We start from the raw sequence: 55,135 nt of genomic DNA on the forward strand, positions 1-55,135 counted from the left end.
GTGGGGGGAGGGGTACCCCCGGGGTCGATCGGCGGTCCTGCGGATGGGCTAGGCCGTCGCTGCCTCAGCTGGCACCGGTGAGCTAGTCGAAACCTCTGACCGGCCGAGATAATCGTGATGTGCTTATCTGGTCGTCGCTGGACGGAAAACCCGCCGTACAAGTTGCAGTTGAAGGTGCCGGTACTCATCGGCTGATCGACTTAGTGCAGCGCGCGCATCGCGAACTCGTTGACCGCCCTCTGTGGTCCGACACCGTCGACATGATTGAGTGGCACTTCGAACTCGACATACACGACGTAACCGCGGAAGACGGCTGGCTGCCGCATATGATCGCGATCGACGACGCGTTCATGCTGTCCGATCTCGAGGCGCTCTCCGCGACGCTAAGCGAAAACGAGGCGTCCAGGCTGGAGATAAAGCTTGGGGGCAACCGCGGCGGAGACGGCTTCTACGGCGTCATCCTGGAGGGCGGCGCCGCCCTTCTCGAAGTGCTCGGTTACGTCGGACTGGTGGAGACGCTTCGACTCCCACAGCTGTTCCGTCGACTCGTCCGCCACAGTCACGGCGTGCCGGTTGATGAGCTCGCGATCTTCCAACGAACGGGTGAGCTACCGGACGAGGCGCGCGACTGGCTTCGACAGGACTACTCCCAGCACCTCGACAACATCGCTGGCGTCACGGGGCTGTCGCGTTTCGAAGCTCGCATGGCGCTTGAGCAAGCCGGGTTCCATCGGGTGGAACCGTCAGGTCAGTACTGGGTACACGACTAGTTCGCTCGCCAGTTCAGGTCCGCTTCGGTTTAAGCCGAGCACGGCAGCGAGCTCCCGCGCCTCGATCGAAGCGCGGAGAGCGTCGCCGGTGAGGGGCACCCCGTCGGGGCCGTACATCGTTACTTCTTGCGCGGGCAGTAGCGGAAGCCGGGCCGGTCGGGTCGCGCCCGGTAGAACTTGCCGCACCCGTCTGAGCAGGGCAGGTAGCTGCGCCCCGCGACGTACTCGGGTCGGGTGTCAGCGGTTGGCTTCTCTACCGCGGCAGGCGAGACGGCATTCGGCTCGACCGGCGCCGAGGCGGCAGCGGGGAGCGACGACGTCGCGGTCTCCGCGAGTAGTTCCTCCGTGAGCCGCTCAGACAGGTGAGCGCGCCGCGCCTCATTGCCCAGGGCAAGCCACTCGGTCTCGCCGTAGGGCGAGCGGAGCCGGCCGGGGGTGCGGAGCACGGCGTCTCCGTCTGTGAAGCGCCGGAGGCCCTGGAGGCGGCGCTCCAGTCGGTAGCTGATCGACTGCGAGGGCATTCGCTAGCTCCTTCGTACGGTCGCCGTGATGGCGTCCGCGGCATCGTGAGCGCTGAGCTCGGCAAGCTGGTGCGCGTGCGCGGCGCGGTACTCGCCGAGGATCTGCTCGGGGGTGAGGCCGCGACGGGCGGCGACGTGCTCGTAGTGCCGACGTTGCGCGGGCGAGGCGTCAGCGAGGGTGGCGGGCGGGGTGTATTCGCGGGTGACGCCTGCGACGAGGGCTTCCAGTGGGTGGCTCACGAGCGAACGACCGACGCTGAGGTCCTCTGGAGCGAACGGCGCAGAGCCTCTCCGTGAAGCTCGTGAGGTACGTCTTCGCCCTCACCTACGGCGGTGATTGGCGCCACGTCGAGACCAGAGAGGCGGCTCTTGAACATCGCTAGCGCTCGCGTGTAGTCGCTTTCGCTCTCGCTTGTAGCGGTCGCGTGCCAGGATCGCCCCGGGCTGCCTGACATCTGCCAGTAGAGGTCGACCATGTCGACCGTTGCTTCCAACTCGCTCAGAGCGGCGATCGCCCGCGCACGGGTCGCGAGCGCGCGTCGCGCGGCCTCCTTGCGAAGAGACTGTGATCCACGACCACCGTCCACCGCTGCCTTGAACGCGGCGAGCGCTCTGTCTGCCGTGCGGGTAGCGCGATCGTGGTCGCGCTGAGCGGCGAGCTTCTGCCGGTTGGCCTCGTCGAGGTCGTACGGGTGCACGTCCGTCCCGCGGAGCGCATTCGCTGAGCGGATGGTGTCTCCGACCTTTACCCGAGCGGTCTCCACCTCCGGCAGCGTCTCGAGGTAGGCATCGTGGAGCCCGCGAGCGCCGGGGATCAGGTCGACGACCCAGTCGGCGTAGCGCTCAGCGGCAAGGGCGGGGGTGAGGATCATCGGGCAGTGCCTTTCATCGCCGCGAGGGCGAGGTCAGTCGACGGCGACGAGGTCGTCGACGTCGAAGAAGGGGATCCACTTGTCCGACGGATTGCCGTCGGCTTGGACGCTGGGGAGGTAGACGGTTCCGGAAATCTCGACGCGGCCGTCCTGGGCGACCGTCACGCGGCGAGGGCCGCTCGTGCGCGGCGGGCGAGGGCCGCGGCGGACGCGGGGTCGGCGGCTGCCGCGTCGAGGTAGCCGAGGGCAGCGCCGAGCCGCTCGCGCTGTGCGGCGCGTTGGCGCTTCACCCGGCAGCGGTCCGAGCACGTGACCCGGCGACCTGTGAGTGCGGCGGAGCATTCTGGGCAACGCATCGCGTGGCCTCCGTTACGTAACGCTTGTGGGCAAAAAAAGGGGGAGGGAAGCCCGTACGGCGCGGACTTCCCTCTGCTTGAGGAGGGGGCCACGGGAACGAAGAGAAACCGTTTACACGGCCCCCGCCGACGAGTGAGCCGCCAGCCGGGCAGCGTCACGGAAAGCGATGCAGCGCCGACAGAGGCGAGACAGGCCGACCGCCTCGCGGGCATCCCGGCCGAAAGACGAGAGCGGCCGGCGGACGCCACACTTCGCGCACGTCTTCCCGCTGCTCGCCGTCAGCCGCTCGAGGAGCCGGAGCGCCCCGTCCGCGAGGACGCCGCCGTCGTCGTCGTGAGCGCTCGCCGCGGCTCGGATGAGTCTCTCGGCGCTCATGCGGCGGCGCGGGTGGCGGGGCCTTCGCCGGTCCAACGACCGATCGCGCCGTCGAGGGTGCCGACGCATCGCCGGAGCTCGCCGAGGGAGGAGCGGAGGGTCACCTCCGCGTCGACGACGGCAGCCCGGACGGCGAGACGTCGAGCGTCGACGGCTATCTCGCCGGTCGGGTCGCCTTGCCCGCCGGAGGCGCGGATACCGGAGTCGTCGCGGGGCTGCAGGGCTGGGGCGGGCTGCCACTGCGCGTCCTCGATCGTCGCGAGGAGTCGCGCGAGGACGAGGGCCTCCTCGGTGAAGGCGCGGAGGAAGGCGGGGAGGGGGAGTGGCGCTGGCATGGGCTGGCGGTCCTTCTTTCGGCCGACGGCGGATCCGTCTGGTTCAGATGAGGAGGGGGCCAGGAGGGGCATCGCGGCTCAGACTGGCGGCGCAGGCTCAGTCAGTGGCGCACCCGGTAGACGTAGCCAGAGGCGGTCCGCTTCCGGGGGCCGAGCAATTCGTCGGCAGCGGCGTAGAACTGCCGAGGCCCGGGCACGCACGCCACCGGCTCTCCAGGGAGCTCATGTAGGACCTCCTCGCTCAGCACAAGTTCGCCGAGGACCTGCGCTGCCATTTCGTAGAGCTCTGCCGCGCCGATGACGTCGGGAAGTGGATCCTCGGTAGTTTCCAACGATCCTCGGACCCACCAAGACGCGGACGTGCGCTCGAGGTGCGCTCTCCGCGCTCGGAAGCTCGTCATACGCTCTGCTGCGCTGCGCGAGGCGCGCGGTTCGCGGGGCTTCGCGGGTGGCGCCCAGTTCGGCAACACGTCGTGTCTGCGAAGCGCGCGAGCCGCCTCGGCCGAGTACAGGCGACGTGATGCCTCGGAGCCCGCCTCGGCCAGGAGACGGAGGTCCTGGTACGGACGAGAGGCGGAGGGGATATCGGGGAGCGCGAGGAGAAGCCGGTCCACCTCGTCTGCGAGTACCGCGGTCGGGATGGGCTCGGGGTTGCTCTGGCTGCCGCGGGGCCGTCGGACAACGGCGGCGCTCGTCCGGAACAGGTCGTAGGTCTCCGCGAGCTTCGCGCGGACGAGGACCTCAGCGAAGACGACGGGGCTTGGTAGCTCGAGGCTGAGGCCCGCGCCGTCGGAGTCGAGGCGGCAGCGGCGCGGGTGGCGGGGATCGCGGGCGGGGAGGCGAGACCCCTCGCGGATACTGGCGAGGGCGGCGTGCGGATCGGGCATGGGGAGGTGAACCTTTCGGGGGAAGGAATGTAGGAAGGCGTTACGGTGGTGCTTCTGGGGCTTGCCGTCTTCTGTGCTTGAGACGACGACGACTAGATGAGCAATGAGCAAGAAGGACAGAACCACCTCCGTAACGGCTCGCTTCATCTATCCCCGCTCCGGCGGCTTCCGCCCCGGCGTCGGCGGCGGCGTTTACACGCTGTACGCCCCCGCCAGCGCGTCCACGGCGACGCGCTGACTCTCGGCTGTCGGATGCCCGTACACGTCCGCCGTGATTGCGATCGACGAGTGACCCAGCACGCGCGAGACCTCCGTCAGTGGGACGCCCGCGATGAGCATCAGGGTCGCCGCGGAGTGCCGGAGCGCGTGTAGCCCTACGGAGCCGTCGAACCCGGACTTCGCGGCTGCCGTCCGGAACGCTCGAGAGACGTTCCCCGGCTCCGCCGGCCCGCCTAGCTCTGCGGCGAACACCAGGCCGTGATCCTTCCAGGCGTCACCGAAGGCGGCGCGATCACCAGCCTGACGCACTCGCTGGGCCCGGAGGGCGGCACGGGCGGGCGCGGAGAGCGGTATACGACGGCGGGAGCGCGCCGTCTTCGGCTCGGTCCGGATCAGTTGTCCGCCCGCTCGCGAGAGCGTCCCGCGGACGAAGAGGACGTCCTCGAGGGCGTCGACGTCCTCCCAGCGAAGCGCCAGCGCTTCGCCGCGGCGCATCCCCGTGTAGGCGATCAGACGGAACAGGTCCCCGTAGCGGCCGGAGTCGCCCGCGTCGAGTAGCGCCGTCGCCTCCGGCGTGGTCAGCGCGCGTGCCTCGTAGCGCCTAGCCGCGGGGCGCTTCACGAGCGCGGCGACGTTCGCGGCGAGTAGCCCGTCGCGAACGGCGGTGTCGAGGACCGAGCGCAGAATCGAGTACGTCTGGCGCATCGAGGAAGCCGATCGGCCGTGGTCGTCCATGTGGACGAGCCAGCGCTCGACGTCCCGAGCGGTGAGGCGCGCGAGGGGGATCCCGGAGAGCGGGCCTCGCACGATCCAAGTACGGGCGACTGCAGCGTAGGTCTCGCGGGTCGAGAGCTTCCGATCCGAGGCGCGGAGCGTCGAGTCAATCCATTCTTCCGTGTACGCGCCGAGGAGCGACGGTGCGTCTCGCATTGGTTGCCCCGCGGCGAGGCGTGCTTGCTTCGCCGTTCGCGCCTCGAGCGCGGCGGCGCGGGTCCTTCCGTAGGAGCTCGCCCGCCGCGGCTTGCCCGACTGGGGGTCGGTGTAGCTGAACGACGCTTCCCAGCGCCCGTCGGTGCGCCGGTAGACGGTCTCCTCGCCGTTCGCCCGCCTAGCCACTGTGGGCCAGCCCGGCGACGTAGAGGCGGAGGTCGGAGGAGCGGACACGCCGGGCTGCCCCGATCTTCACGGAGGGGATGGCGCCACTGGCGAGGAGCTCGTAGAGCGTGGATCGGCCGAGCCCGAGGACTCGCGCCGCGTCGGCGGGGCTGAGAAGGAGAGGATCCATGTTGGGGCCTCTTTCTGTCTGTGGACGGCAGCGGACGCCGTCGAACTGAGGGGGACAGATGAGGAGGGGGCCACGCGGGGCGGCTCTGCTCAGGGACTCCTGAACACGTCCGATTGACGGCAACGCTGACGGCAACGACGCTCCGGTGAGACGGCGGCGATCGGTCGTCGGTTTGCGGAATGCCGCGGAACGGCGGACGATTGTGGACACGGGCGGACCCTTCCAATCAATCAGTGGGTTCTCGGTTCAAGTCCGAGGGGGTGCACCACCAGCCCCGCACCTCCTCGTGAGGTGCGGGGCTTCGTCGTTCCCGGTCCGTGTCCGTTCCCGACCTCCTCCGAGCGCCCGCAGGGGGAGCGCCGGCCCGTGCTCACTCGCTGGAGGGTGCGGCGGTCGACGGGTCGAAAGGCGGCAGGACTCCGCGGAAGCCGACGCTCGTGGAGCCGATCCCGATGTCGAGCGCGTCCGAGGCCCGGGCCTGATCGGCGGCGGCGGCGGTCAGGCTCAGGGTGATGCCCGTCCGCGTGAAGGCCCGGGCGACGGTGCTCCAGGCGAGGTCGACGTCTCCGTCCGCCGACGCTAACAGGCGCCTGAGCATCCGCACGGTGTCCGGCGCAGAATGCGGACCGACCCCCGTTCGCGTGGCAGGATCTCCGTTCGCTTCCGTTTCCCCTCCAGAAAGGACCGATGTGCCCGAAGACGTCCTCCCCGTGATCGGCTCGATCGCGCTCGCCGTGGTGATCGCGGTCGTGATCGCCGTGGTCGCGACCGCCGTCGTCGCCCTCGTGCTGCGCTCGGTCGGCAAGCGCAAGACCTGGGCGCGCCTGCTGATCCGGCGTCTGCGCATCCCGTTCCGCGTGCTTCTGATGACCATCGCGGTCTGGGCCGCGCTCGCCGCCACCGTGTCGGGCGACCCCTGGCCGGGTCTCGTGCAGCGGGTGTTCCAGATCGCCACGATCGGCGCGGCGGCGTGGGTGATCGGATCCCTGTTCGTGTTCCTCGAGGACCTGGGCGCCGAGCGCTACCGGACCGACACGGCCGACAACCGCCGGGCACGCCGCCTCCGCACGCAGATGACGATCATCCGGAGGGTCGCCGTGGCGGCCGTCGTGGTCATCGCGATCGGCGCCTCGCTGCTGACCTTCCCCGAGGCCCGCACGGCCGGTGCGAGCCTCCTGGCCTCGGCCGGCGTGCTCTCGATCGTGGCGGGCCTGGCCGCGCAGTCGAGCCTCACGAACATCTTCGCCGGGATGCAGCTCGCCTTCAGTGACGCCATCCGCCTGGACGACGTGGTGATCGTCGAGACCGAGTGGGGGCGGATCGAGGAGATCACGCTGACCTACGTCGTCGTCCACCTCTGGGACGACCGCCGCCTGGTGCTGCCCACGAACTACTTCACGACCCAGCCGTTCCAGAACTGGACCCGCACCGGGTCCGAGCTGCTCGGCGCCGTCGAGCTCGACCTGGACTGGCGGGTGAGCCCCGAGCAGATGCGCGACGAGCTGCACCGCATGCTCGAGGAGACGGACCTCTGGGACCGGCGCACCAGTGTCCTGCAGGTGACCGACGCGACGGGCGGCTTCGTCCGGATCCGGGTGCTCGTCACCGCGAAGGACGCGCCGACGCTCTTCGACCTGCGCTGCTACGTGCGCGAGCGGCTCGTCTCGTGGCTGCACGAGAACGACCCCGTCGCCCTGCCGCGTCAGCGCGTCGAGATGGAGCGGGAGCCCGCTCCCGCCGTGACCCCGCGCCGGCACGGGTCCTCCGCCCCGGACAACCTGTTCTCGGGCGACGAGCGCTCGAACGAGCGGGGGGCGATGTTCACAGGTCTCATCGACCTGCGGGACACCCCGAAGCGGGACACCCCGAAGCGGGAGCTGCCGCCGCGGGACTGACTCCTGCGGGACGCCGCTCCCACGGCCGCGCCCGGGGTGCGCGCGGCGAGCGGCGTCCCGCAGGGCGGTCAGCGGTTCACAGAGCTCATGTCGGCGTAGCGGTCGCCGACGGGGGCCTCGAGCGCGCCGAGGACGTCGAGCTGCTCCGCGGTCAGCACGAGGGCGTCCGCGGCCGCGTTCTCCTCGATGCGCGAGACGCGCTTGGTGCCCGGGATCGGAGCGATGTCCTCGCCCTGGGCGAGCAGCCAGGCGAGCGCCACCTGCGCGGCGGTCGCGTCCGCCTCTGCCGCCACCCGGTCGACGGCCTCCACGATGCGGAGGTTCGCCTCCAGCGCTCCGTCGGCGAAGCGGGGGTTGTCGCGGCGGAAGTCGTCGCTGCCCAGCTCGGCGACCGAGCGGATGCTGCCCGTGAGGAAGCCGCGGCCCAGCGGCGAGTACGGGACGAAGCCGATGCCGAGCTCGCGGAGGACCGGCAGCACCTCCGCCTCGGGGTCGCGGGTCCAGAGCGAGTACTCGGACTGCACAGCGGTGACCGGGTGCACGGCGTGAGCGCGCCGGATCGTCGCTGGCGCCGCCTCCGAGAGGCCGTAGCCGCGGAGCTTGCCCTCCTGGATCAGCTCCGCGAAGGCCCCGGCGGTCTCCTCGACCGGGACGCCCGGGTCCATGCGGTGCTGGTAGTAGAGGTCGATGCGGTCGGTGCCGAGGCGCGCGAGCGAGCCCTCGACGGCGAGCCGCAGGTTCTCCGGGGAGCCGTCGAGTCCGCGGCCCCCGTCGCCGCGGTGGCGGATCATGCCGAACTTGCTCGCCAGCACCACCTCGTCGCGGCGGCCTGCCAGCGCGCGGCCGAGCAGCTCCTCGTTGGTGTACGGGCCGTAGATCTCGGCGGTGTCGAGGAACGTGACGCCGAGCTCGAGGGCGCGGTGCACGGTGCGGATCGACTCCGCGTCGTCGGTGCCGGCGCCGGTGTAGAACGCCGACATGCCCATCGCGCCGAGACCGAGGCGCGAGACCTCGAGAGCGGCGACGTCGGATCCGAGGGTGATCGTCTTCATCAGTGGGTGGTCCTCTCCTGGTACGCCGCGATCTTGATGTCGATCGCGGCGAGGCTGGCGTGTGTCCGGGCGAGCTGCGCCTCGACCTCCTCGCGGTGCGTCCGGAGCAGCGCGAGGCGCTCCGGCTCCGTGGCGGGCCCGATCCGGAGGAGCCGGGCGTACTCGCGGATCCTCGCGATCGGCATCCCGGTCGCGCGGAGCTTGGTGAGGAAGTCGACCCAGCCGAGGTCGGCCGGCCGGTAGCGGCGGTGCTGCGACGAGGCGCGCTCGACCGGGTCGAGCATGAGCCCGGCGCGCTCGTAGTAGCGCAGGGTGTGCACGGTGAGACCGGTGACGGCGGCGACCTGCGAGATCGACAGCACCTCCGGCTCGGCCGGGGCGGCGGTGGCGGTGGACATGGCGTCAACCTACGACTTCGAGTGCGCTCGAGGTCAAGCGGGAGCGGGCGACTCAGCCGACCTCGCGGCTGAAGCCCAGGAGGGCCTCGGCGATGCGGGCGTTCGCCTCCTCGTGGCTGATGGTCGCCTCGCCGTCGCCCGCCTGCGGCCCGTACCAGCCGAAGTCGGCGTGGTTGGCGCCGTCGATCTCGACGAGGTCGGCGGAGGAGGGCAGCCGGACGCTCGCGTCGGCGACCTTCTCCGGCGTGCTGAGCCCGTCCTCCGATCCGCTGACACTGAGGACGGGGAGCCCGGAGCCCGAGAGGTCGTTCGCGCAGTAGCTGCCGAGCAGCACAAGGCCCGCCACCGCCGGGTCCTCGGCCCACTGGCAGGCCTTCACGCCGCCGAGGGAGTGGCCGCCGACGAGCCAGCGGTCGACGCCCTCGGCCTGGCTGGTGAAGGTCTCGAGCGAGCGGAGATCGAAGAAGGCCAGGTGCAGGATCGGCCGCGTGATCACGACGGTCGCCCCGGCCTCGACCAGCGGAGCCAGGGTCGCCTCGTAGGAGGAGGCGTCGACCTTCGCTCCGGGGATGAAGACCAGGCCCGTGCCGGCCAGCTCACCGGTCGAGGTCGGCGTCATCACGAGCGCGTCGTCCGTGCGCTCGACCGCGATCGCCGGATCGGCGCGCACGCGGGCGAGGGCGTCCTCGTCGGGGCCGCTGACGATCGAGCTCCAGGTGAGGAAGCCGAGGACCGCGACTCCGAGGACTCCGCCGATGCTCGCGAGAACGACGCGGCGGCGCCTCATCGGGCTGCCGCGATCGCGTCGGCCGCCTGCACCAGGGCGAGGTGGGAGAGGGCCTGGGGAGTGTTCCCCGCGTGCCGGCGGCCCTCGACGTCGTACTCCTCCGAGAGGAGGCCCACGTCGTTGCAGAGCCCGACGAGCCGGTCCATCAGGGTCCGCGCGTCGTCGATCCGGCCGGAGTCGGCGTACTGCCGGACGAGCCAGAAGGAGCAGGCGAGGAACGGGTGCTCGCCGCCGGCGAGGCCGTCGACCGAGGACTCGGTCCGGTAGCGGTGCAGCAGGCCGTCCTGCAGGAGCACGCGCTCCAGCTCGGCGACGGTGCCCAGCATCCGCGGGTCGTCGGCGGGGACGAAGCCGACCATCGGCAGCACGAGGAGCGACGCGTCGACCTCGGGCGAGCCGTAGGACTGCACGAAGTGGCCGCGCTCGGCGTCGAAGCCCTGGGCCTCGATCTCGGCGCGCACCTCGTCGCGGAGGCGCTCCCAGGTCTCGACCGGACCGGGCAGGCCGTTCTCGCGCACGGCGCGGACGCCCCGATCGAGCGCGGCCCAGATCATGACCCGCGAGTGCGTGAAGTGCCGCGGCTCGCCCCGGATCTCCCAGATGCCGTTGTCCGGCCGCTGCCAGTTGGTCTCGACGAAGCCCAGGAGCGCGCGCTGGAGCGGCCAGGAGAACTCCGTCTCGTCCACTCCGGCCACGCGGGCCTCGTGCAGAGCGACCATCACCTCGCCGATCACGTCCGCCTGGTACTGGTCGACGGCGGCGTTCCCGATCCGCACGGGGGAGGCGCCGTCGTAGCCGGGCAGGCTCGGCATCTCCCGCTCGGGCAGGTCGCGCTCGCCGGCGAGGCCGTACATGATCTGCACGTCCTCCGGCGCGCCCGCGACCGCGCGGAGCAGCCAGGCCCGCCACTTCTGCGCCTCCTGCTCGAACCCGTGCGCGAGCAGGGCCTGCAGGGTGAGCGAGGCGTCGCGGAGCCAGACGTAGCGGTAGTCCCAGTTGCGGGCGCCGCCGAACTGCTCCGGGAGCGAGGTGGTCGCCGCCGCGACGATGCCGCCGGTCTCGTCGTCGGTCAGGGCGCGGAGGGTCAGCAGCGAGCGGACGACGGCGTCGCGGTGCGGCCCGTCGTAGTCGATCGCCGACGCCCACTCGGACCACCAGGAGAGCGTGCGCTCCAGCGCGCGGTCGACGTCGAGGCGCTTCGGCGCCCGCTGGTGCGAGGGGAACCACGCCATCGAGAGGTCGACGACCGCGTCCGCGTCGACGTCGAACTCCGCCGCGTGGGCGTGGTCGACGGCCTTCAACCGCACTCCGCGCACCACGACCGCGTCCGGCCCGGCGACGGCGACGAGCAGCGGATCCTCGTCCGTCCCCTCCTGCCGCACCCACGGCATGGTGCGGGCGTAGTCGAAGCGGATGCGCAGCTCCTGCCGCATCCGGACGGTCCCCGACACTCCGCGCACCCGGCGCACCAGCTCGGCGCGCTCGTCGCGCAGCGGCATCACGTCGACCACCTCGACGACGCCGGTGGGCGTCGTCCACCGGGTGACCAGCGCGAGCGTGTCGCCGAGGTAGTGGCGCTCGCTCGTCGCCTCCCCGTCCACCGGCCGGAGCGACCAGCGCCCCTGGTCGTCGCCGCCGAGGAGGGCGCCGAAGACGGAGGCGGAGTCGAAGCGCGGCAGGCACAGCCAGTCGATCCCCCCGTCGCGGGAGACGAGAGCGGCCGTGCGGCAGTCGGAGAGGACGGCGTAGTCCTCGATCGGGGAGACCATGCGGCGATCCTCTCAGGTGCGGCTGTGGCCTCCCAGTCAAGGCGGAGCGGGGCTCTTCAGCGCCGCCGTAGGGTGAGCCGCATGGCACAGACCGTCTCGACCCTGCTCATCCTCGGAGCGACGGGGGACCTGTCCTCGCGGCTCCTCCTCCCCGCCGTCGGCCAGCTGCTGACCCGCGAGACCGACCGGCGGGTCCATCTCGTCGGCGCGGGACGCGAGGACTGGACCCAGGAGCACTGGCACGAGGTGCTGACCGCCTCCTTCGCCACCGTCGAGGCGCAGGGCGAGGGCGTGGACGCGCTCACCTCCGGCACGCGCTACCAGCAGGTCGACGTCACCGATCCGGAGGCGCTCGCCGCACTGCTCGCGAGCTGCGCCGGTCCGGTGGCGGTCTACTTCGCCCTCCCGCCGGCGATCGCGGCGAAGGCCTGCGAGGCGCTCGCCGCCCACGACCTGCCGGAGGGCACCGTGCTGGCGCTGGAGAAGCCGTTCGGGACCGACGAGGCGAGCGCGCACGCCCTCAACCAGCGCCTCGCCGCGCTGGTCCCCGAGGACCGCATCCACCGCGTCGACCACTTCCTCGGCCGCGCGACCGTGATGAACGTGCTCGGCCTGCGCTTCGCCAACCGGATCCTCGAGCCGCTGTGGTCGGCCGAGCACATCGAGAGCGTCGAGATCGTCTACGACGAGCAGCTGGCCCTCGAGGGGCGGGCGAGCTACTACGACGGCGCGGGCGCGCTGACCGACATGATCCAGAGCCACCTGCTGCAGGTCCTCGCGGTGATCGCGATGGAGCCGCCGTCCTCGCTCGACGCGGCCGACCTCCGGGACGCGAAGTCGATCGTCCTGCGCGCCACCCGCCTGCACGGCGACGACCCCGCCGCGAGCTCGCGCCGCGCCCGCTACACGGCGGGGACGATCGACGGACGCGAGCTGCCCGCCTACGCGGACGAGAAGGGCGTGGACCCCGCTCGCCGGACCGAGACGCTGGCCGAGCTGGTCGTCGAGATCGACACCTGGCGCTGGGCAGGCGTGCCGTTCACCCTCCGCTCCGGCAAGGCGCTCGGGGAGCGGCGGCGCGAAGTGGTCATCCGCTTCAAGCCGGTGCCGCACCTGCCCCGCGGCTTCGTCGGCACCGAGGCGCCGTCCGTGCTGCGGCTGTTCCTCGCGCCCGACCAGATGTCGCTCGAGCTGAACATCAACGGCCCCGGCGACCCGTACACGCTCGAGCGCGCCTCGCTGGAGGCGACCTTCGGCGCGGGCGAGCTGCTGGCGTACGGCGAGGTCATCTCGGGGATCCTCGACGACGACCCGTCGCTCTCGGTCCGCGGGGACGCCGCCGAGGAGTGCTGGCGCATCGTGCAGCCCGCGATCGACGCGTGGCACGCGGACCGGGTGCCGCTCGACGAGTACCCGGCGGGCAGCGAGGGCCCCGGGAGCTGGCCGACGCTCTGACGGGCGGCCGGGGGAGGGGCGGCCGCGGGGGATCTCGAGACGGCGGCCGCGCCGCCTCCTCGATCAGCGGGAAGGGCGACGTCGCTCGTCGGGTCGGCCGGAGGGCGAGCCCGCCGGCCGACCGCTCGGGTCAGGAGCGGGTCGGGACGGGGGCGTCGGCGGGGGCCGGCTCCGCCCAGACGGCGATCGGCTTCGGCTCCCAGGTGAGGGCGGCCGGCTCCACCGGGGGAGTCGAGGCGCGCATCACGGGGATCGCCTCGGTGACCGGGGACGACGTCCGCTCGGCGCCGGCGCGGAGCTGCTCCTCCTGGATGGCGGCGGAGAGCTCGTGGGCGAGGGAGCGCGCGAGCATCCCGTGGAAGATCGGGTCGCGGTCGTCGTGGCTGCGGCGCGTGACGACCCAGGCGCCCTCGGATCCGACGAAGGCCGCGAGCCGCTCGTGGACGACGGCGAAGAGCTCGTCCTGCGTGAGGACGGGGGCCGCCTCGACGACCTCGGGGGCCGCCTTGCGACGCCTCAGACGAAACCTCATGACGAACCCCGTTTCCCGTGCCGGCAGCGACTGGGAACAGTGTCGCCGCCACCGGGTCGGGAGACCGGCTGACACGCCGCCCCGCGGGGAGGCGGCGCGTCAGGAGGGCCTAGCGGTCGCGCTTCCTGCCGCGCTCCTCCTTGACGATCTCCTTCGAGTCGTAGGACACGGAGCCCAGGGCGACGGTGACCGAGATGGCCCAGCTGACCCACTGGAGGGCCAGGCGCCAGTCGCGCGGGCCCTTGCGCGTGGTCTGCAGGATCGACCAGCCGCCGACGATCGCGCTGATGACGCTGGAGTTGAGGATGAACTTGCGCATGCGTGTGCCTCCCGTGTTCACCCCGACGCTAGCGGGTGCGAAAGCTCTCAGAGGAACGCTTGACAGCACCGAGGGGTTGTCCCGCTACGGTAGACCGCCGCCGGGACCCGAATCCTCGAGCCGGGGCACGCCGAGGAGAACGGGAACGACATGCGCACGGCTGTGATCGGGGCGGTGCTGCTCGTCGTCGGGGCGGTGGCCGTCGTCACGGGGGTCCTCCCGATGGACGCGCTGGGCGAGCTGGTCGAGCGGACGGCGCCGATCCTCGGCTTCGTGGTCGCGGTGACCGTGGTCGCCGAGCTGGCCTCCGAGGCCGGCGTCTTCACCGTGGTCGCCGAGCGCTCCGCCGAGTGGGGCCGCGGGCGGACCGCGGTGCTCTGGCTGCTGGTGGTGGCGATGGCCGTCGTCAGCACGGTGTTCCTCTCGCTCGACACGACCGCCGTGCTCCTGACCCCGGTCGTGGTCCTGCTCGCGGCGCACGTGCGCGTCCCGCCCCTGCCGTTCGCGATGGCCACGGTCTGGCTGGCGAACTGCGCCTCCCTCCTCCTCCCCGTCTCGAACCTCACCAACCTGCTCGCGCAGCGGCGCCTGGGGGTCGAAGGCCCCTTCGCCTTCGCCGCGCTGACCGCGGTGCCCGCGCTCGTCGCGGCCGTCGTGCCCGTGCTGATCCTCGCGATCCGCTACCGGCGCGAGCTGGCCGGGCGCTACACCCCGGGGGAGCGGACGCCGGTGGAGGACCGGGTGCTGCTCGTCGGCGCGGGGATCGTCGTGGCGCTGCTCCTGCCGGCGCTCGTCTCGGGCCTCGAGGTGTGGATCCCGGCGACGGTCGCCGCGGTCGCGCTGATCGTCCTCTTCGCGGTGCGCCGGCCCGCGGCGCTCACGCCCGCCCTCCTGCCGTGGCAGCTCGTCGTCTTCGCGGCGGGCCTCTTCGTGGCGATGGAGGCGGCGCACCAGCTCGGGCTGGGCGCGGCGCTCGCCGTGGTCGCGGGGGAGGGGAGCGGGACGCTCGACCTGCTGCGCCTCGCCGGCTCCGGCGCGGTCGCCTCCAACCTGGTCGACAACCTGCCCGCCTACCTCGCCCTCGAGCCCGTCGCGGCGGATCCGCTCCGCCTGGTCGCCCTGCTGATCGGCGTGAACGCCGGACCGCTGATCACCCCGTGGGCCTCGCTCGCCACCCTGCTCTGGCACCAGAGGCTGACCGCGCTGGGCGTGCACGTCTCGTGGCGCCAGTACGCGCTCCTCGGACTCGTCGCGGTCGTCCCGACGGTGGGCGGAGCGACGCTCGCGCTCGCCCTCGTGCAGGGCTGACCCCCCCCGTCCCCCGTGCGGGGCCGGCTGATAGCCTCGACGGGCACGACGACGGCTCGACCGACGAAAAGGGACCACCATTCCTCCGCACTCCGCCTCCGCCTCCTCCGCCGCTGACAGGACCGACGCCGGGACCTCGGGAGGGACCGAGCGCAACGCGTTCGTGGTCGTCTCGAACCGCCTCCCCGTGGACCGCGTCGTGGCCGAGGACGGCACCGCCTCCTGGAAGACCTCGCCCGGCGGGCTGGTCACCGCGCTCGAGCCCGTGATGCGCGCGAACGAGGGCGCCTGGGTCGGCTGGCCCGGCGTGGCCGACGAGGAGGTCGCCCCGTTCGTCGACAACGGCGTGCAGATCGTCCCCGTCGCCCTCAGCGCGCAGGAGCTCGAGGACTACTACGAGGGCTTCTCGAACGACACGCTCTGGCCGCTCTACCACGACGTGATCGCGCCCCCGACCTACCACCGCGACTGGTGGGACGCCTACGTGCGGGTCAACCAGCGCTTCGCCGAGGCGGCCGCGGCCGTGACGGAGGAGGACGGCGTGGTCTGGGTCCAGGACTACCAGCTCCAGCTCGTGCCCAAGATGCTGCGGGAGCTCCGGCCCGACGTCACGATCGGCTTCTTCAACCACATCCCGTTCCCGCCCTACGGGATCTTCGCGCAGCTCCCGTGGCGCCGGCAGATCGTCGAGGGCCTGCTCGGCGCCGACGTGATCGGCTTCCAGCGCCAGGGAGACGCGGGCAGCTTCCTCCGCGCGGTCCGGCGCCTGCTGGGCTACGACACCCGCAGCACGGTCGTCGAGGTCCCGGTCGAGGAGGAGGCCGTCGGCGGCACCCGCCGCGTCAACCGCTCGCGGCGCGGGGCGAGCGTGCGCCCGGTCGTCGCCCGGCACTTCCCGATCTCGATCGACTCCGCGTCGTTCGAGGCGATGGCGCGCACCCCCGAGATCCAGGCCCGCGCCGCCGAGATCCGCGCCGAGCTGGGCAACCCCGCGACGATCATGCTCGGCGTCGACCGGCTCGACTACACCAAGGGGATCGGCCACCGCCTGAAGGCCTTCGGCGAGCTCCTGGCGGACGGCCGCCTCACCTCCGAGGACGCGGTGCTGGTCCAGGTCGCGAGCCCGAGCCGCGAGCGCGTAGACACCTACCGGCAGCTGCGCGACGACATCGAGCTGCAGGTCGGCCGGATCAACGGCGACTACAGCACGCTCGGGCACCCGGCGATCAGCTACCTCCACCACGGCTACCCGCGCGAGGAGATGGTGGCGCTCTATCTCGCCGCCGACGTCATGCTCGTGACGGCGCTGCGCGACGGGATGAACCTCGTCGCGAAGGAGTACGTCGCGTCCCGCTTCGACAACGACGGCGTGCTCGTGCTGAGCGAGTTCGCCGGAGCGGCCGACGAGCTCAAGCAGGCCGTGCAGGTGAACCCGCACGACATCTCGGGGCTGAAGGACGCGATGGAGGCCTCGGCGCGGATGCCGCGCGTCGAGCGCACCCGGCGCATGCGCGCGCTCCGTCGCCGCGTGCTCGAGAACGACGTGGCGCGCTGGTCCGAGTCGTTCCTCTCCGCTCTCGCGGAGCACGCGGCCGGCCAGCAGCTCGACGTGCGGCCCGCCGCCCGCGGGCAGGAGGCGCCGCACGGCCAGGAGGCCGAGCACCGCGACGACTCGGCGCACGGACAGGCGGCCGAGCTCGAGCGGGAGGCCGCCGACGACCGCGAGCTCGACGGCGGCGCGCGATGAGCGAGGGAGTGCCCGAGCGGCTCGCGGCGGCGCTGCGGGAGCTCGCCGCGGCCGACCGGCTCCTGGTGGCCCTCGACTTCGACGGCACACTCGCGCCCGAGGTCGACGACCCCGCCCGCGCGCGGGCGCTCCCCGAGGCGCGCGAGGCCGTGCTGCGGCTCCTCGCCCTCCCCGGCACCCGGGTCGCGCTGGTCTCCGGCCGGGCGCTCGGGAGCCTGGAGGAGGTCTCGCAGCTGCCGGACGAGGCGCTGCTGGTCGGCTCCCACGGCATCGAGATCCGCCTCGACCCCGAGGAGGACGCGGTCCGGCTCGACGACGACGAGCTCGAGAAGGTGGGAGTGCTCGAGGACGTCCTGAAGGGCATCGCCCGCGGGATCGACAACGTCTGGATCGAGGACAAGCCGGCCGGCTTCGCCCTGCACACCCGCCTCGCGACCGAGCGCCACAGCCGCGTCGCCCACGTCGTCGCCCTCTCCGAGGCGCGCGCCGAGGTGCAGGGGGTCACCGTCCGCGAGGGGAAGAACGTCCTGGAGTTCTCGGTCCGCTCGACCACCAAGGGCGAGGCCGTGCAGCACCTCCGCCGCTACACCGGCGCGACCGCCGTCCTCTACGCGGGCGACGACGTGACGGACGAGGACGCCTTCGCGGTCCTCGGCTCCGGCGACGTCGGCATCAAGAGCGGCGAGGGCACCACCGCGGCCTCCTACCGGGTCCGCGGTCCCGAGCAGGTCGCGCACGCACTCCGGCTGCTGGCCGACCTGCGCGCGGAGTAGCAGCCCCCTTCCGGCGGTCAGCGTCGGCGGGTCCCGGATCGCCGACTCGCCGAGGACGGCCGTCCGCCGACGCGGGGAGCGGCCGTTCGCGACGAGTCGGAGATCCGCGGGGACGTCCGCATCCGGTGCCGCTGCCGGAGGCCGGGGCAGGAACGGGTGCGCGGGCCGGTCCGGGTCCGCCCGGCGAGCAGGGGCACCGCGCGCGAGGCGGTAGCCTCATCGCATGCCGGAAATCGATTGGAAGCCCCGCTCGCGCACCGTCACGGACGGCATCGAGGCCACGACGTCGCGCGGGATGCTGCGGGCGGTCGGGATGGGCGATGACGACTGGGAGAAGCCCCAGATCGGCATCGCGTCCTCGTGGAACGAGATCACCCCCTGCAACCTCTCGCTCGAGCGCCTCGCGCGCTCCGCGAAGGAGGGCGTGCACTCCGGCGGCGGCTACCCGCTCCAGTTCGGCACCATCTCCGTCTCGGACGGCATCTCGATGGGCCACGAGGGCATGCACTTCTCGCTCGTCTCCCGCGAGGTCATCGCCGACTCCGTCGAGACCGTGATGATGGCCGAGCGCCTGGACGGCACCGTCATGCTGGCCGGCTGCGACAAGTCGCTTCCCGGCATGCTGATGGCCGCGGCCCGCCTCGACCTCGCCGCCGTGTTCGTCTACGCCGGCTCGATCGCTCCGGGCTGGGTCAAGCTCTCGGACGGCACCGAGAAGGACATCACGATCATCGACTCCTTCGAGGCCGTCGGCGGCGTCAAGGCCGGGATCATGTCCGAGGAGGACGCCAAGCGCATCGAGTGCGCCTTCGCCCCGGGCGAGGGATCCTGCGGCGGCATGTACACCGCCAACACCATGGCCAGCGTGGCCGAGGCGCTCGGCATGAGCCTGCCCGGCTCCGCCTCGCCCGCCGCCGCCGACCGCCGTCGCGACTACTTCGCCCGCAAGTCCGGCGAGGCCGTCGTCGAGCTGCTGCGCAACGGCACCACGGCCCGCGACATCCTCACCAAGGAGGCGTTCGAGAACGCGATCGCGGTGGCGATGGCCTTCGGCGGGTCGACCAACGTCATCCTGCACCTGCTCGCGATCGCCAACGAGGCCGAGGTCGACCTCACGATCGACGACTTCAACCGCATCGGCGACACGATCCCGCACATCGGCGACCTCAAGCCCTTCGGCAAGTACGTCATGAACGACGTCGACCGCCACGGCGGCGTCCCGGCCGTGATGAAGGCGCTCCTGGACGCCGGGCTGCTCCACGGCGACTGCCTGACGGTCACCGGGAGGACGGTCGCCGAGAACCTCGCCGCGATGGAGATCGCACCGCTGGACGGCGAGGTCATCCGCACCCTCGACAACCCGATCCACGCGACCGGCGGGCTCACCATCCTCAAGGGCTCGCTCGCCCCCGAGGGCGCGGTCGTCAAGACCGCCGGCTTCGACGCCTCCGTCTTCGAGGGTCCGGCCCGCGTGTTCGAGCGCGAGCGCGCCGCGATGGACGCTCTGACCGAGGGCCGGATCGAGAAGGGCGACGTGGTGGTCATCCGCTACGAGGGCCCCAAGGGCGGCCCCGGCATGCGCGAGATGCTCGCCATCACCGCCGCCATCAAGGGGGCCGGGCTCGGAAAAGATGTACTACTGTTGACGGATGGACGATTCTCAGGCGGCACAACCGGCCTGTGCATCGGCCACATAGCTCCCGAATCGGTGGACGCAGGTCCCATCGCATTCGTTCGCGACGGAGACCCGATTCGGGTCGACATCGCCGCTCGCTCGATCGACCTACTCGTCGACGAGTCCGAGCTCGCCGCCCGCCGAGAAGGTTGGGCCCCTCTCCCTCCGCGCTACACCCGCGGTGTCCTCGCCAAGTACGCCAAGCTCGTCCGCTCGGCAGCCGAGGGCGCCGTCACCGGGTGACCCGGCCCGCTCCGGCCGGCCGCGCACTCGCGTTCCCGGGCACTCGCCTCCGGCTCTGCCCGCCGCCGCACCACCTCCTGAAGGAATCGACACCCGCATGACTCCGGATCCGTCCGCCGTGCAGCCCGCACCGACGCCCCAGCCACCCCGACCCGCCCACGCTCCCGGGGCCGCCCCCGCGGCCGAGGTCCTCACCGGAGCGCAGGCGGTCGTCCGCTCGCTCGAGATGCTCGGGATCGAGGACGTCTTCGGCCTGCCCGGCGGCGCGATCCTCCCGGTCTACGACCCGCTGATGGACTCCTCGAAGATCCGGCACATCCTGGTCCGCCACGAGCAGGGCGCCGGCCACGCCGCCGAGGGCTACGCCTCGGCGACCGGCAGGCTCGGCGTCTGCATCGCGACCTCGGGCCCCGGAGCGACCAACCTGGTCACCGCGATCGCGGACGCCTACATGGACTCCGTCCCGATGCTCGCGATCACCGGCCAGGTGTTCTCGACGCTCATGGGGACCGACGCGTTCCAGGAGGCGGACATCGTCGGCATCACGATGCCGATCACGAAGCACTCCATCCTCGTGACGCGCCCCGAGGACATCCCCTCGGCCCTCGCCTCCGCCGCGCTGATCGCCACCACCGGCCGCCCCGGCCCCGTGCTGGTCGACATCACGAAGGACGCGCAGCAGGACCAGGCGCCGTTCCTCTGGCCGCCGAAGATCGACCTGCCCGGCTACCGTCCGGTCACGAAGGCCCACGGCAAGCAGATCCAGGCCGCGGCCCAGCTGCTGGTCGAGTCGAGGAAGCCGGTGCTCTACGTGGGCGGCGGCATCATCCGCGCCCGCGCGGCCGCCGAGCTGAAGGCGTTCGCCGAGGCCTGCGGCGCCCCCGTGGTGACCACGCTGATGGCGCGCGGAGCGTTCCCGGACTCGCACGAGCAGCACCTGGGCATGCCCGGCATGCACGGCACCGTCCCCGCGGTGCTCGCGCTGCAGGAGGCGGACCTGATCCTCGCGCTGGGCTCGCGCTTCGACGACCGCGTGACCGGCAAGGCGGCGCTCTTCGCGCCCCACGCCAAGGTCGTGCACGTCGACATCGATCCGGCCGAGATCTCCAAGATCCGCACCGCCGACGTGCCGATCGTGGGCGACCTGAAGGACGTCCTCCCGGACCTCACCGACGCGTTCGCCAAGGCCTCCGCCGACGGCCGCGCCGACACCTCCGAGTGGTGGAGCTACCTCAAGGGCCTGCAGACGGAGTTCCCGCTCGGCTACACCGAGCCGAACGACGGCCTGCTCTCGCCGCAGTACGTCATCAAGCGCATCGGCGAGATCACCGGCCCCGAGGGCGTCTTCGCCTCCGGCGTCGGCCAGCACCAGATGTGGGCGGCGCAGTTCATCAAGTACGAGCGCCCCAACTCGTGGCTGAACTCCGGCGGCGCCGGCACCATGGGCTACTCCGTGCCCGCGGCGATGGGCGCCAAGGTCGGCGAGCCCGAGCGCACCGTGTGGGCGATCGACGGCGACGGCTGCTTCCAGATGACCAATCAGGAGCTCGCCACCTGCACGATCAACGACATCCCGATCAAGGTCGCGGTGATCAACAACTCCTCGCTCGGCATGGTGCGCCAGTGGCAGACACTGTTCTACGAGGGCCGCTACTCCAACACCGACCTCAACACGGGGCACGACACCGTCCGGGTGCCCGACTTCGTGAAGCTCGCCGACGCCTACGGCGCGCTCGGCATCCGCGTCACGAAGCCGGAGGAGATCGACGACGCCATCCGCCTCGCCATCGCCACCAACGACCGGCCCGTGGTGATCGACTTCGTCGTCAGCCGCGACTCCATGGTCTGGCCGATGGTCCCGCAGGGCGTCTCCAACAGCTACGTCCAGTACGCCCGAGACCACAGCCCGACCTGGGACGACGAGGAGTAGACCCGCATGACGCACCACGTTCTCTCCCTGCTCGTCGAGGACAAGCCGGGACTGCTCACCCGTGTCGCCGGGCTGTTCGCCCGCCGCGGCTTCAACATCGAGTCGCTGGCGGTCGGTCCGACCGAGCTGGCCGGGCTCTCGCGCATCACGGTCGCCGTGGACGTCGAGGACCTGCCGCTCGAGCAGGTCACGAAGCAGCTCAACAAGCTCGTCAACGTGATCAAGATCGTCGAGCTCGACACCGACCAGTCGGTCCAGCGCGAGCACCTGCTCGTCAAGGTCCGCGTCGACAACGTCACGCGCTCGCAGGTGCTCGAGGCCGTCACGCTCTTCCGCGCCCGCGTGGTCGACGTCGCGACGGACGCCCTGGTGATCGAGGTCACCGGCGACACCGGCAAGACCAACGCGTTCCTGCGGGTGATCGAGCCCTACGGCATCAAGGAGATCGCGCAGTCGGGCCTGCTCGCCATCGGGCGCGGCTCCAAGTCGATCACCGAGCGCGTCTTCAAGAACTGACCGCGAACTCTCCACTACAGAAAAGGACTCACCACGTGACCGAGCTCATCTACGACGCCGACGCCGACCTCTCCATCATCCAGTCCAAGAAGGTCGCGATCGTCGGCTACGGCTCGCAGGGCCACGCGCACGCGCAGAACCTCCGCGACTCCGGCGTCCAGGTCGTCATCGCGCTGAAGGAGGGGTCGAAGTCGACCGCCAAGGCCGAGGACGACGGCTTCGAGGTCAAGAGCGTCGCCGACGCCGCGGCCTGGGCCGACCTGATCATGATCCTCGCGCCGGACCAGCACCAGCGCGCGATCTACAGCGAGCAGATCGCCTCCGCGCTGACCGAGGGCAAGACCCTCGCCTTCGCGCACGGCTTCAACATCCGCTTCGGCTACATCGAGGCGCCCGCGGGCGTCGACGTCATCCTCATCGCGCCGAAGGCCCCCGGCCACACCGTGCGCCGCGAGTTCGTCGCCGGCCGCGGCATCCCGGACATCATCGCCGTCGAGAACGACGCGACCGGCACCGCCTGGGAGACCGCGAAGTCCTACGCGAAGGCCATCGGCGGCACCCGCGCCGGCGTCATCAAGACCACCTTCACCGAGGAGACCGAGACCGACCTGTTCGGCGAGCAGGCCGTGCTCTGCGGCGGCACCTCGCAGCTCGTCCAGTACGGCTTCGAGACCCTCGTCGAGGCCGGCTACCAGCCCGAGATCGCCTACTTCGAGGTGCTGCACGAGCTCAAGCTCATCGTCGACCTCATGTGGGAGGGCGGCATCGCCAAGCAGCGCTGGAGCGTCTCCGACACCGCCGAGTACGGCGACTACGTCTCCGGCCCGCGCGTCATCGACCCGCGCGTGAAGGAGAACATGAAGGCCGTCCTCGGCGACATCCAGAGCGGCGCCTTCGCGAAGCGCTTCATCGGCGACCAGGACGCGGGCGGACCCGAGTTCCAGGAGCTGCGCGCCAAGGGCGAGAAGCACCCGATCGAGGAGACCGGTCGCGAGCTGCGCAAGCTCTTCGCCTGGAAGCAGACCGACGAGGACTACACCGACGGCAGCGTCGCGCGCTAGTCGCACCGCGTCGACCGGGGGAGCCCCGGTCCGACGAGGGACCCGTCCACCGGGATCCCCTCGCCGGGCCGGGGCTCCTCCGCGTCCGGGGCGCGCCTACCGCTCGAGCTCGCGGACGAGACGGCGGAGACCGCCCTTCGGCGGGACGAGGACGGGGTCCGGCCACCGGGGCGAGAGGTGGTCGCCGAGCGTCACCCGGCGCAGCTTGCGGCCGACGAGGGGGAGGACCCAGTCGGCCGCCCAGCGGCGCTGCTCGCGCAGCCGTGCGCGGAGGCGGAGCGGCTCGGGAGCGTCCCAGGGCCCGGTCGAGATCGTGTGATGCACGCCGAGCGTGTCGAGCACGCGGCCGGCCAGGACGCGGTGCCCGCGCTTGGAGAGGTGCATCCGGTCGGGCGACCAGAGCACGGGGGAGTGGAACTCCCGCATCGCCCAGTAGTCGACGAGGATCGCGCCCCGCTCGCGGGCGATCCGGCGGACGGCGCTGTTGTAGAGGTGGTTGCGGCGCAGGAACATCCGCGGGGCGGGCAGTCCCGGGATGTCGACGCCGGTGAAGAGCACGAGGGAGGCGCCGGTGGTCGCGAGCGCGTCGACGAGCGCCTCGTAGCGGGTGATCAGATCGACGGTGTCGGTGCCGAGGTCGAGGATGTCGTTGCCGCCGGCGTACAGCGTGATCAGGGTGGGGCGGAGCGCGAGGGCGGGCGCGAGCTGGTCCTCGGTGATCTGGGCGAGGCGCTTCGAGCGGACGGCGAGGTTCGCGTACTCCCAGCCCGGCTCGGCCTTCGCCAGGCGCTCGGCGACGCGGTCGGCCCAGCCGCGCACCCCGTTCGGCAGGCGCGGGTGCGGGTCGCCGACCCCCTCCGTGAAGGAGTCGCCGAGGGCGACGAAGCGGCGGCGGCGGTCGTCCATCCGCTCAGCCTCGCCCCCGGGGGAGGACGCGGGGTGTCCGCCGGGTGTCGGGGAGGCGGCGGCGGGCTCCGAGCCTCCTGCGAGGTGCGCGCGGCTAGGGTGTTGCGGTGATCGATGGTGGACCGGGCCGCTCCCCGGAGGACGACGACGCGGCGACCCCGCCGGCGGACCGCGGGCCGGACGCCGGCCCGGAGGACGACGCGGACGACGAGGCCCTGGAGTGGGCGGGCGAGGGCGCGGACCCGACGCTCGCCGCGGGGACGGCGCGCGTGCGCCGGACGCCCCGCACGGTCGCGGGGGCGGGCCCGGCGGACGACGGCTCGGACGACGACGACTCCGAGGACGAGGACCCCGACGACGAGGCCGCGTCCTCGTCCGCTCTGCTGATCGCGGCGGGTATCGCGGCCGGCCTCTACCTCCTGTACGCCATCGCCTGGGCGATCACGGCGACGCGGCAGTCGCCCGTCGCCGCGGTCGGCTTCGCGGGCGATGCGCTCGGCCGCGCCCTCTACTCGCTCGGGCTCTGGCTGGCGGTCCTGGCGCCGCCGGTGTGGTTCGCCGTGGTGCTCCTCGCCACCCGCGACTCCCGGGTGCGCACCCGCGTGCTCTGGCTGGTCGCCGGACTCGTCCTCCTCTCTCCGCTGCCGTTCCTCAAGGGGGCCTGATGACCGACTCGACCCGGGCCACCCTCGGCGGGACCGGCCGGCGCGACCGGCCCGGCCGGCGCCTGGCCGCCTCCGTCCTCGTCGCCGTGGTGTTCGCGCTCTTCTTCGCCTGGGACGTCTGGGAGGCGGTCGGCAACCTGATCGGCCTGCGCAGCGCTGCTGCACTTTTGGGCACCGACCTCAATCCGACCGGGTGGGCAGTGCTGCTGGTGGCCTTGTGCATGCCGGTGCTCTGCTTCACCGTCGCCGTGATGCTCGGGCGGAGGCGGGGGGTATTAGCGAGGACGGGTTTGCTTGCGGCCGCCCTGTGTCTCTCCGCCGTAATAGCCCTCGATGTGCAGCTCATATTCGGCGGCATGAATCTCTTCTCGCTGAGCTGACCGGCGGCGTCACACGGCGCGGGGCGCGCGCACCCCTCCGCTACAGTGACGGGGGGCTGCCGACGCCCCCGCCTCGGTGCCCGCTCCGTCCCCTCTCCGAAGGAAGCGCCTCTCGTGACAAAGCCGGTCGTCCTGATCGCCGAAGAACTCTCGCCCGCCACCGTGGACGCGCTCGGTCCCGACTTCGAGATCCGCTCCGTGGACGGCACCGACCGCCCGGCGCTGCTCGAGGCCCTCGCCACAGCGCACGCGATCCTGGTGCGCTCCGCGACGCAGGTCGACGCGGAGGCGATCGCCGCGGCCCCCTCGCTCCAGGTGATCGCCCGCGCCGGTGTGGGCCTGGACAACGTCGACATCACCGCCGCGACCGCCGCGGGCGTCATGGTCGTGAACGCGCCGACCTCGAACATCATCTCGGCCGCCGAGCTCACCGTCGGCCACATCCTGAGCCTCGCCCGCCACATCCCCGCCGCGCACAGCGCGCTCGCGCAGGGCCTCTGGAAGCGCTCGAAGTACACGGGCGTCGAGCTCTACGAGAAGACCGTCGGCATCATCGGCCTCGGCCGCATCGGCGCGCTGATCACCGCGCGCCTGCAGGCCTTCGGTGTGAACGTCGTCGCCTACGACCCCTACGTGACCAGCGCCCGCGCGCAGCAGCTCGGCGTCACGCTCCTCTCCCTGGAGGAGCTGCTGGCCGAGAGCGACTTCATCACGATCCACATGCCGAGGACCCCCGAGACGACGGGCATGATCTCGGACGATCAGCTGGCGCTGATGAAGCCGTCGGCGTTCATCGTGAACGTGGCCCGCGGCGGCCTCATCGACGAGGACGCGCTGCACCGCGCGCTCGTCGCGAAGACCATCGCCGGCGCCGGACTCGACGTGTTCGTGAAGGAGCCGCCGACCGGATCGCCGCTGCTCGCCCTCGAGAACGTGGTCGTCACTCCGCACCTCGGGGCCTCGACCGACGAGGCGCAGGAGAAGGCCGGCGTCTCGGTCGCCCGCTCGGTGCGCCTCGCGCTCTCGGGCGAGCTCGTGCCGGACGCCGTGAACGTCGCCGGCGGCGTGATCGACGAGTACGTGCGCCCCGGCATCCCGCTGGTCGAGAAGCTCGGCCAGGTCTTCTCGGGCCTCGCGGACTCGCCGGTCACCTCCATCGACGTCGAGGTGCGCGGCGAGCTCGCCGGCTACGACGTGAAGGTCCTCAAGCTGGCGGCTCTCAAGGGCGTGTTCACCAACGTGGTCTCGGAGACGGTGTCCTACGTCAACGCGCCGGTGCTCGCGGAGCAGCGCGGCATCGAGGTGCGCCTGATCACGGAGCCGGTCTCGGACGAGTACCGCAACGTGATCACGCTGCGCGGCGCGCTCTCGGACGGCTCGCAGATCTCGGTCTCGGGCACGCTGACCGGCACCAAGCAGGTCGAGAAGATCGTGGCGATCAACGGCTACGACGTCGAGGTCCCCCTCGCGAAGCACCTCGTCGTCATGAGCTACGTCGACCGCCCCGGGATCGTCGCGGTCTACGGCCGTGAGTTCGGCGACGCCGCGGTCAACATCGCGGGCATGCAGATCGCGCGCACCGAGGCGGGCGGCAAGGCGCTCTCGGTGATCACCATCGACTCTCCCGCCCCCGACGGCCTGCTCGAGAAGGTCCGCGTCGCGATCGACGCCGACCTCATGCAGGAGATCGACATCACCGAGCAGTGAGCACGCGGCGGTTCGCTCAGGTCGACGTCTTCGGCGCCGCGCCGTTCCGGGGCAACCCGGTGGCGGTCGTCGTCGACGGCGACGGCGTGGGCGACGCCGCGATGGCGGAGTTCGCGCGCTGGACGAACCTGTCCGAGACGACCTTCCTCCTCCGCCCGAGCGACCCCGCGGCCGACTACCGGCTGCGGATCTTCACGCCGGGCGGGGAGCTGCCCTTCGCCGGGCACCCGACCCTCGGGAGCGCGCACGCCTGGCTCGCGGCCGGAGGGACGGCCCGCGCGGCGGGGGAGCTCGTGCAGGAGTGCGCCGCGGGTCTCGTCCGACTGCGGGTGACGGAGGAGGGCATCGCCTTCGCCGCCCCGCCCCGCCGGCGGACCGGACCGGTCGACGAGGCGACGATCGAGCGGGTGGCTGCGGCTCTGCGGATCCCGCGCGCGGAGATCCTCGACCACGAGTGGGTCGACAACGGTCCCGGCTGGCTGGCCGTGCGGCTCGCATCGGCGGAGCAGGTCCTCGCGCTGCGGCCGGACCAGGCTCTCCTCGCCGGGCTCCCCGTCGGCGTCGTGGGCGAGCATCCGGCGGGAGGCGAGTGCGCGGTCGAGGTGCGGGCGTTCATCCCCGACGCCGGTGTGTCCGAGGACCCGGTGACGGGGAGCCTCAACGCGGGGATCGCCCAGTGGCTGATCGGCAGCGGCGTGCTGCCCGAGCGCTACACGGCCGCTCAGGGGGCGGCGTTGGGCCGAGCCGGGCGCGTGCGCGTCGAGAGCACGGACGGCGCGATCTGGATCGGCGGCGCGACGGTGACCCTGATCGACGGGGTCGTCGAGCTGTAGCGGGTCCGCCGGGGCGGCGCGGCTCAGCTCCCGAGGAGGCGCTGGACGACCGCGAGGACGTCCTCGGCCTCGCCGCGCGACGGCGAGCCCGTGGGGAGCAGGGCGGAGTTGTAGTAGAGCCCGTCGCTCATCAGGACGATCGCCCGGGCGACGAGCGGGTCGCCCACGGCGTCGGCGACCACCTCGTTCCAGCTGTCGTGGATCCGCGCGAGGCCCCCGCTGGCGCGCTCGTCGTGCCCTTGCGCGATGCGCGACACGGCGAGGATCGTGCGGTCGAAGGCCGAGTCGGCGGCGAAGGAGGTGCGCAGCAGGTAGGCGACCACGCCCTCGGGAGCAGCGAGGCTCTGCGCGGCGTCCGCCTCCCGCCGCGCGTCGAGGCGCTGCAGGAGCCCGTCGACGAGGGCGTCCTTCGAGGGGAAGTGGTAGAGCAGCCCGCCCTTGGAGACTCCGGCCTCGCGGGCGACGGCGTCGAGGGTCGCGGCGCGCTCGCCCTGCTCGATGAGGAGCTGCTCGAACGCGTCGAGGACGCGGTCGCGGGCGGGGGCAGGAGGCACGGCGACCATCCTACGGCGGATCAGTGGCGACTGTACCGGCTGGACGGTATACTCTCTCCGTTCTCCTCTGAAAGGTCGTCCCCGTGTCCGCGCGCACCGCTCCCGTCTCCACCCACGACACCGCCGGCGCCGCCGACCGGGTCGGGCGACGCGCCTGGGTGGCGCTCGCGGTGCTGATGCTCCCGGTGCTGCTGGTCTCGGTCGACAACACGGTGCTGAACTTCGCGCTCCCCTCGATCGCCGAGGATCTGGGGCCCTCCGGCACCGAGCTGCTGTGGATCGTCGACGCCTACCCGCTGGTGCTCGCGGGCCTGCTGGTGGCGATGGGCAGCCTCGGCGACAGGGTCGGGCGGCGGCGCCTCCTGCTGGTCGGCGCGGTCGGCTTCGCCGCCGTCTCGGTCGTGGCCGCGTTCGCTCCCACCGCCGCGGCGCTCATCGGCGCCCGCGCGGCACTGGGCTTCTTCGGCGCGATGCTGATGCCCTCGACGCTCTCGCTCCTGCGCAGCGTCTTCCCCGACCGCGACCAGCGCCGCCTCGCGATCGCGATCTGGGCGACCGGCTTCGCCGTGGGCTCGGGCATCGGCCCGCTGGTCGGCGGCGTGCTGCTCGAGCACTTCCCCTGGGGGTCGGTGTTCCTGCTCGCGGTGCCCGTGCTGCTCCCGCTGGTCGTCCTGGTGCCGATCCTGGTGCCGGAGTCGCGCGACCCGCAGCCCGGCCCGGTCGACGTGGTCAGCATCCTGCTGTCGCTGGCGACCATGGCGCCGGTCGTCTACGCGGTGAAGTCCTTCGCCGAGCACGGGATCGACGCGGTCGGCGTCGCGGCGCTCGTCGTGGGCGTCGTCTCGGGAGTTCTGTTCGTCCGCCGCCAGCAGCGCCGGGCCTCGCCGATGCTCGATCTCTCGCTCTTCCGCCGCGGCTCGTTCAGTGCGGCGATCGTGGTCAACCTCCTCAGCGTCACCGCGCTGGTCGGCGGGCTCTTCTTCCTCTCGCAGCACCTGCAGCTCGTGGTCGGGCTCTCGCCCCTGGAGGCGGGCCTCGTGCTCGTGCCGGGCCTCGCCGTGATGATCCTGGCCGGGCTCGGCGTGGTGCCGATCGCGCGCCGCGTCGCTCCGCGCCTCGTCGTCCCGGCCGGACTGCTGGTCTCGGCCGTCGGGTACATCCTGCTGGCCCTCGGCAGCGGGGCGCCCGGAGGAGCGTCCGCGCTCACCGTCGCCGTCGCCTTCGCGTTCCTCGGCCTGGGCATCGGTGCGGCCGAGACGGTGTCGAACGAGCTGATCCTGGCCAACGCGCCCGCCGACAAGGCCGGTGCGGCCTCCGCCGTCTCCGAGACCGCCTACGAGCTCGGCGCGGTCCTCGGCACCGCGACGCTCGGCACGGTCCTCACCGCCGTGTACCGCGGGGGAGTCGTGCTGCCCGAGGGCCTCGACGCCGCGCAGGCGCAGCGGGCCGGGGAGACCCTCGGTGGCGCCGTCTCGGTCGCCGGCGAGCTGCCCGCCGACTCCGCCGCGAGCCTCGTCGCGTCGGCGAGCGCGGCGTTCGACTCGGGCGTCGGCTGGTCGGCCTGGCTCGGCGTCGTCCTCGTGCTGGCCGCCGCCGCGGTCGGCGCCTGGCGCCTCCGCCGGAGCTGACGCTCCTGGTCTCCTCCCGAGGGAGGCCGCCCGGGACGCGCAGCGACTCCCGGGCGGCCCTCGCCAGCCCGACGGGGGGCGCGTGCCCCGGACCGCGGCGCGGGCGGGCCGCGAGTACGCTGGGGGGACTCCGACCCCGTACGCCTGAGGACCGCCATGCCCCGCACCGTGAAGCTCGCCGTCATCCCCGGAGACGGGATCGGGCCCGAGGTGACCGCCGAGGCCGTCAAGGTCCTCGACGCCGTCACCGCCGACTCCGACCTGGTGCTCGAGACGACCACCTTCTCGCTCGGCGCCGCCCGCTACCTCGAGACCGGCGACGTCCTCACCGACGAGGACCTCGCGGCGATCGCGGGGCACGACGCGATCCTCCTGGGCGCCGTCGGCGGAGCACCGGGCGACCCGCGCCTCCGGGACGCGAACATCGAGCGCGGGCTGCTCCTGCGGCTGCGCTTCGAGCTCGACCACTACGTCAACCTGCGGCCCACCCGTCTCTACGCGGGCGTCCCCTCGCCGCTCGCGGCTCCCGGCGAGGTCGACTTCGTGGTCGTCCGCGAGGGCACGGAGGGGCCCTACGTCGGCACCGGCGGCTCGATCCGGCAGGGCACCCCGCACGAGGTCGCCAACGAGGTGTCGGTCAACACCGCCTACGGCGTCGAGCGCGTCGTCCGCCACGCGTTCGAGCTCGCCCGCACGCGCCGCTCCCGGCTGACGCTCGTCCACAAGACGAACGTCCTCGTCTTCTCCGGCTCGCTCTGGAAGCGGATCGTCGACGAGGTGGGGGCCGCCTTCGAGGACGTGGCCGTCGACTACCTCCACGTGGACGCCGCCACGATCTTCCTCGTGACCGACCCTGCTAGGTTCGACGTCATCGTCACCGACAACCTCTTCGGCGACATCCTGACCGATCTGGCCGGCGCGATCAGCGGCGGCATCGGACTCGCGGCCTCGGGCAACATCAACCCCGACGGCGCGTTCCCCAGCATGTTCGAGCCGGTCCACGGATCCGCGCCCGACATCGCCGGACGGCAGCTCGCCGACCCGACCGCCGCGATCCTCTCGGCGGCGATGCTGCTGGACCACCTCGGCCGGAGCGACGAGGCCGCCCGCGTCACCGCGGCCGTGACCGCCGACATCGAGTCGCGCGACGGCACCCCGCGCTCCACGGCCGCGATCGGCGACTCCGTCGTCGCCCGCCTCCGCTGATCCCCCGCAGAAGGACACCACCACGATGAGCACCGACTCCGCCCCCGCCGACCTCGCCTTCGAGGTGACCGCCGCCCCCGCGCCCCGCTCCGCCGAGGAGCGCGCCCGGATCCTCGCGAACCCCGGCTTCGGCATGCACTTCACCGACCACATGGTCGGCCTCCGCTGGACCCGCACGGACGGCTGGCACAGCGCCCGCGTCGAGCCCTACGGCCCGCTCGCGCTCGACCCCGCCGCCGCCGTCCTGCACTACGCGCAGGAGATCTTCGAGGGGATGAAGGCCTACCGCCACGAGGACGGCTCCGTCTGGACCTTCCGCCCCGAGGCGAACGCGCGCCGCCTGCAGCGCTCGGCCCGCCGCCTCGCGCTGCCGGAGCTCCCGACGGACCTCTTCGTCGAGTCGCTGCGGCAGCTGATCGCGGTCGACGGCGACTGGGTCCCCTCGGAGCCGGAGACCAGCCTCTACCTGCGCCCGTTCATGTTCGCGCAGGAGGCGTTCCTCGGCGTGCGCGCGGCCGAGGACGTCGGCTACTACGTGATCGCCAGCCCAGCCGGCGCCTACTTCTCGGGCGGGGTCGCCCCCGTGTCGATCTGGCTCTCCACCTCCTACGCCCGGGCGGGCAAGGGCGGCACGGGAGCGGCGAAGACGGGTGGCAACTACGCCTCCTCCCTCCTCCCGCAGCAGGAGGCCTACAGCCACGGCTGCGCGCAGGTCCTCTTCCTCGACTCGCAGGAGTCGCAGTGGATCGAGGAGCTCGGCGGCATGAACGTGGTGCTGGTGAAGAAGGACGGCACGCTGGTCACCCCGGAATCGGACTCGATCCTCGAGGGCATCACGCGCGACAGCGTCCTGCAGCTCGCCGAGGACCGCGGCCACCGCGTCGAGCGGCGCCGCGTGAGCATCGACGAGTGGCGCGACGGAGTGGCCTCCGGCGACGTGGTCGAGGTGTTCGCCTGCGGGACCGCCGCCGTGATCACCCCGATCGCCGAGCTCAAGGGCGAGGGCTTCTCCGTCGGCCGCGAGGGCGCGCCCGCCGGGGAGCTCACGATGTCGCTCCGCGAGGAGCTGACCGGCATCCAGTACGGACGCCGCGAGGACACGCACGGATGGATGACGAGGCTGGACGCATGAAGATCGCACGATTCGCCACGCAGCGCGACGGGGACAACGGGGGAGCGATCCACTTCGGGATCGTGGACGAGGACGACCTGGTCGTGCTCGCCGGCGACCCGATGTTCGCCGGGTTCGACACCACGGGGGAGCGCATCCCGATCGCGGAGGCGAAGCTCCTCGCGCCGGTGATCCCGCGCTCCAAGATCGTCGGCATCGGGAAGAACTACGCCGACCACGCGGCCGAGATGGGCGGCGACGCCCCGGCGGAGCCGCTGGTGTTCCTCAAGCCGAACACGTCGGTCATCGGCCCGGACGAGGCGATCGTCCTCCCCGAGGACAGCCAGCAGGTGGAGTTCGAGGGCGAGCTGGCGATCGTGATCGGCGCCGTGGCCCGCAACGTCCGCGCGGAGGACTACGAGGACGTGGTCTTCGGGTACACGATCGCCAACGACGTCACCGCACGCGACCTCCAGCGCTCCGACGGCCAGTGGGCGCGGGCGAAGGGCTACGACACCTTCTGCCCGCTCGGACCGGTCATCGAGACCGAGTTCGTCTGGAACGAGAGCGCGATCGAGACGCGCGTCAACGGGCGCGTGCAGCAGTCGGGCAGCACCGGCGACATGATCCACGGGGTGCCCGAGATCGTGGCCTACGTCTCGCGCATCTTCACGCTGCTCCCCGGGGACGTGATCCTCACCGGGACGCCCGCCGGCGTCGGGCCGATCGCGAACGGGGACACCGTCGCGGTGGACGTCGAGGGCATCGGCACGCTGTTCAACCCGGTGGTCGTCCGGCGCTGAGCCCGGGCCCTCCTCCGCGGAGGGACGAGCGCCTCCGGCCCGCAAGGATCCTCGGATCCGGCGGGCCGAACGCGTCCGAGCGGGACGTCAGTCGGCGCTCGCCGGGTCGCTGCCGACCGCGCCCTCGGTCTCGTCCGGCAGGTCGGCGTCGCCGGAGACGGTGTCCCCTCCGCTGTCGCCGTCGGTCACGGCGTCCGTGACACCGCGGTCGATCGCGGTGCCCCCGGGAGCGGCCCCCGCGGCGGAGGCGTCGGCCGCGTCCTCGCCGGGCAGCACCGTCTGCGCGCCGCCGGTGTTCGGGACGGCGTCGCCGCCGGATCCGGGAAGGTCCTCGTTCACGTTCTGGTCGGCCATGTCGGCTCCTCTCGTCGGGTCTCCAGCCCAGCACGCGACGGGCCCCTCCGCAGGACGTTGACAGCGCGGGGACGAGGCGGCAGAGGCGGGCCGCGAGGCCGGGCGACGCGCCTTCACCGTGCTCCCCGGCGCTGTCAAGCGGACTGCCTCCGGGGCCGTCTGGTCGTAGCGTCGAGCTATGAACTCCTCCCGCACCGACTCCGTCAGCCGCATCGCCCGGGAGGACTTCGGCTGGTCGTCGCTGCTCCCCGGTCAGCGCGAGGCGATCGAGTCGGCGGCCTCCGGGCGCGACACGCTGCTGGTGCTGGCGACGGGCGGCGGCAAGTCCGCGGTCTACCAGATCGCCGGAGCCGAGCGCGGCGGCGTCGTCCTGGTCGTCTCCCCGCTCGTCGCCCTGCAGGCCGACCAGCTCGCCGCGATCGAGGCGGCTCCGGCGGCCCCGCCCGCCGTCGCGATCAACTCCTCCCAGGGCGCCGCGGCCGTCGCCCGCGCCTGGGACCGGATCGACGAGGGCGGCCCGCTCTACGTGCTCCTGGCGCCCGAGCAGCTCGCCAAGCCCGAGAACGTGGCGCGCCTGGCGGCCGCGGGAGTGTCGCTCCTGGTCGTCGACGAGGCGCACTGCGTCTCCTCCTGGGGCCACGACTTCCGCCCCGACTACCTCCGCCTGGCCGATGTGCGCGGCGAGCTCGGCGACCCGCCGGTGCTCGCGATGACCGCCACCGCCTCCGGGCCGGTGCGCGACGAGATCATCGAGCGCCTCCGGATGACCGACCCCGAGATCCAGGTGCACGGCGTCGACCGTCCGGAGATCCGGCTGGTGGTGCACCGCCACGAGAGCGAGAACGAGAAGCGCGCCGCCGTGGTCGAGGAGGCCCGCAGCTGGACGGCTCCGGGCCTGGTCTACGTCGCCACCCGCAAGGAGACGGAGGCCTACGCGGCCGACATCGCGGCGGAGGGGCGCCGGGTCGCGGCGTACCACGCCGGACTCAAGGTGTCCGAGCGCAAGGTCGTGCACGAGCAGTGGCGCGCCGGCGAGCTCGACGTCGTCGTCGCGACCTCGGCCTTCGGGATGGGCATCGACCGGGCCGACGTCCGCTTCGTGCTGCACGCGACGACCACCGAGTCGCTCGACGCGTACTACCAGGAGATCGGCCGCGCGGGCCGCGACGGCGAGCCGGCCACGGGCGCGCTGCACTACCGCGCCGAGGATCTGGGTCTCCGCCGCTTCTTCGCCAAGCGCTCGGTCGACAAGGCCGCGCTGCGCGTGATCTGGGCGGCCGTCTCGGAGCAGCCGGGGCTCGACTCCGCGGCTCTCGCGAAGGAGCTGGGGAAGCCGGCCCGCACGGTCGCCCGGATCGTCAACGATCTCGCGGACGCGGGGCTGGTGGAGACCGGGTCCGGTCTGCGCGCCACGCGCGAGGCCTCGGGCGACGAGGCCGTGCACGCGGTGAAGGAGGCTCTGGCCTCCCGCGAGCGGATCGCGGAGTCGCGCCTGTCGATGATGCGCGCCTACGCGGAGACCAGCCAGTGCCGCCGCCGAGTCCTGCTGGACTACTTCGGCGTGGAGTCGGCCGAGTGGTGCGGCAACTGCGACGGCTGCGAGCGGCACGAGGCGAGCGGCGAGACCGTCGAGGCGCCCGTGGACGCCCCTCTGAGCGTCGACGAGTCGGTGGAGCACCGCGAGTGGGGCGCCGGCACCGTGATGAGCGTGGAGGCCGACCGGGCGACGATCTTCTTCGAGTCCGAGGGCTACAAGGTGCTGTCGTTCCAGGCGCTCGAGTCCGGCGTCCTGCGCGAGCGCGAGCACGCCTCCGCCTGACCCCGGCTCTCCGCGCGGGCCGATCGCTGCTCGCGGGACGCCGCTCCGGTACGACAGGCACGGCGTGCCGTGCACCGGAGCGGCGTCCCGCGGAGGGGGTCAGACCTTCGAGACGGCCGAGCTCACGTCGGTGGGCTTCTCGTAGTCGCCGTCCGGGATCGCACGGAGGGCCTCGAGGACGTCGCCGTCCGCGCCCTCCTTCTCCGCGGTCTCGACGATCGTGTCCTTCGAGGCGGGGTAGTCGATGCCCGAGAGGTACTTCTGGATCTGGATCGGGTTGGGTGCGTCCATCGTGCTGTCCTTTCGTCGCCTTGCTGAGTGTTACGAGTGCTCTTCGGCGAAGAGCCGGTCGAAGGCGTCGACGCGCCGGTCGGTGACCGTCGTGGGCGTCTCGAGGTGCACGGCGCCGCTGGGCACGAGGCCCGCGCCGCCGAAGCGCTCCATGACGCGCCACTGCGCGGCGACGTCCTCACCGCTGTGCTCCGGGGGCAGCTGCTCCCAGAAGTCGAAGCCGCCGACGGCCAGGAGGGCGTCGCGGCAGTAGAGGACGCACGCGCCCAGCCAGGCGACCCGGTACGCGCGCCAGGCGCCCTCCGGGACGTCGAGGCGGGCGGCGACGTGCGTGAGATTGGCCGCGTTGTGCAGCGGCCAGCGCTCGAACTCCGGGGTTCCGCGCCGCACCCGCTCGGGCTCCACGCGCTCCTCCCAGGTCTCGAACGACTCGGTCTCGTGCGGGCGCACGTCCTCGAGGTAGGACAGGCCCTGCACCGCGGAGCCGACGAAGCCGCAGTCGAGGCGCTCGAGGGCCTCGTGCAGCCGAGAGAGCGTGCCCGGCTCGAGCCACACGTCGTCGTCGAGGAAGAGGACGGCCGGGGCGGTGGCGAGGGAGAGGAGGTAGTGCCTCTGCTCCGCGAGCCCGCGCCGGGGCAGGTGCCGGCGCACCACCGGAGCCCGGCCCTGCGCGTCCAGCACGCGCAGCATCGCGAGGATCGTCGGGTCGCTCTCTGCGACCGCGTCGTCGGACTGGTCGCTCACGATCACGCGGAAGGGCGGGTCGTCCTGGGCGGCGAGTCCGGCGAGCGTGGCGGCGAGCTCGGCACGGCGGCCGACCGTCGGCACCAGCACGTCGATCAGCGGCTGCCGGGGAGCCTCGGGGACCCCCCAGCGCCCGGACCACCGGCGGCTGGTCACGGCGCGGCCGATCGGATGCGCTGGACCATCTCGGTCGTGGAGTGCTCCGAGACGTAGCCGACCGTGGTGACGACGCCCCCGTAGGAGCGGACGACGGCCGCCTCCGCGAGCATGTCGGGGTTGTAGTCCCCGCCCTTCACGTAGACGTCGGGCTGCACGCGCTCGAGCAGCGGGATGGGGGTGTCTCCGCCGAAGAGCGTCACGTAGTCGACGCAGCCCAGCTCGGCGATCACGCCCGCGCGGTCGCCCTCCGGGTTGATCGGCCGTCCCTCGCCCTTCAGCCGCCGGACGGAGTCGTCGTCGTTCACCGCGACCACGAGCACGTCGCCGAGCTCGCGGGCCTGGCGGAGATACGCCGTGTGGCCGCGGTGCAGGACGTCGAAGCAGCCGTTGGTGAAGACCACGCGGCGACCGCGGCGCGCCTGCTCCGCGAGGACCTCGACGAGGGCGTCCTCGCCGAGCACGACGGCGCCGGGAGCGGCGAGGGAGGCGAGCAGGTCGACGCCCGAGCAGACGGAGGTGCCGGGGCGCTGCACGACCACGTCGGCGGCGGCCTGCGCCAGATCGACGGCGGTGGCCAGGGAGCGGCCGGCGGCGAGGGCGAGGGTGGCGGTCGCGGCGAAGGTGTCGCCGGCGCCGGACGCCTGCTTCTCCTCCGCGGGCTGAGCGAAGGTGCGGCTGACCGTGCCGTCGGCGTCGAGGGCGGTGGAGCCGTCCCGGTCGAGGGTGACCACGACGTGCCGGGCGCCCGAGCGCGTGCGCAGCTCCTCGGCGGCGTCGCGCACGGCGGCGGCCCGCTCCGTCCCGCGGCCGAGGGAGCCGCCGAGCAGCCGCTCCGCCTCCTTGGCGTTCGGGGTGACGAGGTCCGGCCGGGCGAAGGCCCAGTCGGCGAGCTCGTGCGCGTCGATCACGAGGAGGCCGGGGCGCCCGACGGCGAGCAGGCGCTCGACGGCCTCGCGGAGGATCCCCGAGCCGTAGTCGCAGACCAGGACAGCGTCGGCGCCCGCGGCGGCCTCGGCAGCGGCACCGGCGAGCAGGGCCAGCTCGTCGTCGGCCGGGCGGTGCGGGCCGGAGTCGACGCGCAGCATCACGCTGTCGCCGCCGACCACGCGGGTCTTGATCGTCGTCGCGGCGCCGGTGCGGACGACCCGGGAGGTGTCCAGGCCGGCCCGCTCGAGCGCGCGCACGAGCCGGTCGCCCTCGGAGTCGCGTCCGGCCACGCCGACCGGGCGGACGACGGCGCCCAGCGCGCGCAGGTTGGCGGCGGTGTTGGCGGCCCCGCCCGCGACGTCGACGACGTCCTCGAGCCGCAGGACCGGCGCGGGCGCCTCCCGCGTGACGCGCTCCGCCTCGCCGAGCCACCAGGAGTCGAGGATGAGGTCCCCGATCACGGCGACGACCGGTGGGCGCTCGTGGACGTGCGCCAGGAGGGCGCTCGCCCGCTGGAGCGCCGAGCCCTCGAGGCTCATCGCGCGCCTCCCGGCAGGACGGGCAGGCCGAAGTGCACGACCGTGGTCGTGGTCATCTCGTCGAGCAGCTCCGGGCCGTAGCCGAAGCCGGAGCCGGACGCTCCGCGGGGCTGGGCGCTGCCGCCCGGCGCTCCTCCGAAGACGCCGTTGACCTTGACGGTGCCCACCGGCAGCGTCGCCGCGGCCCGATGGGCGTGCTCCATGTCGGCGGTGAGGATCGAGGCGGCCAGGCCGTAGGGGCTCGCGGTGGCCAGGTCCAGGCCCTCGTCGAAGGAGTCGACGACGCGGATCGGCGCGACGGGCCCGAAGGTCTCCTCCGTCATCACCAGCATCGACTCGGTGCAGTCCGCCAGGACAGTCGCGGGGTAGAAGGTGCCGTCCCCGGGGGTGCCGCCGGTGAGGGCGCGCGCGCCGCTGTCGAGTGCCTCCGTGACGTGCTCGTGGACGGCGTCGCGCATGCGGGCGTCGACGAGGCGGGGGAGCGGGCCCGCGCTCCAGCGATCGGCCTCGGCGACCAGCGCCGCCGTGAACGCCTCGGCGATGTCGCGGTGCACGTAGATCCGCTCGACGGAGGTGCAGATCTGGCCGGCGTTGGCGAAGGCGCCCAGCGCGGCCTGCTCGGCGGCCCAGACCGGGTCGACGTCGCGGTCGACGACGAGCGCGTCGTTGCCGCCGTTCTCGAGGATCACGTGCGCGCCGGTGACGGCGGCGACCCGGGCGAGCGCGCGGCCGGTGGCGGTCGAGCCGACGTGGGCGAGGACGTCGACGCCCTCGGTGCGCGCCAGCTCGTCGCCGACCGCCCCGTCGCCCTCGACCAGGGTCAGCACGCCCTCGGGCAGCGCCTCGGCGAGGATGCTCGTGAAGAGGGCGCCCGTCCCCGGGCTGCGCTCGCTCGGCTTGTGCACGACGACGTCCCCGGAGACGATCGCGGCGCCCAGGAGGCCCGCGGCGACGGCGACCGGGTCGTTCCACGGAGTGAGGGCGAGAACGACACCGCGCGGGTGCGGCAGGGCGAGATCGACGTTGAGGGCACCTCCGCGCAGGCTCCTCCCGCGGTGCAGCGGGCCGAGCTCGGCGTACTGGAGCAGCGTGTCGACACCGGCGCGGACGCCGCCCAGGGCGTCGCCGGCGGGCTTGCCCGTCTCCTGCGTGTTGAGGTCGGCGAGCTCCTGCTCGCGCTCGGCCACGCGGTGGGCGGCGGCACGGAGCAGGGCGCCGCGCTCGGCGGGCGCGGTGGCGGCCCACGCGGGGAACGCGGTCCGCGCGCGGCGGACGGCGTCGGCGGCGGTCGTGGCGGGGGTCGTGATGTCGATGGTCACGGTCACCTCTCGGTCGGGGGCGCCCGCGGAGTGGCGGACGCATCCGTCCGGTACCCGGGTGGTGCGCGCCTAGACACGCCGCCTCGGGAATCCGCCCCCGGATCGGCGACGAGGGCTCGCCGCCGATCCGGTTTCGGATCGGTCCCGGCGGGGAAGTGGAGGAGTGCACCGTCCCCGGAGCGGCGCCCGCGCGCCCTCCGCACCTGAGAGGAACCCGTCGTGGTCGCCATCGCCCCCCTCCGAGAGCCCTTCGCCGGAGTCGAGAGGATCGCCGTCCTGCGCGGCGGCGGACTCGGCGACCTGCTGTTCGCGCTGCCCGCCGTCGACGCCCTCGCGGCCGCCTACCCGGGAGCCGAGATCACCCTGCTCGGGACGCCCGCGCACCGGGTCCTGCTGACGGGCGTCGAGTCGCCGATCGCCGACGTCGAGATCCTGCCGGTGGCGCAGGGCGTCCGCGACGGAGAGGGGGAGGACCCCCGGGTCGTCGAGGACTTCACCGAGCGGATGCGCGCGCGCCGCTTCGACCTGGCCGTGCAGCTGCACGGCGGCGGGCGCTACTCCAACCCGTTCCTCCAGCGCCTCGGCGCGCGCCACACGATCGGGTCGCGCACCGACGACGCCGCGGAGCTCGAGCGCACGATCCCCTACGTCTACTACCAGCACGAGATGCTGCGGGCGCTCGAGATCGTCGGGCTGGCCGGAGCGCCCGCGACCCGCCTCGAGCCGGCGCTCGCCGTGGATCCGGAGCGGCGGGACCGCCTCGCCGCCGCGCTGCCCGCGGGCGGCCCGCTGGTGCTGATCCACCCCGGCGCGACCGATCCCCGCCGGCGCTGGCCCGCCGCCTCCTTCGCCGCCGTGGCGACGGAGCTGCTGGCGGACGGCGCGCGCGTGCTGGTGGTGGGCGACGCCTCGGACGTGCCCGCCGCCGACGAGATCGTCACCGGAGCGCCGGGAGCGGTCTCCTGGGCGGGCGTCGTGGACCTCCCGGACCTCGCTCCGCTGCTCTCGCTCGCCGACCTCGTGCTCGGCAACGACTCCGGACCCCGCCATCTCGCCGCCGCGATCGGCGCTCCGACGGTCGGGGTCTTCTGGGTGGGCAACGCGATCAACGCCGCGGCCCTCGGGCGGCAGCGCCACCGGGTGCAGCTGAGCTGGACCACGCACTGCCCGGTCTGCGGGCGCGACGCCACGCAGGTCGGCTGGACCGCTCCGCGCTGCGAGCACGACGTCACGTTCGTCGGCGACGTGCGCGTCGAGGCGGTGCTCGAGGACGTCCGCGGGGTGCTCGCCTCCACCCGCTGAACCGCGAGACGCCGCCTCGGTACGCGACGCGCCGGGGTGTGCGGACCGAGGTGGCGTCTCGCGGCGGGGGATCCGGGGCGCGCCCGGATCAGCGGATCACGGCCAGGACGGCTCCTCCTCGTGCGTGATGACGAGCTCGCGGACCTCGCAGCCGCGCGGCTGGCCGAGGACGAACATGACGGCGTTCGCCACGTTCTCCGGATCGTTCAGCAGCGCGTCCGGGCCCGGCTTGTACTGCTCGTCGCGGTCGTCGAAGAAGCGCGTCTTCATGCCCGACGGGATCAGCGTGGTCACGCCGATCTCGCCCTTGGTCTCGGCCGCGAGCGCGCGGGTGAAGCCGAGCACGCCGAACTTCGAGGCGCAGTACGCGGTCGCGTCCGAGACGGCCTTGATCGCGAGCGAGGAGGCGACGGTGACGACGCGGCCGTGGGTCTCGGTGAGGAAGGGCAGCGCCGCCCGGACGACGGCCGCGGTTCCGAGGAGGTTGACGGAGATGACCCGCTCCCACTCCTCCGGCTCCACGTCCACGAGGCGGCCGCAGCGGTCGATGCCGGCCGCGGACACGACGGCGTCGAGCCCGCCGTGCTCGCGGGCGATCTCGACGACCGCCTTCTCGGCCTCGCGGGTCTTCGCGACGTCGACCTGGTAGGCGGCGACGCCCTTCTTCACCGACGAGACGTCGCGGTCGAGCACGATCGGGGTGCCGCCGGCGGCGGTGACCGCGGCGGCGACGGCCGCACCGAGCCCGGAGGCTCCTCCGGTGATCAGGACGCGGCCGATGGGGGTGGGAGTGGTGCTCATGGTTTCCTTCCGGGGGTGGTCTGCGGGCCTCGTGGGCCGCGGGTCAGCCGACGCGCGCGAGCGCGGCGGCGAGATGGGTGGTCGAGCGGCCCGGGTGGTACGGCACGGTCAGGACCCGGCCGCCCCACTCCGCCACCGTCGCCGTCTCGGGGAGGGACTCGGCGGAGTAGTCGCCGCCCTTCACCCAGACGTCGGGGCGGATGCGGCGCAGCGCCTCGTCCGGCGTGTCCTCGCCGAAGACCAGCACGGCGTCGACGCACTCGAGCGCGAGCAGCAGGTCGACGCGGTCGTCCTCGGGGATGATCGGCCGCGCCGCGCCCTTGAGGCGCCGGACGGAGTCGTCCGAGTTCAGGCAGACGATCAGGCAGTCGCCGAGAGCGCGTGCTGCGGAGAGGGTGCGGGCGTGGCCGGCGTGGAGCAGGTCGAAGCAGCCGCCCGTCGCGACCACCGTTCCTCCTGCCGCGCGGACGGACTCGGCGACGCGCAGGGCGTCCACCCCGCCGCCGTGGAGGGGTGCGGGGTCGGCGGGAGCGGAGAGGGAGGCGACCCCTCCCGCGAGGAGGTAGGCGCCGGCCGCGGCGACCGCCGCCTGCACCGCCTCCGAGGTGCTCGCGCCCTCGGCTAGGGCGACGGCGGCGGAGGCGGTGAACCGGTCGCCCGCGCCGCACGGGTCGGTGGGCGGCACGGCGACGGCCGGTGCGACGACCGGGACGCCGGCGCCGCGGGAGCGCAGCAGGGCGCCGGAGGATCCCATCGTCACGGTGACCGCACCGCAGCCCCAGCGCTCGAGGAGGGTGGTCGCGGCGGACTCGGCGCGCGTCACTCCGCGGCCGACGGCTCCCGAGAAGGCGGTGGCCTCGGCCAGGTTCGGGGTGGCGAGGGAGGTGGCGGCGACCGGCTGCGAGCCCCGCGGGTGCGGATCCCACACCAGCGGCACGGTGAGCGCATCGAGCGCCGTGCGGAGCGACGGCTCCTCGGTCAGGCGGCGGCCGTAGTCGGCGACGATCACGGCGTCGGCGTCGGCGAGCGCGGCGAGCATGGCGTCGGTGACGCCGGGGACGGGCGGCGTCTCGCAGCCGCGGTCGATCCGCACGACGGCCTGGCCGGAGGCGGCGACGCGGGTCTTCACCGGCGTCGGCGCTCCCGTGGATCCGGCGACCAGGCGGACGCCGGACAGCTCGGCGCGCAGCTCCGCCACGTCCGGATCCGAGTCCTCGGCGAGCGCGGTCACCAGCGTCACCTCGTGCCCGTCGCGGGCGAGCATCCGGGCGACGAGTCCGGCACCGCCGGCGCGGGCACTGCGGGCCGACACGTCGACCACGGGGACGGGGGCGTCCGGGCTCAGCCGCTCGGCGGGTCCGGAGAGGTCGACGTCGAGCATCACGTCGCCGACGACGACGAGGCGCAGGCGGCTCACGAGGCGGCCGCCGTCCGTGCGCGGATCCGGTGCTCGAAGGCCCGGCAGAGCGCGTGCACGAGCACCAGCTGCGCCTCCTGCACATTGGAGCCGTGGCCCTCGAGGGCGATCGCCTCGTCGCAGAGCTCGGTGAGCGGGTTCGGCCCCTCGCCGGTCAGCGCCCACGACCGGGCGCCTGCCGCACGGGCGGCCTCCGCGGCGTGGAGGAGGTTCGCGCTGCGTCCGCTGGTGGAGAGCAGCACCACGACGTCCCCCGCCCGGGCGTGCGCGGTGACCTGGCGCGAGAACACGTGGTCGAAGCCGTAGTCGTTGCCGATCGCGGTCAGGCTCGACGTCTCGGCGTGCAGCGAGATGGCGGAGAAGGGGACGCGGTCGCCGTCGAAGCGGCCGACGAGCTCGGCGGTGAGGTGCTGCGCCTCGGCCGCGGAGCCGCCGTTGCCCGCGGCGAGCAGGCGCGCGCCGGAGTGCAGGCGGTCGGCGAGCTCGACGCCCCAGGCGGCGATCCTGTCGGAGTGGCGCTCCAGCTGCGCGACCGCGTCGAGCGCGCGCGCCACGTGGTCGTCGACGAGGCGCCGGGCGGCGCCGGCCGGGGTGTCCAGAACGGTGTCGATGGTCGCGGTGTCGATGGTCATCGTCGCGGAGCCGCCTTCCGGGTGGTGGGGGATGAGGGTGCGCTCGTGGCGCCGGTGAGGAGCGACTCGTCGCCGAGGCCGGCGAGGGTCGTGACGTAGGCGCGCTCGGTGTCGGCGGCGACGCGGTCCCAGGAGTAGCGGGACTCGACGCGCTCGCGGCCGGCGGCTCCGTAGGCGCGGGCGCGGTCGTGGTCCTCCAGCAGCGAGCCGAGGGCGGCGGCCAGGGCGACCGGGTCGCGCGGGGGCACGTGCACGCCGGTGACGTCCTCGACCACGGTGTCGATCAGGCCGCCCACGGAGGAGGCGACGACCGGCACGCCGCAGGCCATCGCCTCGAGCGGAGTGATGCCGAACGGCTCGTACCAGGGCGCGCAGACCACGACGTCGGCCGAGCGGAGCATCGCGGGCATCTCGGTCTGCGAGAGCTGGCCGACGAAGTCGACGCGGTCGGCGACTCCGAGGCTCTCGGCCACGCCGTGCAGCCGCTGGTACTCGGGGTCCGCCGTCAGCGCGTCGCCGGAGCCGGAGCCCCCGACGACGACGAGCTCGGCGTCGTGGCCGGCCGCGACCAGGTGCGCGAGCGCCTCGATCGCGATGCCCATTCCCTTGCGCGGCACCAGCCGGCCGATGGTCATCAGCCGCGAGCGCTCGCCGCGCGGCGCGACAGGGCCCTCGACGGAGAACCGGTCGATGTCGACTCCGCAGGGCACCACCGAGATGCGCGAGGTCGGCACGCCGAGCCCCTTGAGCTCGAAGGCCTCGTCCGAGCAGGTGGCGACGATGCCGTCGGCCTTCTGGCCCACGCCGGGCTCGAGCCAGGCGCGCTCCTCGGGGCTGGTGTCGAGCGCGCCCTGCTGGCGGCGCTTGACGACGCCCAGCGCGTGGAAGGTGTGGAAGACCGGTACGCGCCGCCCTGTGGCGCGCTCCACCCGCTCGGAGGCGTCGAGCGCGGCGACTCCGGACATCCAGAAGTGGCTGTGCACGAGGTCCGGCCGCTCCTGCAGCCACTCCTCGGCGAGGTCGACGGCGAAGTCGCCCATGAAGGGCAGCAGCTCGTCCTTCGACACCCGGCTCGGCGGGCCTGCGTCGATGTGCACCACCTCGACGCCCGAGGTGAAGGGCACACGCCGGGGGAGGGAGGGGTCGTCGCGGCGGGTGTAGACGACGACGCGGTGGCCGCGGCGGGCGAGAGCGTCGGCGAGGGCCGCCACGTGGACGTTCTGGCCGCCGGCGTCGACGCCGCCGAGGGTCGCCAGCGGGCTCGCGTGCTCCGAGACCATGGCGATCGTGAGCGCGGGCGCGGCGGAGAGGTGCTGCTTCATCGGGTGCTCCCTTCCAGAGCGGGCTCCGGCGACCGGCGTCCGGGGAGGTCGGCGAGGACCTCGTCCCAGTCGTGGTGGAACCGGGCGAGGCCGTAGCGCGCGAGCGCGGCCTCGCGGGCGACGGCGCCGGCGCGGGCGGCGCGGTCCGGGTCCTCGACGAGCGCCCGGGCCGAGGCGACGAGGGAGTCGAGGTCGTTCGAGACCGCTCCGGCCTCGGGCGGGACGGCGCGCCCCGCCTCCGTCACATCGAGCGCGACGACGGGCATCCCGAGGTGCATCGCCTCCAGCAGCGCGAGGCCGAGGGAGGTCCAGCGGAACGGGTGCAGGTAGACCCGGCGTCGAGCCAGCGCGGCGTGCATCTTCTCAGTGCGGACGTCGCCGAGGACAGTGACGTCCTCCAGGCCCGGCAGCTCGGCGAGCCGGTCGGTCTTCATCCCGAAGACGTCCAGCGGAGCGACGGCGCCGAAGCGGGGGAGCAGGTCGGTGCCGGCGACCCGGCCGCGGCGGACGGGCTCGTTGACGACCACGCCGAAGTGCGGCAGCGCGCCGGTGTAGAGGGGGCCCGGGTCGTGGATCCCGTGCTCGATCACCGTGGTCCGGGTCGATCCGGTGTCCCACATCAGGGCGTTGAAGTGGGTGACGTGGACGATCAGCAGGTCGTCGCGGTCGGCGAGCGGGTGGCGGTTGTCCGGCACGTTCCCACGCGGGGTGTTGTGCTCGACGTAGACGGCGGGCACGTCGCGGCCGAGGCGTCGCCCGAGCAGGCGCTCGGCCTCGGCGAGCTCCTCGGGACGCTGGAGGAGGACCGCGTCGACGTCGGCGTCGTGCAGCTCCTCGGGCGCGATCTCGGCGGCGCTCGGCCAGTCGCGGCCGCCGGTGCCCAGGCCCCAGCCGTCGCGGGCCGGAGTCGTGGGGAGCAGGTAGGTGTGGGCGCCGCGGACGAAGGCGTCCGCCCAGCCGCCGTGCACGTGCCAGAGCAGGATCCTCATGCGATGGCCTCTCTCGGGGAAGTCGTGGGTCGGAGTCGGAGGGCGGCGGCGACCGCCTCCTCGGCGCTCACCCCCGCGAGGCACGGATGGCCGGGGACGGGGCACACGCGGGCGCGCGAGCCGGCGCAGCGCGCCTCCTGGTCGCCGAGCAGCGCGATCGGGACGCCGTAGGGCGCCCAGCGCACGGCCGGGACGACCGGCGCGAAGAGGCTGACCACGGGGGTGCCGACCGCGGCGGCGAGGTGCGCGGGGCCGGTGTTGCCGCAGATCACGACCTCGGCGCCGGCCAGCACCTCGGCGGCGCCGGGGAAGTCCGTCGCCCCGCCGAGGTCGATGCCGCGGGAGCCCGCGACCTCGGCCGTGAGGGAGCGCTCGCCCGGGCCGCCGGTGACGACGACGGCGAGGCCCGCGTCCGCCAGCAGCTCGACGGCGCGGGCCGCGTTCGCCGCTGGCCAGGCGCGGGCGGGGACGGCTGCCCCGGGGTGCACGACGGCGTAGGGGCCGATCCCCTCGAGAGCGGCGGGAAGCACGCCTTCGCGGCGCACGCGGAGCCGTCCGTCGTCGCCGGCGGGCAGCGCGAAGCCGGCCGCCGCCGCGATCGCGAGCGCGCGCTCCGGTTCCGGCTGGTCCTCCTCGAGGGTCTCGCCCGGGACGAGGCGCACATCGAGCAGGGCGCCCGCGAAGTCGACCGAGGCGCCCGTGATGCGGGCGACACCGGCGAGGCGGAGCAGCAGGGCCAGCGGCAGCGGCGACTGGTGGAAGGAGGTGAGGATCACGGCCTCGTCCGGCGCGAACTCCTCGACCATCGCGCGCAGCTCGTCGACGAGCTCGTCGTCGACGGGGCGGGAGGCGTCGCCGATCCACGGGCACCACCAGGTGCGGACGGAGGAGGGACCCGGCAGCAGCGCGGCCGCGGGCGCTCCCTGCGGACCGCTCAGCAGCAGCACCTCGGCGTCGGCCGCGATCGCGCGAACGGCGGGTCCGCACAGCAGGACGTCTCCCGCGCTGTCCAGGCGGGCGACGAGCACGCGGCGCCTCACTCGGCGTCCTCGTCGGGCTGCATCGCGAGCAGCAGCTCGACCGCCTCGAGGAGCGTCGCCGCCTGCAGCGGAGCGGCGTCCACCTCCTCGGCGCGGGTGATCGGAGTCGGCACCAGCACTCCACGGGCGCCGGCCGCGGCGGCGGCGCCGACGTCGGCCCCGATGTCGCCGATCACGGCGAGGGACCGTGCCGGCAGTCCCAGCTGCTCGGCGGCGCCGAGCACCATGCCGGGCCGGGGCTTCCGGCAGGAGCAGCCGTCCTCCGGGCCGTGGGGGCAGAGCATCCACACGTCGAAGCCGCCGAAGAGCTCGTCCACGCGCCGGTTCACCGCGTCGGCCTGGCCGCGGTCGATGATCCCGCGTGCGATCCCGGACTGGTTGGTGACCACGCCCACGGCCAGCCCCGCCTCGCGCGCCCGCTCGACCGCGGCGAGGGCGGTGGGCATCGGGGAGACCTGCGCCGGGTCGCCGTTGTAGGGCACGTCGACCACGAGCGTCGCATCGCGGTCGAAGAGGATCCCCCGCAGGCGCGGGGCCCTCGCGCGCTCGTCGGCGCTCCGGGAGGAGGAGTCGTTCACCTTCTCCTCGTACCCCTCGACCGGGGATGTAAACCCCCTTCCGGCGAAGTCGGTCCCTCCGGGCGCGTCGCTCGCATCTGCGGGCGGCGCGTCTGAGGTGCGCGCAGCGGGGTACGGGGACTCCGACAGGAAGGAGGCGCCGTGCGCGCTCTCACCGCCCCGGACGGGACTCCGGAGATCCTCGCGCTGCGCGCCCTCAAGCTCGGCGACCTGCTCGTCGCCGTCCCGGCGCTCAAGGCCCTGCGCCGCGGCTTCCCGGACCACCGGCTGATCATGGCGACCACGCCCTGGCTCGAGCCGATCGTCGACCTGGTCGAGGGCGTGGACGCGCTCGTGCCCACCCTCCGCGGACTCGACGACCCGCTGCCGATGGCCGCCGGCCGGGTCGAGCTCGGCGTGAACCTCCACGGCAACGGCCCGGAGTCGCGGCTGCGGCTGCGCGAGATCGCGCCCGAGCGCACGCTCGAGTTCCGCGTCCCGACGCTGGACCCGGGCGCGGGCCCGGAGGACCCGCGGCCGCTCTGGATCGACGGCGAGCTGGAGCGCGCCCGCTGGGCCCGCCTGGTGAACTCGATCGGTCTCGACGCCGACCCCGAGGACGTCGCGATCGCCGTCCCGGAGGAGCCCGCCTCGGCCCCCGGAGCCGCCGTCGTGCACATCGGGGCCTTCTACGGCTCGCGCGAGTGGCCGGAGGAGCGCTTCGCCGCGGTGGCCCGCTCCCTCACCGCCGAGGGGCACCGCGTCGTCTACACCGGGGGCGCGAACGAGGCCGACCGCGCCCGCCGCGTCGCCGAGCTCGCCGGCACGGGCGAGGTGCTGGCGGGGGAGCTCTCGCTCAGCGGGTTCGCCGCGGTCGTCGCGGCCGCCGAGGTCGTGGTGACCGTCGACACCGGAGCCGCGCACCTCGCCTCCGCGTACGGCGTCCCCTCGGTCGTGATCTTCGGTCCGGCACCGCCCGAGGCCTGGGGCCCTCCGGCCTCGGGGCCGCACGTCGTGCTGACCGACGCCTCCCTCCGCCGCGGCGACGTCTTCTCCGCCGAGCCGGACCCGGCGCTGCTCGCGGTCCAGGTCGACGACGTCCTCGCCGCCCTCTCGTCGCTCCCGTCGCGTGCCGAGGGCCACCTCAGGCGGACTTCAGCCGCGTCGCCGGTCGGACCGGAGTGACCGTGGCCACGCGGGCCCGGGGAGCGCGAGGCTGATGGCTGCGCGAGGGGGCGCCGAGCCGGTCGGCGAGCTGCGCGAGGATCCGCCGCTGCAGGCGCGAGACCTGCATCTGCGTCGTCCCCAGCGCGTCGGCGATCTGCTGCTGGGTCCGCTCCTCGACGAAGCGCATGCGCAGGAGCTCGCGCTGGCCCTCCTCGAGCTCGGCGAGGGCCTCGGCGAGCCCGTGCCGCCGGTCGATCTCGAGCAGCCGCTCGTCCTCGCCGCCGAGGGTGTCGCCCAGGCCGACGCCGCCCTCGCCCACGGTCTCGTCGAGGGAGAGCGGATGCCCCGCGAGGCGCGCGTCGGCCACCTCCGTCGCGTCCACTCCGAGGCGGCGGGCGATCTCCTGGTCGGTGGGGTGACGGCCGAGCTCCTGCGCGAGCTCGTCGGCGACGACGGCGGAGCGGCGGTGCAGCTCCTGCACGCCGCGCGGCGGCCGGATCATCCAGCCGAGGTCGCGGAGGTGGCGCTTGAGCTCGCCGGTGATCGTGGGGACGGCGAACGCGGCGAAGCTGTCGCCGCGCTCGGGAGTGAAGCGGCGGGCGGCCTTCACGAGGCCCACGTAGGCGACCTGGCGCAGATCCGCCCAGTCGCCTCCGCTCCGGGAGACCCGGCGGGCCATGGCCTCGGCCAGGCCCAGGTGGTCGAGCACGATGCGCTCGCGGATGCGCGCGCCCTCGGCGGCCTCCGCGCTCACCGCGGCCTGGAAGAGCGAGAGCGTGCGGGCGTCCTTCTCCTCCCGTGCCGCCTCGGTGAGGGCGCTCGGGCGGTCGGTGCGGGGGTCGAGATCGATCGTGCTCATCAGTGCTCCTTCCGGGCACGCTCGCGCGGAGGCCCGGCGCGGCCTGCGGTGCGGCGCTCGGGCCCTCTCGACGAGAGGCCCGGGGTCAGCGCACCACTGCTCCTGCTCGCTCGGGGAGTCCGTTGACTCGGAGCAGTGCTGTCCGGTAGAAGCAGTCGCCGCGAGGCGCGCACCGTGCCCGGGGCGGAGGCGCCACGGCCCCCGCGATCCCGGGCGCCGCACCGGCTCCCGCCGGTAGGATCGGCCTCGTATGTCTGAGCTCACCCCGCCCCAGGAAAGCGCGCCGGACGCGCACCCGTTCACGACCGCGACCGGGAGCGACGTCCGCGTCCGCTTCTGCCCCTCGCCGACCGGGACCCCGCACGTCGGCCTCATCCGCACCGCCCTGTTCAACTGGGCGTACGCGCGCCACACCGGCGGCACGTTCGTCTTCCGCATCGAGGACACGGACGCCGCCCGCGACAGCGAGGAGAGCGTGGAGCAGATCCTCGACGCGCTGCGCTGGCTGAAGCTCGACTGGGACGAGGGCGTCGGAGTCGGCGGCCCGCACGGCCCGTACCGGCAGTCCGAGCGCACCGATGTCTACCTCGACGTGATCGCGCGCCTGACGGCCTCGGGGCACCTCTACGAGAGCTACTCCACGGCCGAGGAGATCGACGCGCGCAACGAGGCGGCCGGCCGCGCGAAGCAGCACGGGTACGACAACCACGACCGCGATCTCACCGAGGAGGAGCGCGCCGCCTTCCGCGCCGAGGGCCGCGCCCCGGCGCTGCGCCTGCGCGTGCCGGACGCCGACCTGTCCTTCGACGACCTGGTCCGCGGCCCGATCACGTTCCCCGCCGGCTCCTTCAGCGACTTCGTCGTGGTGCGCCCCAACGGCCAGCCGCTCTACACGCTGGTGAACCCGGTCGACGACGCGATCATGCAGATCACCCACGTGCTGCGCGGCGAGGACATCCTCCCCTCGACCGCCCGGCAGATCGCGCTGTACCACGCGCTGATCGACATCGGAGTGACGACCTTCGTCCCGCGCTTCGGGCACCTCCCGTATGTGATGGGCGACGGCAGCAAGAAGCTCTCCAAGCGCGATCCGTCCTCGAACATCTTCCACCACCGCGACCGCGGCTTCATCCCGGAGGGCCTGGTCAACTACCTCGCCCTGCTCGGCTGGTCGCTCACGCACGACCGCGACGTCTTCTCGATCGACGAGATGGTCGCCGCCTTCGACGTCGCCGACGTGAACCCCAATCCGGCCCGCTTCGACCTCAAGAAGGCCGAGTCGATCAACGGCGACCACATCCGCCTCCTGGCCGTCGACGACTTCACCGAGCGGACGATCCCGTACCTCGTGGCGGCCGGAGTGCTCGCGGGCGAGCCGACCGCCGAGCAGCGCGCGGTGCTCGACGCCGCCGCGCCCCTCGTGCAGGAGCGGATCGGCCTGCTCGGGGAGGCCCCCGGCATGCTCGGGTTCCTCTTCACCGCCTCCGACGCGCTCGAGTACGACGAGGACGCGCTGAAGGGCCTGCCCGCGAACGCCGGCGAGGTGCTCGCCGCCTCGATCGGCGCTCTCGAGCTCGTCCCCGCGTCCGAGTGGCTGACGGCCTCGATCCAGGAGGCGCTCGCCTCCGCGCTGATCGAGGGCCTCGGCCTCAAGCCCCGCATCGCCTACGGGCCGCTGCGCACCGCGGTCTCCGGGCGCCGCGTCTCGCCGCCGCTGTTCGAGTCGATGGAGATCCTCGGCAAGCAGGAGTCGATCGCCCGCCTCGACCGCCTGGGCGCTCACCTCGGCGCCTCCCGGCAGGCCTGACCGTGGCGGAGACGGTCGGCGGACGCTACGACGTCGTCGTGATCGGCGGGGGCCCCGCCGGGCTCTCCACCGCGCTCAACCTCGTCCGGGCGCGCCGCAGCGTGCTGCTGCTCGACAGCAACCGCCCGCGGAACGCCGCGACCCTGCACTCGCACGGGTTCCTCACCCGCGACGGCATCTCGCCGCTCGAGCTGCGCCGCCTCGGCCGCGAGGAGTTCGAGCGCTACGAGGCCGCCGAGGTGCACAACGCCCTCGTCACGTCGGTCGAGCGCTCCGGCGGCGAGTTCGTGGTCGGCGCGCGCGGCGTGCGCGGCAGCGCCGACCGCTCCGTCGTCGCCACCGCCGTCGTGGTCGCCGCGGGACTGCTCGAGACGCCGCCCGCGCTCCCCAGCCTGCGCGCCTACTACGGCACCGCCGTGCACAGCTGCATGGAGTGCGACGGCTACGAGAAGGCGGGGGAGGCGCTCGCCCTGATCGGCGAGACCGACGACCTCGCGGAGCGGGCCATGCTCCTCTCGCAGTGGTCGACCGACCTGATCGTCTTCACCAACGGCGTCGGGACGGTGAGCGACGCCGACGAGTCGCTGCTCGCCTCCATCGGCATCCGGGTCGACCGGCGCCCGGTCGCCGACCTCGCCGGGGAGCGCGCCGAGATGACCGGCGTCCGCCTCGTCGACGGCGACGTCGTGCCGCGCACCGGCGCGTTCGTCCGCCCCGTCTGGACGCCCGCGCTGGACTACCTGGACGCGGCCGGCCCCGACCGCGACGCCGACGGCTTCCTCCGCGTCGACGCCGGTGGCCGCACGTCCGTCCCCGGCCTCTACGCCGCCGGCGAGGTCACCCCTCCCGGCCCGCAGCAGCTGATCGTCGCCGCCGGATCGGGCGCCCAGGTCGCCTCCGCGATCAACCGCGACCTCGTCCGCGCCCGCCTCGGCGAGGCCGCCCCGGAGTCCGAGGGCAGCGTCGTCCGCGGCTCGATTTGAGCGGGATGCCCGCGTAGGGTACTGTCGTCTCTCGGCGCTCGGGTCTCGATCCGGTCGCCGCCTGGTCCCGGGATCACCTTCGGATGACCATTGGGGTATGGTGTAATTGGCAACACGGCTGATTCTGGTTCAGTTGTTCTTGGTTCGAGTCCAGGTACCCCAGCACTGCTCTCCTCCGCGGCACTCCGCGCGACGCCCTCGTTCGTGGCGTCCTTCTCCGGGCCCGCCCCCTCGTGATCCGCTCTCGGCGGCGTCCGCAGTATCCCCCCTCCGGCCGACGCGGCCGTCCGAGGCGCTGTGACACGATGGAACCTGTACGTCTCTCAGGTACCCGCGTCGCGCGGGTCGGACGAAAGGTCGCCCGCCCATGGAACCGGATCTCCTCTGGATCGTCCTCGCCGGAGTCGCCGTCGGCGCACTCCTGCTGATCGCCCTCATCGGCTTCTTCCTCTTCCGCGCCTGGTACCAGGTGCCGCAGGCCGACGAGGCGATCGTGATCGTCGGGAAGAAGCAGAAGGGCGAGGACGGCCTCACCTCGAACATGACCGTCATCACCGGCGGCGGCGCGTTCGTGAACAAGCTGACCCAGCGGTCCGACCGCATCTCGCTGCGCTCCCGCCAGATCAAGATGGAGCCGGTCGCGCAGACCAAGAACGGCGTGACCATCCACCTCGCGGGCGTCGCCCTGGTCAAGATCGGGTCCACGGCTGACCAGGTCCGCGCCGCCGCCGAGCGCTTCGCGTCGCAGGACCAGTCCATCGACGTCTTCACGACCGAGCAGCTCGAGGGCGCCCTCCGCGGCGTCGTCGCGAAGCTCAGCGTCGAGGAGGTCATGCAGGACCGGCAGAAGCTGGGAGACGAGATCGCCGAGGGCATCAAGGGCGACCTGCTCGCCCAGGGCCTCGTCCTCGACTCCTTCGCCATCCAGGGCGTCACCGACCGCAACGGCTACATCGAGGCGCTCGGAGCGCAGGAGATCGAGCGCGTCCGCCGCGAGGCCGACGTCGCGCGGATCAACGCGGCCCGCGAGGTCAAGGCTCGCCAGCTGGCCACGGACGAGGCGAACCTGATCGAGCAGACCGCCTACGACAAGAACACCGCCGCCGCGAAGTCCGAGGTCGGCCGCGCCAACGCCGAGGCCGAGCAGGCCGAGAACCTGGCCCGCGCCGAGCGCGAGCAGGCCGTCCTCGTGCAGCGCGCCGAGAACCGGCAGGCCGAGCTCGACGCCGACGTCAAGCGCGTCGCGGACGCCGAGAAGTACCGCCGTCAGACCGAGGCCGACGCCGACGCCTACGGACGCGAGAAGAAGGCCGAGACGGACCGCCAGGTCGCGCAGCAGGTCTCGGACGCCGAGGCGTACGCCGTCCAGCGCCAGGCGGAGGCGCGCCAGGCGTCCGCCGCCGCCGAGGCCGCCGCCGTGAGCGCCCGCGCCGAGGCCGAGGCCCACGCACTGCGGGCCAAGGCGGGCGCAGAGGCCGAGGCGCTGCGCGCGAACGCGACCGCCGAGGCGGAGGCCATCCGCGCGAAGGGCGAGGCGAGCGCGGCGGCCATCGCGGCCGAGGCGGAGGCGCTCCGCGAGAATCAGGAGGCGATCCTGGGTCGCGAGCTCATCGGGCAGCTGCCCTCGCTCATGGCCGAGTTCGCGAAGGGCTACCAGAACGTCGGCTCGGTGACGCTGATCGGCGGCGACACCGCCGGCACCCACATCGCGCGCGAGCAGGCGGCGGGTCTCGCCGCGACGTTCGACAGCGTCAGGTCGGCGACCGGCGTCGACCTCGGCGCGATCCTCCAGGGCCAGGCCTTCGGCCGGGGGATGGCGACCGGCGGCACCGTCGTTCCGACCGGCGCGTCGGTGGCGACCGGATCGGGTGACGCCCCGCGTCCGTCCGGCACCGGCGACCCGACCGCCGTCGCCTCCACGAGCTGACCGCAGGGTCCCGCTGATTTCCGGCGGTTCCACCACCGCCGCCGTGCTCGTCGGTGGGCACCCGTCGGCGTCCGCCCTCGAGCACGGCGTGCGGCGTTCTGCGCGACCGGGTCGTGCCCCTGCCCGGCGTCGAGCGGCCCCGCTCAGACCAGCGGCTTGCGCATCTGCAGGGACGTCGTCTCGTAGCCGAGCGACTCGTACAGAGCCCGCGCGGCGGTGTTGAAGCCGAACAGGTTCAGCGCGAGGGCGGAGCCGCCCTGGGAGCGGACGTGCGACTCCGCGAGCAGCATCGCCGCCCGGCCGAGGCCGCGGCCGCGCTCGGCGGCGTCGATCTGCACGTCCCAGACGTACCCGACGCCCTCGAGTCCGCTCGGGTGCGGGCCGAGCCAGAGCGACCCGACCGCGCGGCCGTCCTCGGAGACGAGGAGCACGTCGTGCCCGGCGGCGGGGGAGCCGCCCGGGAAGTACTTCTCGTACGAGGCGTCGGCGTTGCGCGTCGCGGCCGCCTCGTCGTCGCCCGCGAGCATCCGGTCCTCGATGTACGCCGAGCGCTGCACCCGCATCCAGATGGCGAGAGCGGCGGCGGGCATCGGCTCGAGCGTGACGGTCATCCCCTCACGATCCCACTCCTCGCCCGCCTCCCGCGATCGATCCGTCGCGAACGGCCCGCACGGGATCCGCGGACGGGCCGCTCGCGACGGATCGCCGCCGGCCCGGATCAGTCCGGGGTCCGCTCCGCGTGCTTCCGCTTCCCCAGGCGGGTGGCGAGGAACAGCAGCGTCCCCACGACCACGTAGCCCGCTGTCGCCAGCCAGACCACGCCCGTCTGCTGCGTCAGCAGCACCACGCTCGCGATGGTCGCGAGCACCGGCACCACGCGCGGCACGGAGTAGTGGGCGTGGTCGACGCGGTCCTTCTTCAGCACCAGCACCGAGACGTTCGCCGCGATGAACACCAGCAGGAGCAGCAGCACCGTCGTCTCGGCGAGGGTGCCGACGTCGCCGATGAGGCTGAGCAGCATCGTCACTCCGCCGACGACCACGATCGACACCCACGGCGTGCGGCGGCCCGGCAGCACCTTCCCGAAGGCGCTCGGCAGCAGCCCGGAGGTGGCGAGCCCGAAGCCGACCCGCGACGCCATCACCATGAACAGCAGAGCGCCGTTCGCGATGGCGACGAGCGCGATCAGGCCGAACAGCCACGGCGGCACCGCCACTCCGCTCGCCGCGACCACGTCCAGCAGGGGACCGCTGGAGGCCGCGAGCTCGTCGTTCGGCAGCACGATCACGGCGCCGAGCGCGATCAG

The 55,135-nt window shown here is 73.3% G+C and carries 57 protein-coding genes and 1 tRNA gene (1 of these 58 cut by a window edge); 25 read left to right on the top strand and 33 right to left on the bottom strand.

Features of this window, described 5'->3' with window-relative positions:
- Nucleotides 1-119: 119 nt before the first annotated feature.
- On the top strand, nt 120-770 hold the full coding sequence (locus C5C46_RS07395) for a hypothetical protein (RefSeq protein ID WP_146078949.1): 651 nt from the start codon (nt 120-122) through the stop codon (nt 768-770).
- A 119-nt stretch (nt 771-889) separates the two neighbouring features.
- Here the strand turns inward: C5C46_RS07395 and C5C46_RS07400 are convergent, their stop codons facing one another.
- From C5C46_RS07400 to C5C46_RS16835, 10 genes are all read right to left on the bottom strand, one after another.
- Nucleotides 890-1,291, bottom strand: coding sequence for a hypothetical protein (locus C5C46_RS07400; RefSeq protein WP_104226229.1), 402 nt, complete (start codon nt 1,289-1,291; stop codon nt 890-892).
- Nucleotides 1,292-1,294: 3 nt separating this feature from the next.
- A complete protein-coding gene (locus C5C46_RS07405) occupies nt 1,295-1,531 on the bottom strand; it encodes a hypothetical protein (RefSeq protein ID WP_104226230.1) in 237 nt (78 codons plus the stop codon).
- The gene (locus C5C46_RS07410; RefSeq protein WP_104226231.1) at nt 1,528-2,163 is read right to left on the bottom strand and encodes a hypothetical protein; all 636 of its coding nucleotides are present in this window, start codon (nt 2,161-2,163) and stop codon (nt 1,528-1,530) included. The genes C5C46_RS07405 and C5C46_RS07410 overlap by 4 nt, the downstream gene beginning before the upstream one ends.
- Nucleotides 2,164-2,196: 33 nt before the next feature.
- On the bottom strand, nt 2,197-2,328 hold the full coding sequence (locus C5C46_RS17230; RefSeq protein WP_258059388.1) for a hypothetical protein: 132 nt from the start codon (nt 2,326-2,328) through the stop codon (nt 2,197-2,199).
- A complete protein-coding gene (locus C5C46_RS17235) occupies nt 2,325-2,453 on the bottom strand; it encodes a hypothetical protein (protein WP_258059389.1) in 129 nt (42 codons plus the stop codon). Before C5C46_RS17235 ends, C5C46_RS17230 begins: the two co-directional genes overlap by 4 nt.
- 438 nt (nt 2,454-2,891) lie before the next feature.
- Nucleotides 2,892-3,230, bottom strand: coding sequence for a hypothetical protein (locus tag C5C46_RS07420; protein WP_104226233.1), 339 nt, complete (start codon nt 3,228-3,230; stop codon nt 2,892-2,894).
- Between the two features lie 101 nt (nt 3,231-3,331).
- Entirely contained in the window at nt 3,332-4,264 is a 933-nt protein-coding gene (locus C5C46_RS07425; protein WP_104226234.1) for a hypothetical protein, read from the bottom strand.
- A gap of 45 nt (nt 4,265-4,309) precedes the next feature.
- Complete coding sequence (locus C5C46_RS07430) at nt 4,310-5,266, bottom strand: site-specific integrase (RefSeq protein ID WP_146078950.1); 957 nt, start codon at nt 5,264-5,266, stop codon at nt 4,310-4,312.
- Nucleotides 5,267-5,444: 178 nt separating this feature from the next.
- Nucleotides 5,445-5,621: a helix-turn-helix domain-containing protein gene (locus C5C46_RS07435; RefSeq protein WP_104226236.1), complete on the bottom strand. Its 177-nt coding sequence runs from the start codon at nt 5,619-5,621 to the stop codon at nt 5,445-5,447.
- A gap of 370 nt (nt 5,622-5,991) precedes the next feature.
- Nucleotides 5,992-6,219 (bottom strand): hypothetical protein, encoded by a 228-nt coding sequence (locus C5C46_RS16835; protein ID WP_181133877.1) that lies wholly within the window; start codon nt 6,217-6,219, stop codon nt 5,992-5,994.
- Nucleotides 6,220-6,310: 91 nt separating this feature from the next.
- Here C5C46_RS16835 and C5C46_RS07440 point away from each other — a divergent pair, with 91 nt between their 5' ends.
- The gene (locus C5C46_RS07440; protein ID WP_258059390.1) at nt 6,311-7,516 is read left to right on the top strand and encodes a mechanosensitive ion channel family protein; all 1,206 of its coding nucleotides are present in this window, start codon (nt 6,311-6,313) and stop codon (nt 7,514-7,516) included.
- Nucleotides 7,517-7,584: 68 nt separating this feature from the next.
- On the opposite strand, the gene C5C46_RS07445 is transcribed toward C5C46_RS07440, so the two are convergent.
- Genes C5C46_RS07445 through C5C46_RS07460 form a run of 4 tightly spaced genes read right to left on the bottom strand, consistent with a single transcriptional unit; the run spans nt 7,585 to nt 11,522 of the window.
- Complete coding sequence (locus C5C46_RS07445) at nt 7,585-8,568, bottom strand: aldo/keto reductase (RefSeq protein ID WP_104226238.1); 984 nt, start codon at nt 8,566-8,568, stop codon at nt 7,585-7,587.
- Nucleotides 8,568-8,966, bottom strand: a complete 399-nt coding sequence (locus tag C5C46_RS07450; RefSeq protein ID WP_104226239.1) for a MerR family transcriptional regulator — start codon at nt 8,964-8,966, stop codon at nt 8,568-8,570. The genes C5C46_RS07445 and C5C46_RS07450 overlap by 1 nt, the downstream gene beginning before the upstream one ends.
- A 52-nt stretch (nt 8,967-9,018) precedes the next feature.
- Complete coding sequence (locus C5C46_RS07455; RefSeq protein ID WP_104226240.1) at nt 9,019-9,753, bottom strand: alpha/beta hydrolase; 735 nt, start codon at nt 9,751-9,753, stop codon at nt 9,019-9,021.
- On the bottom strand, nt 9,750-11,522 hold the full coding sequence (locus C5C46_RS07460) for a glycoside hydrolase family 15 protein (RefSeq protein WP_104223549.1): 1,773 nt from the start codon (nt 11,520-11,522) through the stop codon (nt 9,750-9,752). The genes C5C46_RS07455 and C5C46_RS07460 overlap by 4 nt, the downstream gene beginning before the upstream one ends.
- Before the next feature lie 81 nt (nt 11,523-11,603).
- On the opposite strand from C5C46_RS07460, the gene C5C46_RS07465 reads away from it, so the two are divergent.
- Complete coding sequence (locus C5C46_RS07465) at nt 11,604-12,977, top strand: glucose-6-phosphate dehydrogenase (protein WP_181065465.1); 1,374 nt, start codon at nt 11,604-11,606, stop codon at nt 12,975-12,977.
- Between the two features lie 130 nt (nt 12,978-13,107).
- Here the strand turns inward: C5C46_RS07465 and C5C46_RS07470 are convergent, their stop codons facing one another.
- Together C5C46_RS07470 and C5C46_RS07475 are read right to left on the bottom strand one after the other, a co-directional pair.
- Complete coding sequence (locus C5C46_RS07470) at nt 13,108-13,509, bottom strand: hypothetical protein (RefSeq protein ID WP_104226241.1); 402 nt, start codon at nt 13,507-13,509, stop codon at nt 13,108-13,110.
- A gap of 109 nt (nt 13,510-13,618) precedes the next feature.
- Entirely contained in the window at nt 13,619-13,828 is a 210-nt protein-coding gene (locus tag C5C46_RS07475) for a hypothetical protein (RefSeq protein ID WP_104226242.1), read from the bottom strand.
- A 150-nt stretch (nt 13,829-13,978) separates the two neighbouring features.
- On the opposite strand from C5C46_RS07475, the gene C5C46_RS07480 reads away from it, so the two are divergent.
- From C5C46_RS07480 to ilvC, 7 genes are all read left to right on the top strand, one after another.
- Nucleotides 13,979-15,136, top strand: a complete 1,158-nt coding sequence (locus tag C5C46_RS07480; RefSeq protein WP_104226243.1) for an SLC13 family permease — start codon at nt 13,979-13,981, stop codon at nt 15,134-15,136.
- Nucleotides 15,137-15,299: 163 nt separating this feature from the next.
- Nucleotides 15,300-16,883, top strand: coding sequence for a trehalose-6-phosphate synthase (locus tag C5C46_RS07485; RefSeq protein ID WP_104226244.1), 1,584 nt, complete (start codon nt 15,300-15,302; stop codon nt 16,881-16,883).
- Entirely contained in the window at nt 16,880-17,656 is a 777-nt protein-coding gene (gene otsB, locus C5C46_RS07490) for a trehalose-phosphatase (protein WP_104226245.1), read from the top strand. The genes C5C46_RS07485 and otsB overlap by 4 nt, the downstream gene beginning before the upstream one ends.
- 223 nt (nt 17,657-17,879) lie before the next feature.
- Nucleotides 17,880-19,574, top strand: a complete 1,695-nt coding sequence (gene ilvD / locus C5C46_RS07495; protein WP_104226246.1) for a dihydroxy-acid dehydratase — start codon at nt 17,880-17,882, stop codon at nt 19,572-19,574.
- Nucleotides 19,575-19,671: 97 nt separating this feature from the next.
- Nucleotides 19,672-21,504: an acetolactate synthase large subunit gene (locus C5C46_RS07500; RefSeq protein ID WP_104226247.1), complete on the top strand. Its 1,833-nt coding sequence runs from the start codon at nt 19,672-19,674 to the stop codon at nt 21,502-21,504.
- A gap of 6 nt (nt 21,505-21,510) precedes the next feature.
- Nucleotides 21,511-22,020, top strand: a complete 510-nt coding sequence (ilvN, locus tag C5C46_RS07505; RefSeq protein ID WP_104223540.1) for an acetolactate synthase small subunit — start codon at nt 21,511-21,513, stop codon at nt 22,018-22,020.
- A 35-nt stretch (nt 22,021-22,055) separates the two neighbouring features.
- Nucleotides 22,056-23,081: a ketol-acid reductoisomerase gene (gene ilvC / locus C5C46_RS07510; RefSeq protein WP_104223539.1), complete on the top strand. Its 1,026-nt coding sequence runs from the start codon at nt 22,056-22,058 to the stop codon at nt 23,079-23,081.
- 96 nt (nt 23,082-23,177) lie between these two features.
- On the opposite strand, the gene C5C46_RS07515 is transcribed toward ilvC, so the two are convergent.
- Nucleotides 23,178-23,987, bottom strand: coding sequence for an SGNH/GDSL hydrolase family protein (locus C5C46_RS07515; RefSeq protein WP_104226248.1), 810 nt, complete (start codon nt 23,985-23,987; stop codon nt 23,178-23,180).
- A 107-nt stretch (nt 23,988-24,094) separates the two neighbouring features.
- Between C5C46_RS07515 and C5C46_RS07520 the strand changes: the two genes are divergently transcribed.
- From C5C46_RS07520 to C5C46_RS07535, 4 genes are all read left to right on the top strand, one after another.
- Entirely contained in the window at nt 24,095-24,652 is a 558-nt protein-coding gene (locus tag C5C46_RS07520) for a hypothetical protein (RefSeq protein WP_104226249.1), read from the top strand.
- On the top strand, nt 24,652-25,032 hold the full coding sequence (locus tag C5C46_RS07525) for a hypothetical protein (RefSeq protein WP_104226250.1): 381 nt from the start codon (nt 24,652-24,654) through the stop codon (nt 25,030-25,032). Before C5C46_RS07520 ends, C5C46_RS07525 begins: the two co-directional genes overlap by 1 nt.
- Before the next feature lie 114 nt (nt 25,033-25,146).
- Nucleotides 25,147-26,739, top strand: coding sequence for a phosphoglycerate dehydrogenase (gene serA / locus C5C46_RS07530; protein ID WP_104223535.1), 1,593 nt, complete (start codon nt 25,147-25,149; stop codon nt 26,737-26,739).
- Nucleotides 26,736-27,572: a PhzF family phenazine biosynthesis protein gene (locus C5C46_RS07535; RefSeq protein ID WP_104226251.1), complete on the top strand. Its 837-nt coding sequence runs from the start codon at nt 26,736-26,738 to the stop codon at nt 27,570-27,572. Before serA ends, C5C46_RS07535 begins: the two co-directional genes overlap by 4 nt.
- A gap of 23 nt (nt 27,573-27,595) precedes the next feature.
- Here the strand turns inward: C5C46_RS07535 and C5C46_RS07540 are convergent, their stop codons facing one another.
- The gene (locus C5C46_RS07540; RefSeq protein WP_219812272.1) at nt 27,596-28,135 is read right to left on the bottom strand and encodes a TetR/AcrR family transcriptional regulator; all 540 of its coding nucleotides are present in this window, start codon (nt 28,133-28,135) and stop codon (nt 27,596-27,598) included.
- 74 nt (nt 28,136-28,209) lie between these two features.
- Between C5C46_RS07540 and C5C46_RS07545 the strand changes: the two genes are divergently transcribed.
- The 4 genes from C5C46_RS07545 to C5C46_RS07560 all read left to right on the top strand — a co-directional run bounded on the left by C5C46_RS07545 (nt 28,210) and on the right by C5C46_RS07560 (nt 32,874).
- Nucleotides 28,210-29,754, top strand: coding sequence for an MFS transporter (locus tag C5C46_RS07545; RefSeq protein ID WP_258059394.1), 1,545 nt, complete (start codon nt 28,210-28,212; stop codon nt 29,752-29,754).
- Nucleotides 29,755-29,910: 156 nt separating this feature from the next.
- A complete protein-coding gene (locus C5C46_RS07550) occupies nt 29,911-30,960 on the top strand; it encodes a 3-isopropylmalate dehydrogenase (protein WP_104223533.1) in 1,050 nt (349 codons plus the stop codon).
- 25 nt (nt 30,961-30,985) lie between these two features.
- On the top strand, nt 30,986-32,092 hold the full coding sequence (locus tag C5C46_RS07555) for a branched-chain amino acid aminotransferase (protein ID WP_104226252.1): 1,107 nt from the start codon (nt 30,986-30,988) through the stop codon (nt 32,090-32,092).
- Nucleotides 32,089-32,874 (top strand): fumarylacetoacetate hydrolase family protein, encoded by a 786-nt coding sequence (locus tag C5C46_RS07560; protein WP_104226253.1) that lies wholly within the window; start codon nt 32,089-32,091, stop codon nt 32,872-32,874. Before C5C46_RS07555 ends, C5C46_RS07560 begins: the two co-directional genes overlap by 4 nt.
- An 87-nt stretch (nt 32,875-32,961) precedes the next feature.
- On the opposite strand, the gene C5C46_RS07565 is transcribed toward C5C46_RS07560, so the two are convergent.
- Nucleotides 32,962-33,228 (bottom strand): hypothetical protein, encoded by a 267-nt coding sequence (locus C5C46_RS07565; protein ID WP_104226254.1) that lies wholly within the window; start codon nt 33,226-33,228, stop codon nt 32,962-32,964.
- A 178-nt stretch (nt 33,229-33,406) separates the two neighbouring features.
- Here C5C46_RS07565 and C5C46_RS07570 point away from each other — a divergent pair, with 178 nt between their 5' ends.
- Nucleotides 33,407-35,047: a RecQ family ATP-dependent DNA helicase gene (locus tag C5C46_RS07570; protein WP_104226255.1), complete on the top strand. Its 1,641-nt coding sequence runs from the start codon at nt 33,407-33,409 to the stop codon at nt 35,045-35,047.
- Between the two features lie 99 nt (nt 35,048-35,146).
- Here the strand turns inward: C5C46_RS07570 and C5C46_RS07575 are convergent, their stop codons facing one another.
- The 4 genes from C5C46_RS07575 to C5C46_RS07590 are packed head-to-tail and all read right to left on the bottom strand — an operon-like array spanning nt 35,147 to nt 39,026.
- Nucleotides 35,147-35,338, bottom strand: a complete 192-nt coding sequence (locus C5C46_RS07575) for a DUF2795 domain-containing protein (protein ID WP_104223528.1) — start codon at nt 35,336-35,338, stop codon at nt 35,147-35,149.
- A 30-nt stretch (nt 35,339-35,368) separates the two neighbouring features.
- Nucleotides 35,369-36,238 carry a glycosyltransferase family A protein gene (locus C5C46_RS07580; protein ID WP_219812273.1) on the bottom strand — a complete coding sequence of 290 codons (870 nt, stop codon included), beginning with the start codon at nt 36,236-36,238 and terminating at the stop codon, nt 35,369-35,371.
- The gene (gene rfaE2 / locus C5C46_RS07585) at nt 36,235-37,707 is read right to left on the bottom strand and encodes a D-glycero-beta-D-manno-heptose 1-phosphate adenylyltransferase (RefSeq protein WP_104226256.1); all 1,473 of its coding nucleotides are present in this window, start codon (nt 37,705-37,707) and stop codon (nt 36,235-36,237) included. Before rfaE2 ends, C5C46_RS07580 begins: the two co-directional genes overlap by 4 nt.
- Nucleotides 37,704-39,026, bottom strand: coding sequence for an aldehyde dehydrogenase (locus C5C46_RS07590; protein ID WP_258059395.1), 1,323 nt, complete (start codon nt 39,024-39,026; stop codon nt 37,704-37,706). Before C5C46_RS07590 ends, rfaE2 begins: the two co-directional genes overlap by 4 nt.
- A gap of 219 nt (nt 39,027-39,245) precedes the next feature.
- Between C5C46_RS07590 and C5C46_RS07595 the strand changes: the two genes are divergently transcribed.
- Nucleotides 39,246-40,328 (top strand): glycosyltransferase family 9 protein, encoded by a 1,083-nt coding sequence (locus C5C46_RS07595; protein ID WP_104226258.1) that lies wholly within the window; start codon nt 39,246-39,248, stop codon nt 40,326-40,328.
- A 96-nt stretch (nt 40,329-40,424) separates the two neighbouring features.
- Here the strand turns inward: C5C46_RS07595 and C5C46_RS07600 are convergent, their stop codons facing one another.
- From C5C46_RS07600 to C5C46_RS07630, 7 genes are read right to left on the bottom strand one after another with little or no spacing between them, the layout of a single operon-like run.
- A complete protein-coding gene (locus C5C46_RS07600) occupies nt 40,425-41,129 on the bottom strand; it encodes an SDR family oxidoreductase (RefSeq protein WP_104226259.1) in 705 nt (234 codons plus the stop codon).
- Nucleotides 41,130-41,172: 43 nt separating this feature from the next.
- Nucleotides 41,173-42,537, bottom strand: a complete 1,365-nt coding sequence (locus C5C46_RS07605) for a PfkB family carbohydrate kinase (protein ID WP_104226326.1) — start codon at nt 42,535-42,537, stop codon at nt 41,173-41,175.
- A 5-nt stretch (nt 42,538-42,542) separates the two neighbouring features.
- On the bottom strand, nt 42,543-43,178 hold the full coding sequence (locus C5C46_RS07610; protein ID WP_104226260.1) for an SIS domain-containing protein: 636 nt from the start codon (nt 43,176-43,178) through the stop codon (nt 42,543-42,545).
- Nucleotides 43,175-44,500 (bottom strand): glycosyltransferase, encoded by a 1,326-nt coding sequence (locus C5C46_RS07615; RefSeq protein ID WP_104226261.1) that lies wholly within the window; start codon nt 44,498-44,500, stop codon nt 43,175-43,177. The genes C5C46_RS07610 and C5C46_RS07615 overlap by 4 nt, the downstream gene beginning before the upstream one ends.
- Nucleotides 44,497-45,489, bottom strand: a complete 993-nt coding sequence (locus tag C5C46_RS07620; protein WP_104226262.1) for a glycosyltransferase — start codon at nt 45,487-45,489, stop codon at nt 44,497-44,499. The genes C5C46_RS07615 and C5C46_RS07620 overlap by 4 nt, the downstream gene beginning before the upstream one ends.
- Nucleotides 45,486-46,529, bottom strand: a complete 1,044-nt coding sequence (locus C5C46_RS07625) for a glycosyltransferase family 9 protein (RefSeq protein ID WP_104226263.1) — start codon at nt 46,527-46,529, stop codon at nt 45,486-45,488. The genes C5C46_RS07620 and C5C46_RS07625 overlap by 4 nt, the downstream gene beginning before the upstream one ends.
- Nucleotides 46,526-47,107: an HAD-IIIA family hydrolase gene (locus tag C5C46_RS07630; protein WP_104226264.1), complete on the bottom strand. Its 582-nt coding sequence runs from the start codon at nt 47,105-47,107 to the stop codon at nt 46,526-46,528. The genes C5C46_RS07625 and C5C46_RS07630 overlap by 4 nt, the downstream gene beginning before the upstream one ends.
- A gap of 141 nt (nt 47,108-47,248) precedes the next feature.
- On the opposite strand from C5C46_RS07630, the gene C5C46_RS07635 reads away from it, so the two are divergent.
- Entirely contained in the window at nt 47,249-48,271 is a 1,023-nt protein-coding gene (locus C5C46_RS07635; RefSeq protein ID WP_104226265.1) for a glycosyltransferase family 9 protein, read from the top strand.
- Here C5C46_RS07635 and C5C46_RS07640 read toward each other — a convergent pair.
- Nucleotides 48,231-49,112 (bottom strand): sigma-70 family RNA polymerase sigma factor, encoded by an 882-nt coding sequence (locus C5C46_RS07640; protein WP_104226266.1) that lies wholly within the window; start codon nt 49,110-49,112, stop codon nt 48,231-48,233. The genes C5C46_RS07635 and C5C46_RS07640 overlap by 41 nt on opposite strands.
- 250 nt (nt 49,113-49,362) lie before the next feature.
- Here C5C46_RS07640 and gltX point away from each other — a divergent pair, with 250 nt between their 5' ends.
- The 4 genes from gltX to C5C46_RS07660 all read left to right on the top strand — a co-directional run bounded on the left by gltX (nt 49,363) and on the right by C5C46_RS07660 (nt 53,829).
- Nucleotides 49,363-50,919: a glutamate--tRNA ligase gene (gltX, locus tag C5C46_RS07645; RefSeq protein ID WP_104226267.1), complete on the top strand. Its 1,557-nt coding sequence runs from the start codon at nt 49,363-49,365 to the stop codon at nt 50,917-50,919.
- A 2-nt stretch (nt 50,920-50,921) separates the two neighbouring features.
- Nucleotides 50,922-51,902: an NAD(P)/FAD-dependent oxidoreductase gene (locus tag C5C46_RS07650; RefSeq protein WP_104276156.1), complete on the top strand. Its 981-nt coding sequence runs from the start codon at nt 50,922-50,924 to the stop codon at nt 51,900-51,902.
- 91 nt (nt 51,903-51,993) lie between these two features.
- Nucleotides 51,994-52,065: transfer RNA gene (locus tag C5C46_RS07655), tRNA-Gln, on the top strand.
- Between the two features lie 204 nt (nt 52,066-52,269).
- Entirely contained in the window at nt 52,270-53,829 is a 1,560-nt protein-coding gene (locus C5C46_RS07660; RefSeq protein WP_104226268.1) for an SPFH domain-containing protein, read from the top strand.
- Between the two features lie 143 nt (nt 53,830-53,972).
- Here the strand turns inward: C5C46_RS07660 and C5C46_RS07665 are convergent, their stop codons facing one another.
- Complete coding sequence (locus tag C5C46_RS07665; RefSeq protein WP_104226269.1) at nt 53,973-54,440, bottom strand: N-acetyltransferase; 468 nt, start codon at nt 54,438-54,440, stop codon at nt 53,973-53,975.
- 107 nt (nt 54,441-54,547) lie between these two features.
- On the bottom strand, nt 54,548-55,135 hold the final stretch of the coding sequence (locus tag C5C46_RS07670) for an APC family permease (protein WP_104226270.1). It continues 756 nt past the right edge of the window; 588 of the gene's 1,344 nt are visible here — the last part of the coding sequence; the start codon falls outside the window, past its right edge; its stop codon occupies nt 54,548-54,550.

Origin of the sequence: Rathayibacter sp. AY1E6 (assembly GCF_002931115.1) — a bacterium.
GTDB lineage: Bacteria > Actinomycetota > Actinomycetes > Actinomycetales > Microbacteriaceae > Rathayibacter.

Coding starts and splice junctions, on each gene's coding strand:
- C5C46_RS07400 (WP_104226229.1), bottom strand. CDS start 1,291: ATGCCCTCGCAGTCGATCAGCTACCGACTGGAGCGCCGCCTCCAGGGC.
- C5C46_RS07410 (WP_104226231.1), bottom strand. CDS start 2,163: ATGATCCTCACCCCCGCCCTTGCCGCTGAGCGCTACGCCGACTGGGTC.
- C5C46_RS07420 (WP_104226233.1), bottom strand. CDS start 3,230: ATGCCAGCGCCACTCCCCCTCCCCGCCTTCCTCCGCGCCTTCACCGAG.
- C5C46_RS07425 (WP_104226234.1), bottom strand. CDS start 4,264: ATGAAGCGAGCCGTTACGGAGGTGGTTCTGTCCTTCTTGCTCATTGCT.
- C5C46_RS07430 (WP_146078950.1), bottom strand. CDS start 5,266: ATGCGAGACGCACCGTCGCTCCTCGGCGCGTACACGGAAGAATGGATT.
- C5C46_RS07435 (WP_104226236.1), bottom strand. CDS start 5,621: ATGGATCCTCTCCTTCTCAGCCCCGCCGACGCGGCGCGAGTCCTCGGG.
- C5C46_RS16835 (WP_181133877.1), bottom strand. CDS start 6,219: ATGCTCAGGCGCCTGTTAGCGTCGGCGGACGGAGACGTCGACCTCGCC.
- C5C46_RS07445 (WP_104226238.1), bottom strand. CDS start 8,568: ATGAAGACGATCACCCTCGGATCCGACGTCGCCGCTCTCGAGGTCTCG.
- C5C46_RS07450 (WP_104226239.1), bottom strand. CDS start 8,966: ATGTCCACCGCCACCGCCGCCCCGGCCGAGCCGGAGGTGCTGTCGATC.
- C5C46_RS07455 (WP_104226240.1), bottom strand. CDS start 9,753: ATGAGGCGCCGCCGCGTCGTTCTCGCGAGCATCGGCGGAGTCCTCGGA.
- C5C46_RS07460 (WP_104223549.1), bottom strand. CDS start 11,522: ATGGTCTCCCCGATCGAGGACTACGCCGTCCTCTCCGACTGCCGCACG.
- C5C46_RS07465 (WP_181065465.1), top strand. CDS start 11,604: ATGGCACAGACCGTCTCGACCCTGCTCATCCTCGGAGCGACGGGGGAC.
- C5C46_RS07470 (WP_104226241.1), bottom strand. CDS start 13,509: ATGAGGTTTCGTCTGAGGCGTCGCAAGGCGGCCCCCGAGGTCGTCGAG.
- C5C46_RS07475 (WP_104226242.1), bottom strand. CDS start 13,828: ATGCGCAAGTTCATCCTCAACTCCAGCGTCATCAGCGCGATCGTCGGC.
- C5C46_RS07480 (WP_104226243.1), top strand. CDS start 13,979: ATGCGCACGGCTGTGATCGGGGCGGTGCTGCTCGTCGTCGGGGCGGTG.
- otsB (WP_104226245.1), top strand. CDS start 16,880: ATGAGCGAGGGAGTGCCCGAGCGGCTCGCGGCGGCGCTGCGGGAGCTC.
- ilvD (WP_104226246.1), top strand. CDS start 17,880: ATGCCGGAAATCGATTGGAAGCCCCGCTCGCGCACCGTCACGGACGGC.
- C5C46_RS07500 (WP_104226247.1), top strand. CDS start 19,672: ATGACTCCGGATCCGTCCGCCGTGCAGCCCGCACCGACGCCCCAGCCA.
- ilvN (WP_104223540.1), top strand. CDS start 21,511: ATGACGCACCACGTTCTCTCCCTGCTCGTCGAGGACAAGCCGGGACTG.
- C5C46_RS07515 (WP_104226248.1), bottom strand. CDS start 23,987: ATGGACGACCGCCGCCGCCGCTTCGTCGCCCTCGGCGACTCCTTCACG.
- C5C46_RS07525 (WP_104226250.1), top strand. CDS start 24,652: ATGACCGACTCGACCCGGGCCACCCTCGGCGGGACCGGCCGGCGCGAC.
- C5C46_RS07540 (WP_219812272.1), bottom strand. CDS start 28,135: ATGGTCGCCGTGCCTCCTGCCCCCGCCCGCGACCGCGTCCTCGACGCG.
- C5C46_RS07550 (WP_104223533.1), top strand. CDS start 29,911: ATGCCCCGCACCGTGAAGCTCGCCGTCATCCCCGGAGACGGGATCGGG.
- C5C46_RS07555 (WP_104226252.1), top strand. CDS start 30,986: ATGAGCACCGACTCCGCCCCCGCCGACCTCGCCTTCGAGGTGACCGCC.
- C5C46_RS07560 (WP_104226253.1), top strand. CDS start 32,089: ATGAAGATCGCACGATTCGCCACGCAGCGCGACGGGGACAACGGGGGA.
- C5C46_RS07565 (WP_104226254.1), bottom strand. CDS start 33,228: ATGGCCGACCAGAACGTGAACGAGGACCTTCCCGGATCCGGCGGCGAC.
- C5C46_RS07570 (WP_104226255.1), top strand. CDS start 33,407: ATGAACTCCTCCCGCACCGACTCCGTCAGCCGCATCGCCCGGGAGGAC.
- C5C46_RS07575 (WP_104223528.1), bottom strand. CDS start 35,338: ATGGACGCACCCAACCCGATCCAGATCCAGAAGTACCTCTCGGGCATC.
- rfaE2 (WP_104226256.1), bottom strand. CDS start 37,707: ATGAGCCTCGAGGGCTCGGCGCTCCAGCGGGCGAGCGCCCTCCTGGCG.
- C5C46_RS07600 (WP_104226259.1), bottom strand. CDS start 41,129: ATGAGCACCACTCCCACCCCCATCGGCCGCGTCCTGATCACCGGAGGA.
- C5C46_RS07610 (WP_104226260.1), bottom strand. CDS start 43,178: ATGACCATCGACACCGCGACCATCGACACCGTTCTGGACACCCCGGCC.
- C5C46_RS07615 (WP_104226261.1), bottom strand. CDS start 44,500: ATGAAGCAGCACCTCTCCGCCGCGCCCGCGCTCACGATCGCCATGGTC.
- C5C46_RS07620 (WP_104226262.1), bottom strand. CDS start 45,489: ATGAGGATCCTGCTCTGGCACGTGCACGGCGGCTGGGCGGACGCCTTC.
- C5C46_RS07640 (WP_104226266.1), bottom strand. CDS start 49,112: ATGAGCACGATCGATCTCGACCCCCGCACCGACCGCCCGAGCGCCCTC.
- gltX (WP_104226267.1), top strand. CDS start 49,363: ATGTCTGAGCTCACCCCGCCCCAGGAAAGCGCGCCGGACGCGCACCCG.
- C5C46_RS07660 (WP_104226268.1), top strand. CDS start 52,270: ATGGAACCGGATCTCCTCTGGATCGTCCTCGCCGGAGTCGCCGTCGGC.
- C5C46_RS07665 (WP_104226269.1), bottom strand. CDS start 54,440: ATGACCGTCACGCTCGAGCCGATGCCCGCCGCCGCTCTCGCCATCTGG.